Origin of the sequence: Oceanobacter sp. 3_MG-2023 (assembly GCF_030688925.1) — a bacterium.
Classification (GTDB): domain Bacteria; phylum Pseudomonadota; class Gammaproteobacteria; order Pseudomonadales; family Oceanobacteraceae; genus Oceanobacter.
On the sequence record NZ_JAUYVX010000019.1, the window covers coordinates 1 to 46,421 of the forward strand.

Below are 46,421 nucleotides of genomic sequence, written 5' to 3' on the forward strand. Positions count from 1 at the left end.
CCCCCCCCCCCCCCCCCCCCCCCCCCCCCCCCCCCCTCTCCCTTAGTATGTGCACAAGCCCCACCATCACCCTGAGCGAGTCGCAGCCCCAGAGCCAGAGCCAGAGCCAGAGCCAGAGCCAGAGCCAGAGCCAGAGATTATTACGACAGCTGCTCCTGCTGCCGCTCCTGCGGCTGTCTCCGCAGCACGAGCAGCGTTACCGCCAGCTCCGGTCTCCGTTGCCGATCTGTTGGTCGAAGTTGATGACGATCTGATCGATGATGAAATCATCGAAATCTTCCTGGAAGAAGCGGAAGAAGTCACCGAGACACTGAAAGAATACTGGCCTCGCTACAAACAGGATATTGCCGACGCCGAGTCATTGACGACGGTCAGGCGAGCGTTCCATACCCTGAAGGGCAGTGGTCGTATGGTTCAGGCTCTGATTATCGGAGAGCTGGCCTGGTCGATTGAAAATATGTTCAATCGGGTGATCGACAAGACCATTTCAACCAGCGACAACCTGATTGATGTGGTTGAACACACCATGAGTGTCTTGCCGGCGTTGATTGACGATTTCCGTCAACGTGGTGGTCCGAGTGTCGATACCCAGCCATTGATGGATTACGCCCACGCGCTGGCTGCAGGACTGACGGTACCTGATCTGGCAGAAGTGCTGGGAAGTGGGCCAGCAGCTGCCACGGCAGAGGCTTCTGTCACTGAACAAGCAGATACGGAACAAACGGCTACTGCAGTTACTGCAGCAGACAGCGATGTTGATGACAGTCATGAAACTGATGACGACAGTGCTTTACTGGAAGTATTCGTCCAGGAAGCGAACGGTCATCTGGAAACCGTCAATGACTTTGTTGAAACATCTCGCCGGAGTTATTTTGATAACCCGCTAGGTGATCAGGTACAGCGAGCCCTGCATACCCTCAAAGGTAGCGCACATATGGCAGGCATCAGCAGTATTGCTTGTCTGGCTGCCCCACTCGAACGCTTGCTCAAGGAATTACGGGCCTATCAGGTCAGTAACAGCGAACAGCTGGTTGAACTGATAGACGATGGCGCGGTATTTATTGCCTCGGCACTGCAGAATAAAACAGACCTGTATCGAAACCTGACGGATGCGGAACAAGCGTATCTGCAGCGAATAGAACAGGTTGAGCAGTCGTTGCTGGCAACCTTGTTGCAGAATGACAACACGGTCATCAAGACACCCAACCCCCAGGCTATTTCACAATTCCTGGCGAATGGTATGGACTCGTTGCTGGAAGCCGATTTACTGCTGCGGCAGTGGCAGAAAAGTGGTGACTTCAGTGTTCTGGATGCCCTGTGCCGCGATCTGGTTGAAGTCGCCGATGGCGCTGAACAGGCGGAACAACCGCGTATCCATGAACTGGCTACCAGCTTGCACGGCTTTTACTTGCAGGCCAGTCAGTCTGGGGAAAAAACCCAGGCTGCAGAACAAAATAACTGGGCTGAACTGGCAATGGAAGGCCAGGAGCAATTACTGAACATGATGGACTGCCTGGCCGCAGGGCAAGCGCTTGAGCGGCCAGCCATTCTGGATCGTATTCTGGGTATTACCCATCTGCTGAAAGCCTGGGCAGAGGATGCCGATGCCAAGGCAAAGGTTGACGAAAGCCCTTTTGGAGAAGCGCCGGGAGACATTCCCGCTGACGATGATATGGCCGTTGCACCGGTAACGGATACCATCCAGGCGACCACCGACCTTGCTGCCGGCGCAGATGATGTTGATCAGTTAAGTGACCACTCCGTTGGATCTGCATGGCATCAGCCCACCCCGGAAACCGATACGGGTGAACCTGTTGCGACGCTGGCCGACGCTATTAACACTCCGTTCTCCAGTGCCGGGAACGCTGCCCCGACGACACTGGATATTGAACCGGTAGTAACGGGTTCTGATGATCACCGTGATTTTGAAGACGAGCCGTCTTTTGAGTTGGCCGGTGATCAATCCAGTATTGAAACGGCTCAGGTATCTGCGCCAGAGGCCACTCAAACTGTCTCTGAGGCAGAGTTGCCGCTCCTGTCGGACGAACCTTTTATTCCTCGTCAGCTGGACGATTCTGATGGGGCCGACGCTGATTTTAGCGACCTGGGACATACCATCGAGCTGGATTTCTCTGCCAGTGATGATCGTGAGCTCCCAGATACACCGGCCACGATCGAGTACAGCCCGCTCTCTGACGTCGAAGATACAACAACTCCAGATTCGCATGATCAGACAACGGCATGGCAGACGTCTGACTCCGTGCATCAGAATACTGAAGTGTCGCCGGAAACTGGTTTGGAAGGTACAGACGTTCCGCTGGTGCATGAGTCTGACACAGCAGAACCATTACTACCGGTCATTGACGATCGCTTGCTTGATTTGCCTGGTACGCTGGAAGTAGAAGAATCCGCTGTTGATTTTCAGGACGCTATTCCGGTTATCGATGACAGCATGGTTGAGCTGTCAGAAACGCTGGAAGTAGAAGAGTCCACTGTCGATTTCCAGGATGCTATCCCGGTTATCGATGACAGCATGGTTGAGCTGTCAGAAACGCTGGAAGTAGAAGAGTCCGCTGTCGATTTCCAGGATGCTATCCCGGTTATCGATGACAGCATGGTTGAGCTGTCAGAAACGCTGGAAGTGGAAGAGTCCGCTATCGATTATCAGGATGCTATCCCGGTTATCGATGACAGTATGACTGGCTTGCCGGATACGCTGGAAGTAGAAGAATCCGCTATCGATTTCCAGGACGTTATCCCGGTTATCGATGACAGCATGATCGAGTTGTCAGATACGCTGGAAGTTACAGAGTCTGATACAGATTTACAGAACGGTTTGCTGTCGTTGTCCGACACACTTGAGATCGAAGAATCTCAAGACTGGGTTCCTGTCGTTGATGACAGCATGATTGAACTGTTGGATTCCCTCGAAGTGGCGGAAACCGACCCACAGGACGATCTGGTTCCGCTCATCTCTGATGATACCGTCGAACAGATTGATACGCCTGAAGCGACCGATGACCAGGAAACGCTGGCATTGACCGTTGAGGCTATTGAAGTACCCACCATTGCGTCCAGCGAAGCGGTTATCAGTACGCCATCGGCGGAGGCTTTTGCGTCACAGACTCCAGATGCTGAAGACTCTCAGGCGACTGATTCACCGCTGACCATTGACGCGGTTGAAAGTCAGCAAACCGTGCAATCGACACCAGAACCGATCGTCGATGAAGCGCCGCCAGTAATGGAGGTGGATGATGGTACGGATGAAATTCTTGAAATCTTCCTCGAAGAAGCAGAAGAAATTATTGAATCTGTCGACCAGATTCTGAGTGAATGGCGGGCCAACCCTGAGAACCTGGTCAATGTTGCTCACTTGCAACGTGATCTGCATACTCTGAAAGGGGGCGCCCGTATGGCCGAACAGGCCGACGTGGCGGCACTGTGTCATGACCTCGAAACTCTGTACGAACGTATCAACAATGGCCGGTTGGGAGTAGAACCCGGACTGTTTACCTTGCTGCAAGCAGCCCATGATGACCTGGGCGGTCAGCTGGACAGCATCCGTTACGGCCAGACTCCCCGCTCGGCAGATAGTATCCTGAGCTCGTTAAAAGCCTATATGCAGGGCGAAGTGGTACAGAATCCGGATGCAGATAGCGCGGATGAGCCTGATATGGCCAGTGATACGAATGTCGCTGCCAAACCGGATCAGAACGTTGAGCATAAGGTAACGCCCGTCGCGGCAGACCAGGTGCTGTCGGAATCACTGGATGAAACCGACCGGGAAATTCTGGAAATCTTTCTGGATGAAGCGGCGGAACTGTACGAAGCACTGGATCAGGCGCTGCAGGAATGGGAAAAAACGCCCACTAATATGGAGCCTGCCAACGAGGCCCAGCGTGTCTTGCATACCTTTAAAGGCGGTGCACGTCTTGCCGGTCTGGTGACTCTGGGCGATCAGGCTCACGCATTTGAAAGTCGTATCTTGCAAGTGCAGCAAGGTTACTTGCAGGCCGACCCTGAATTTTTCAAATCGGCTTATCAGGAACAGGACGCACTGGCTCGTCAGATTGAACAGATCGGTACCATGCTGGCGTCGGGTGAGATGCTCTTGCTCGGTGATGACAGTCTTGAAACTGTGCCGCGAAATACGCCGTCAAATCAGGCGGATTCGACCGACACCGGACTGGATGAGACAACAGAAGCCAGACAGCCTTCTGACTCTTCTGTTAAGGGGCAGGAAACACCTCCAGCCGCTACCGTATCAGAGCCGGCAGTAGTCGCGCCTGTAACACCAGAGGCAGCAACAGAGTCAGCAGCACCGCAGGATACATCGGTAGCCAGTAATGTGGTGCCATTGCGTACGACCCAAGGCACGCCAGTAGCGGCAGCCTCGGTACCAGCCTCCGTCGCGGAAGCTGCCCAACAGGTGGCTGCACGTAAAGCGCCACAAGAGCTGGTCAAGGTATCGGCCGATTTGCTGGATGACCTGGTTAACCTGGCGGGTGAAACCTCGATTGGTCGTGGACGACTGGAACAGCAGGTCACGGATTTCTCCTACACGCTGGAAGAAATGGAAGGCACGCTGGATCGCTTGCGCGACCAGTTACGCCGTCTGGATATCGAGACTGAAGCCCAGGTACTGTTCCGTCAGGAACGCCATGGCCCGGAATATGAAGATTTTGATCCTCTGGAGATGGACCGCTACTCCACCATTCAGCAATTATCCCGTGGTCTGGTTGAATCGGCGTCGGATTTGCTGGATCTCAAGGACACGCTGTCAAACAAAACCCGTGATGCAGAAACCCTGTTGCTGCAACAAAGCCGGGTAAACACCGAATTGCAAGAAGGCTTGATGAAAACGCGGATGGTGCCTTTCCAGCGCCTGGTACCGCGTTTGCGCCGGATTGTGCGGCAGGTCAGTCTGGAGCTCGATAAACAAGTCGAGTTCCAGGTTCTGAACGCTGAAGGTGAGCTTGACCGATCCTTGCTGGAGCGGATGATTTCGCCGTTGGAGCACATGGTACGTAATGCCGTTGACCATGGTATTGAATCCATTGCCGAACGCCGTGCCGCGGGCAAGCCGGATGTTGGTTCGATTGACCTGGAAGTCAGCCGGGAAGGCAGCGACGTTGTTCTGACCTTGCGGGATGACGGTAAAGGTATCAACCGGGATGCGGTGCGTGCCAAGGCCATTGAACGAGGGCTGCTAACAGAAGATGCCCGTATTACTGATCATGACCTGCTGCAATTTATCCTGCAGGCCGGATTCTCCACCGCCGCCAACGTTACCCAGATCTCCGGTCGTGGGGTTGGCCTGGATGTGGTGAGCACCGAAATCAAGCAGATGGGCGGTACGGTTGAAATTCTCTCGGAACAGGGTGCCGGCACTCGTTTTGTGGTGCGCCTGCCATTTACCGTATCGGTTAACCGGGCATTGATGGTGCAGATTGGCGATGATTTGTACGCCATTCCCCTGAATAATATTCAAGGTATTGTCCGGGCCTCCTCGAATGAGCTGCAAGGCTACTATCAGATGCCACCCAACGAGCGCCAGTATCAGTATTCCGGGCAGGACTATCGCCTGGAGTATCTGGGGGTTATGCTCGAAAATGGTTCTCAGCCCAAAGTAACGAATCAGACCCTGCCATTGCCGATTCTGCTGATCAAGGGGACAGTACCTTATGCCCTGCAAGTGGATTCACTGCTGGGCAGTCGTGAAATCGTGGTTAAGGCCCTTGGGCCTCAGTTTGCCTCAGTGATGGGTGTCTCCGGGGGTACTATCCTGGGGGATGGTAGCGTGGTGATCATTCTCGATCTGCCTGCCATGATCCGTAGTCAGACCTCTCTGGAATACCAGCAAGCACGATTGCTGGATGCCCAAATGGCTGAACAGCGCCACGAACAGGTGGCCAAAGTGTCTCGGGTTCTGGTGGTGGATGACTCGGTAACTGTACGTAAGGTAACTACTCGCTTGCTGGAACGTCATGGCCTGGAAGTGTATACCGCCAGTGACGGTGTGGACGCCATGGCAACCCTGCAGGATCACAAACCAGACCTGATGCTGCTGGATATCGAAATGCCGCGCATGGATGGTTTTGAGGTTGCTTCGCTGGTACGCCACGATCAACGTCTGAAAGATATTCCTATTGTGATGATTACTTCTCGTACTGGTGACAAGCACCGGGATCGGGCGATGGCCATTGGTGTAAATGAATATCTGGGCAAGCCGTTCCAGGAAGAGTCGCTGATGTCAACCATCAATCGACTGCTGGGGCGTGAGGGTCGCTAGGTGATCTTGCCTCGGGTTGGCATTATTGCTGATGACCGCCTGCAACAACACATGTTGCAGGCTGCCATGGCGCATTTTGGCTTTGAAGTAGTCATCAGTGCCGATCCATCGCGGATGGAATTGATTCAGGGACGAGAGCTGGCGCTGGATGCCTGGCTGGTCGATATCAACCGTGACAACGATGACGAATTGTCCGACTGGCTGGATGAGCTGATGCACGGCCCGGTGCCGGTTCTGGTGGGTATTGAGAAAGCCCCGGCTCGTGGTTGCGACAGCTTGCCACGCTGGCAAAAACGGCTGTATCAAAAACTAAAAGGTATTGTCCCGGTTTCTTGCCAACCACTGGTGGATGAAAGTGTCGCCAGCCTGGAGCGCATCGCGACACCGGTAGAGCGGCAGCCGAGCCGTATCCTGTTGCCAAAAATCTTTAGCACATCGGTATTAACCGGCCAGACTGCCAAGGAAGTATGGGTTTTGGGTGCCTCTCTGGGTGGCCCGGAAGCGGTCAAACAATTTCTTGATGCCTTGCCTGCCGGTCTGCCGGTTGCCTTCGTCTATGCCCAACACATCGACAGTCGTTTTGAAGCAACGCTGACAACCACCATTGGCCGTCATTCAGCCTTGTCATTACGCCTGTTTGGCGATCGGCAACAGCTGAAAAATGGTGATGTCCTGGTCGCTCCTGTTACGGATGAATTTGGTTTTGATGGCCAGGGTCAGTTAGTATCGACCCGGCATGACTGGTCTGGCCCGTACGGCCCATCCATTGATCAAGTGATAGTGAACGTACACCGGTATTTTCAGACCCGAATGGGCGTTATCCTGTTCAGCGGCATGGGCAACGATGGTTCTGAAGCGTTGGTATCCTTACCTGAAAGAGAACTGCCGGTCTGGATACAAACCCCGGCCACCTGTGCCAATGCTTCTATGCCTGAAAGTGCGCTTGGTACCGGCCGGGTTTCATTTCACGGCACCCCGTTCCAGCTGGCTAATCAGCTGGTGAATAGACTCAAGAATCACTGGATGAATACCCATGAGCCAGACACCTGCCAATATTGAACAGCCCGGTCAGGTCGATTGCCTGATGATTCCACTGAACGACCGGCAGCTATTGCTCCCGAACGTTACCGTGGCTGAAATCATTCCTTTCTCTCAACTGATGACAACCAACTCCAGAGTCGACTGGATCATTGGCAGCATTCAGTGGCGAGGTATTGGCATACCGGTGATTTGTTACGAACTGCTTAACGGCACGCCGGCCCCACGGCCAAGTCCGGATGCCCGTTTTGCCATTATTAACGGCGTGGGCCAATATTCCGAAATGCCTTTCTTTGGCATCCTGGTGCAGGGTATTCCCAAACTGACCCGAGTCCTGGAACAGGATATCCAGCAAGTGGATGCTGTGATGGGAATGGGCTCATTGGACCAGATGGCAGTAAGCGTTGAAGGCGAATCTGCATTTATTCCGGATCTTGAACAGATCGAGACGCAGCTTCTGGGTTTGCTGTGATTCTGCTCCGCTGTTTGCCACCACAGACAAGATAACCATGACTCGAATTCTGGCTGCCAGAATGTCTGCATTCGGTTTTTTCCAGTACACCCTTGTGTTATTGGAGAGATCCAGTGTATGGAATCAAACATCGGTGAATCGTTTTTAGAGCTACGATAGATCTGGATTTTCAGGGATTACTGTTTCAGATATAATTGCTATGGAACTTTCTCACTCGAACCATTCTTCTGATCTGAATGTGTTCCCCCCGAAAAGAGCTGGAATACATACAAATATGCTTAAACTTTCCATGAACCTGCTTATCAAAAATGAAGTTGATATTATCGAGGATAATATCAGATTTCATTCAAATCAGGGGGTTGATTGCTTTGTTGTGATGGATAATGGCTCAACGGATGGAACCAGAGAGGTTGTTGCCGAATTATCAAAAAAACATGAAATATTGGTGATAGATAGACCAGAACTGGATTATCAGCAGAGTAATTGGAAAACAGAAATGGCTGCAAAATCCCGGCGTATACTGGGTGCAGACTGGAGTATTGCCAATGACGCTGATGAATTTTGGCTGTCTGATAGTGGGGATTTGAAGAGTAATCTGGGTAAATGGGGATCAATTGTAAAGTGTAGTCGATCCAATATGATACCGGACGATACGTTTTTCTCAGGAGATTCTGACTATCTGGACTTTCCATATCGAGTGAAATCACCAATATTAAACAAAGGCCAGGATATTATTAATAATGATAGTTTTTCTGTTTTTTTGGGTAATATTAATGGAAAAGTGATGGTTAACAATCATGGATTGTTAAGGGTTAAGGGCGGAAACCACAGAGCCTGGCACTTATGGGGCTTTATAAATCAGACCATTGATCCATCGATTACCGTCTATCACTATCCTATACGGAACAGGGAGTGCTTTGTTAAAAGTATAGAAAACAGAGCACGTCTGCTCAATAGCGGTGTGACAAAGATGGGGGATCATTATCGTCGCTGGGTCAGGATGCTTGATCATGGTTTGCTTGATGAAGAGCTGGAGCGACTCGCATTAAAAAAAGAAACGGCTACAGTGCTTGAGAACTTTGGAATAATAGAAAAAGAACCAGAAGTTGGAAGGAAAATCCGGGAAGTTATGAACTCCAGAAATTAAAAGTGCTTATAAAAATGAAGATGGGGTTTTATGGCTTGAAAAGTACAAAATAAATTATTTTGGTGGCTGATGAATCAAATTATTTGTGTGAAATGGGGAGATAAATATCCGTCAAGTTATGTTAATCGACTGTATGATATGATCGAAAAAAACATGGTAGCTGATTTTGTATTATATTGCCTTACTGATGATGCGCGGGATATTTACCCAAAGATCAAACCCTTGCCCTTGGTTAATACGGAAATTTCTGGTTGGTGGCACAAGTTAAGTCTTTTTCAGAAGGATTTTCATCAGCTGGAAGGAGAATTATTATATATGGATTTGGATGTTGTCATCGTTGGTGGTTTGGATGACTTTTTTTCTTATAAACCCGGCAGCTTTTTGATCGCCGAAGACTTGCAAACACGAGGATATAATAGTTCTGTATTTCGTTTTAATATTGGTTCTCAGCCTCAGGTATGGGATGAATTTTTAGAAAACTCAGCCCAGGTAATGAATGATTATTATGGTGATCAAAACTGGATTACCGAAAAAGTAGGTGATGCTGGGTTATGGCCTGAACAGTGGGTGGTTTCATTCAAGAAACAATGCCGGGCACGCATCAAAAACAGCTATGGAATTATCGGTAAGTGGTTAAGGAAAATCGGAGTGATGACAGTAACCGGAGAGGCAATCATACCGGAAGGTGCGAGAGTGATCCAATTTCATGGCAAGCCAGATCCTGACGATGTGATGGATGGACCTTACGATATATACCGTAAGGCACCATGGATAAAAGAATATAGAGGTTAAAAACGTTGGTAGTGACAAAATAATAATAAATTGATTCTGTGCGGAATTTATTTTAATTGAATAGATAAGTCATATATTGGTCTTGATTTTTGAAAGCTAATGAAGAAAACCTGCTTGTGAGATGGCTAGCCTTATATTAATTGGAAGAAATGTCATATCTGGTAAGATTGATATGAAGGTTGTGCCAAACCGTATGGTTTTTTTGATAGACTGCTTCAATATCAATCAATCAATGATGAAAATGACTCAAATTATTGTTGCGGTACCAACCTATAATCGTGCTGAATTATTGAATAGAGTACTGAAATCCGTTACAAATCAATCCTTTCAGGATTGGCAAATTCTGTTCGTTGATGATGCCAGCTCAGATCATACTCCTGCCACCATTGCTGAGTTTCAATCCTGTTACCCAGGTAAGATCCATTATCGATGTATGGAAAAAAACAGTGGTGTTAACGCTGTGCGCAACCGGATAGTGGAAGAAGTCCTGACGATAAATAAAGAGGCCTTCGTTGTCTGGATCGATGATGATGATTATCTTGCCGAAGAATGTCTTGAAAAAATAGCGACCGCAATCAAGAAAAATCCAGGATACAACTGGTATTCATTGGACTGTCAATTTGAGAATGGAAAACCTATTTCGAAAATCAGCCGCTATGGTGAAATGAATTACCTGAATGATTATATGTTCGGGAAACGTATGCGTGGTGATATGACTCATGTTGTCAAAGCTGATGCGATTGGAAATTCCCGCTTTACGACTCAGTTCCGGAATGCTGAAGTATGGTATTTCTGGTGTCAACTGGCTGAAAAAATGCCTCTTTTTGCTGTTAATGAAGTGGGTTCTATTAAGGAGTTTCTACCGGATGGCATTACTCAAAGTGGTTTTAATCGCGATAAGGCAATACAGGTTCTACAGTTAAAAATTGATACGCTGAAAAATATGGTCGATGAGACAAAACTGGTACATCAATATGTCTCACTGGCAAAACTGCTGCTAGCCAAAGGGAAGAAGACACAAGCCAGGAAATATTTGCTGCAGGCCTGGCGATTGAAGCCAGGATACGTCCGGCAGTATCGTTATTGGCTCAAGATCCTGTTTTCATCTTGAGCTTCAGGGGACATCCATTTAATCCTGCACGGCTCTGCGCGAGTGTTGCCGTTGTTCAGTGCAAGGCGACGAATGCAGCGAAATGACGAGTCCTTTTCAAATTTCCCCCTTTAAGCTTGTTTCATTTTAACGTCAATTTTCTTGAATAAATGAACAAGTGCCTGCTGCTGCTGATTATCCTGCTGCAGTGAACAAACGACCAGTTCAGGCCTTAGCCATTTGGCAATCAATAATGTTGATGATACATCTCCCCATATTTCACACTGGTTTGGCAGGTGTGGCAGCATGGCTTCAAAGCTGATTCCGGCCGGAAGCAAGGTAACGCCTTCCGCTTGTAGATGCAGTACATCCGGGCCGCTGTTGCGTGGATGATACTTTGCCGCGACCTGTTTTCCATCCCGTATCATCTGCTGCAGAATTGCCATGATCCGCTGTTTATAGGCGGGGTCTTTTTCAAAGAGCGATTCGTGGGGCAGGGTGAATAAAACATCCAATGGCTGCAGCTGTCGCGGGTCAAATCCATGTTGTTCCATCAATTGAGAAGACAAGGCCAACAGAGGTGGTGCGGTAAAGCCACTGGCGCTTAATTGTACAATGTGTTTGTTTTTCAACAGTGGGTGGATATGTTCTGGAAAGGCGGCATGAACATATTGGATCCAGCCGGAACCGCCCACCGTTGGCGGATTTTTCCACCAGAAGCCATAGCTGAGTTTTTTGGCCAGGTTATCCAGCACTTTGTCACCAAAGCCGGAGGATGCTTTCCTGCCCATGTAGGTGAATGTTCCCTCATCCATATAGTGACCAACCGGTTTGCAGCCAAGGCTATCGGCTATATGCATGCTGTACTGGAATTCGATACGCCGGTCGTTACCAACAAACAGATTGGCTGGTCGTAATCTGTTGATAAGCGCTTCGAGTTTGGTAAACAGCAATTTGCGTTTTTTGAGCTTATTTCCCAGGCCTTTGAAGCGGCCATAAAAGAGCTGGACGCTGGTAAAAGGTGACTGTGGCCAGTCTTGCACCAGTGTATACAAAGGAAATTCCCGCTCTTCTGGTTGATCAATAAAGACGAGATGCGCCTGCTCGTCAGTGCGCTCTGCGGCGATCACTGCCGCAGCGTATAAATGCAAGATTGTAGAAGCAAAATAGACAGTATTAGTCATTGTTCTGAGCCAGCAGGCAAACGTGGGATGGCAGTTTACCTGCTGGTCTGGTTTCTACCAAACCGGGAGTTTGCCTGTTTGTGCTGTTGTTAATCATCTGGTTTCTGAACTCGATGGTATGGGGACGTGAGAGCCAGTTATTGCCGATATCGAATGATGCTACATAAGTAAAAACCACTTATTGAGAAAGTTCGACAATACGTTGATTCATGGCGGCAATATGATCAGGTTCGGCCTGTTTCCAGGAGCCTTTGACCAAATACTCGTTGTAAAGATAGCCCAGGTAGCGCCTACCCTCTGTTGAGGGTTGCCAGAGGTCCGGGTTCGACAGAATATGATTCAGCTCTGCTTGGCTTGTTGCTGACTGGCAAAGTTCAGGTAAGTTGTAGAAAGCCTGACCTGCAACGGCAACCGGTTTCTCAAGCAACATGGCTTCAAGACCAACACTGCTGTTGATCGTGATGACCAGCTCCGCTTGTTCAATCAGCTTCTGGGTGTTGTGACTGTTGGCGAAGTGGATACGTGAATGCCGAGTATGCAAGTCAGCATAATGCTTGGGACAGGAGGGATGTTCCTTGATCACAATCTGAACGTCATCAGGCAAATGCTCAACTCCCAGCTCCAAAGCGCGATAAAAGTCGCGCATATTGGCAAGCCAGGGAGAAAAGCACAAAATTTGCCGGTCGGCATCCACTTGAAAGGGTACAAAAATATAACGTTTGGGCAGAGGAGTATCTGCGCTGGGTGCATCTTGTGATGGCTTATGCCGATTGCTGTGACGAGGCACCAGGCTTGCTGGTAGCGGGCGGTCAGTGCTTGTTACCAAAGGCAGAGCGTCCAGCTGCCGGGGCAAGCTGTTGATAAAGTTGACCCCTTTCGGATCAATGGTGGTGGTTGCGGGCAAGGGACCATTTTCCATGAGCAGGGTTTTTATCCCCTGGGCTCTGGCGGCCAGAATAAATAGCCGTTGGTGCCACATCAGCCCTCCCCAGGTAACCACGACATCCGGTTGCCGCCGCCGCAGTCCATTATAATAGGCCCGGTAAAGAAAACGGCTGAATAGGCCCAGCCATAACTGGTTGATCCACCGGGTATGTGCTGGCAAATGGTAGTCGTTGGTGTCCTGACATTTTTCTTTAAGTTTCAGGAGAACGACGTCATCCAATTCCGAGTGGTTGCGAAATAGCGGCCAAGGATTACGTAACCACCAGTGCCTATGGCGTACAAGAGTCGCCTGATATTGCTGACTCTGGTTTGCCTGCTTACTCAGTTTGCGAAAGTAGTTTTGATGATGATGGCGAACAGAGAAAAAAAGCACATTCATACAGGACTCAAGGCGACTTTGGGCATCTAAACCCAGTGGCGAGCTATGCTACTTGAGGCTTCTGAGGATTGCAATTTGGCGGTTGTTCTAGGTATTTGTAGGATTAAATTCATGTAGCACTAATCAAAGATAATGCATCGGTAAACTGCTGCTTTTCTCTTAGCTGCTCTACCTTCCTTGTCAGACTACGCCAGGATTTATCGACAGCATGGCTGATCAGGCTTGGAATACGTATGGTCAGTGGGTTGTGGTTGGGGCTACTGACGCCATCAATCAGAATAAAGTCAACTTGCTCACCTCGGCGACGGCAAGCAATATTGTTCGGGCTGACATCACGGGTACAGATACCATTGTCTTGGAGGTAATGCCGCAACAGCTCCAGTTTCCGATCGATTTCATCAGGAGTCATAAGATCTTGCTGAATAACCTGGGTCAGCGTCAGGGATACCTGGCCTTGATCGTCATGAATCATGGGAAACAGCGCACCAGTGCCGAGGGACGTTTCGACATCACCCATATAGGTGGCAATGTAGCGCAGATCGGCCCCTTTCTTTAACAAGTACAGAAAGTAGCTTTTTTCTCGGCGGGTCTGCTTTTCGTTATGAAGCGGCAACTTGATGCAAAAGTCCGGATCATACGGGTGGCGATAGCAAATGCGATCGCGACCAACACCAATAATGTACGCAGGAGAGAGCTGTATTTTCATGGTTGCTATAAATTGTCATATTTGTAGGGTATGGACATTATCAACATAGCGAGTGTTGGAAAATCCATTTTGAATGAATAGATTGTTGCTTGAATGGACTTAATTTTCATATTTATTCACTAACAGTCTCAAATTTGATCCTTTCTGTGTCAGGCTTTCACTTCTTGACACATGGCTGTCACTTTCAGTCTCTCCATGGGTAAGCTTCAGAGGGGGGTGAGAGTTATCGTCGTAGATCAAGTAACTTGTTTCCCAAGGGGGTAACACCATACTGAGATTGACATGGCTGCCGACTGAGTTGTCGAAGTATTGCGTGAGATGATCTTCCATTCTTGCTGCCCAACTTTTACCGTCATTTCTCAAGGCTGAGGAGCTTCTACAATGTGTTCTGCTGAAGACTGCCGTGCCGTGCCGTGAATGCAGGGCAGGTAGTAAATATATAAAATCAGTATTTTTTGGTGTTCGTTTTTGGTCTTGATTGCATTTTTTATTATGAATCAGGTATCGTTATAATCAAGCGGGGGCTTTGAATTTGGCTTTCTATACTAAATACCTAAGGAATAGAGAGGATAAATTGTTGTTGGTTAACAGATTGAGAGAAAATTTTGTAGTATATGATGAAATTACCAAGCTTAAAAAGCAGTATGCTTTTTTTATGGCTTTTCTGAATTATATATTTGTTGCCTATATCGGATGGGCGGATGTTTTTTCATTGAATCTCAATGATTATGGACGCATGGGTAATGTCAGTTCTGCTTTATCATCAGGCATTGTTCTTCAAGTGTTGTTGTTTCTTGGAGTGCATTTCTGTATATTTTTCCTGATATATTATCTGATATCTCGAATATCCTGGTCTTTCATGGTTAAAGGTAGAGAATACTGGTTTTTTATAGTGATTCCTGCAATGTTTTGGTTGGTTGATTATTCTATTATAGGATATGCCATTAGAGAATATCCTTTTTTGTCGGTAAGTATGATGTCTGGTGGGATGGAATTAAATGGTTTTTATGAGAAGATATCATTTTACACTTCTTTATTTTTAATGATGATTTTTCTTGTTGGAAGTTTTATTCTTGTTAAAATACATCAAGAATATCGGGTATTTTTTATTGTTTTTTTCGGGTCCTTGTATCTTTCAACACCTTTCTGGAGTAATGAATCGGCAGCTAATAATACTGATATTTTAAATCCTCCTGAGAAAACCAATGTTATTTTTATTGGTATGGATTCTATATCAAAAAATCAGATTGAACATTATCGTTCAGATATGCCACATGTTTCTGAGTTTCTGGATGATAGTGTTGATTTTACCAGTGCGTATACTCCAATGGGAAGAACTTTTCCAGCGTGGAATGCAATATTGACAGGGAAGTATCCAGCAACGACTGGCATGAGATTTAATCTCGGTATTTTTGGAGATGATAAGTTCAATAAACATGTATATCCAGATTTGTTGTCAGTAATATTGAAAAAAGAAGGATACACTACTGTCTATGCACAGGATGAACGACGGTTTAATAATATTAATGAAGAATATGGTTTCGATAAGGTAGTTGGGCCTCTGGAAGGTGCTGTTGATTTTATCATACCCAGGTTTTCTGATAATCCATTTGCTACTTATTTTATGGACTCGGTGGCAGGTCGATATCTTTTCCCTAATATTTATAATAATCGAGTATCTCCGATAACCTATGTTCCAAAAAAGTTTTCAGAATCCGTTGTCAAAGAAGTCTTTAAGGTAAGATCAGGAAGTGATTCCCCACTGTTTTTGGCTGTTCATTTTTGTTTGGCACATTATCCTTATGCATGGAACAAATTGCCATTTGAGCTTTATGGCAAAGGAGAGGTTGAAATGCATCGCGCGGCTGCATATGAGCTGGACAAGCAATTCGATATCCTTATGTCAGGGTTGAAAAGGGCTGGAGTACTGGAGAATGCTATTGTCGTCTTGCTTTCAGACCATGGAGAGGGTATTGGTAGCCCCCAAACTTATGTCGACGGTGTAGACCCGGATCATCCTTCCCGGAATTTTTCCCGGATTCTTCGAGGCCATGGGAATACACTTTTGGTTGATGATCAAATTCATATCGTATTGAATGCAAAAAAATTCGGAGATGATTTAAGCACTCCAATGACAGTCAATGCTCCAGTATCATTGATTGATTTAAAACCAACTGTATTGGATTTTCTTGATATGTTTGATGCTGAATCATCAGATGGTATTTCTCTGAAAGGGATGATGTACGGAGAAATTAATGATGAGCCACGGATGATTAAAATGGAAACTGGAGTTTCGGTTGTGCCACCAAAACCAGGTGCCAGTGAAGAGGATTTGAAGAGATCTGTCGAGGATAATATTAAATATTATCGTATGGGTGAATCCGGTCGCCTTGAGATGAAAGATGAGTTTGCATATGACCGGGTAGTAATTAAACAATTTGGTGCGATCTCGGAAGAGTTTATGGCTTTGGCCGACTGTTCACTTCCATCTCCTAATGTGATTTATATAGATCGCAGCAACGATCAATATATTTCATCGTCAGATGTTCCCGATGATGTAAGAGTAAATATGATGGTAGAGCTAGAAGATTATATTAATAGACAGGATGACTGCTTGTTGAATGACGGCTCGAAATAGGAACATATTACTACAAAATAAATGCATGGAGAAAAGACAGGCTGTTTATTGAGCCTGTCCTTAAGGTATCTAAGAGAGATTCTCCCACACCTTCAAGCTCGGTTCGGCCTGGTTCAGTGTATAGAAATGCAGGCCGGGTGCACCACCAGCTAACAGGCGTTCGCACATCTGGGTGACGACCTCGGTACCAAATTGCCGAATGCTGTCGCTGTCATCGCCGTAGGCTTCCAGTTGTTTACGGATCCAGCGGGGCAGTTCAGCGCCACAACTGTCGGAAAAACGTGCCAGTTTGGTGTAGTTGGTGATCGGCATAATGCCCGGAATAATTGGAATATCGACACCCATGGCGCGTACCCGGTCAACAAACCAGAAGTAGCTGTCGGCATTGAAGAAGTATTGGGTGATGGCGTTATCGGCTCCAGCCTCGACCTTGCGGACGAAGTTTTTCAGGTCGTCTTCAAATGAGCGGGACTGGGGGTGTTTTTCCGGGTAAGCGGCCACATCCAGAGTGAACCAGTTGCCGGTTTCCTTGCGGATAAATTCGACCAGTTCATTGGCGTAGCGTAATTCGCTGCTGGCCAGTCCGGCACCGGATGGCAGGTCGCCTCGCAGGGTGACGATGCGGCGAATGCCCATATCCTTGTAGATCTGTAACAGGTCGCGGAGTGATGCGACGGAATCCCCAACGCAAGATAAATGCGGAGTGGCGGCGGCGCCGGTTTGCTGGATAGCTTCAACGATTGCCAGGGTGCGGTCACGGGTTGAACCACCGGCACCGTAGGTAACGGAGAAAAATTCCGGGTTGGCCTGGGCCAGTTGTTCTTGAACGGCCAGCAGTTTACGGGTGCCTTCCGCAGTTTTGGTCGGGAAGAATTCGAAACTCAGGGTGGTCATGTTATTCGCCTGACGTCAGACGCTCCATAATGTGAGTGGTTATCTCAGACGGCGGGTTGTGGCAGAGAGCGGGGCCGATCACGATTAGGATCAGGCCTCCGCTGTCCAGCGTCTGGTCTTAGTACTTGTAAGACTCTGGCTTGTAAGGGCCATCGGCTTTGACATTGATATAGGATGCCTGGGTGTCGGTCAGTCGGGTAATCACCCCACCAAAACCTTCAACCATGTCTTTGGCGACTTCTTCGTCGAGTTTTTTCGGCAGCACTTTCACGTAGACGCTTTCGGCTTTTTCAGCTTCCATCAGGTCGGCGAACTTGCGTTCAAACAGATAGATCTGAGCCAGTACCTGGTTGGCGAAGGAGCCATCCATGATGCGGGATGGGTGTCCGGTTGCGTTGCCGAGGTTCACCAGACGGCCTTCTGATAACAGAATCAAGTGGTCATCACTGGCTTTGTCGCGGTAGACCTTGTGTACCTGGGGTTTGATTTCGTCCCATTCCCAGTTGTCGCGCATATAGGCGGTGTCGATCTCGTTGTCGAAGTGACCAATGTTGCAAACGACGGCGCTGCGCTTCAGTTTTTGCAGCATGTTTTTGTCACACACGTTGACGTTACCAGTGGTGGTAACGATCAGGTCGGTTTTGCCCAGCAGGTCGCCGTCAACACAGTCCAGTTCACCGGTGTTGTTGCCGTCAATGTATGGCGAGACGACTTCAAAGCCGTCCATGCAGGCTTGCATGGCACAGATCGGGTCAACTTCAGACACCTTGACGATCATGCCTTCCTGACGCAGGGATGCCGCAGAGCCTTTGCCCACATCGCCGTAACCAATCACCAGCGCTTTTTTGCCGCTGAGCAAGTGGTCGGTGCCGCGTTTGATGGCATCGTTGAGGGAATGACGACAGCCGTATTTGTTATCGTTCTTGGATTTGGTGACCGAATCGTTGACGTTGATGGCCGGGACTTTCAGTTCGCCCTTGTCCAGCATCTCCAGCAAACGGTGAACACCGGTGGTGGTTTCTTCCGAGATGCCATGAATTGCGTCCAGCAGTTGCGGGAAGTCGCTGTGTACCATTGCGGTCAGGTCGCCGCCATCGTCCAGAATCATATTGGCATCCCATGGCTGGCCGCTGTCTTTGCCAGCCAGAATGGTTTGCTTGATGCACCAGAGGAATTCTTCTTCAGTTTCCCCTTTCCAGGCGAATACCGGGATGTCGGCGGCAGCAATAGCGGCAGCGGCGTGATCCTGGGTTGAGAAAATATTGCAGGAAGACCAGCGTACTTCGGCACCCAGATCGATCAGGGTTTCGATCAGCACGGCGGTCTGAATGGTCATGTGAATACAGCCCATGATCTTCGCACCGGCCAATGGCTGGGCTTCTTTGTATTTGCGACGTAACGCCATCAGCGCAGGCATTTCGCCTTCGGCGATCTGGATTTCTTTGCGGCCCCAGTCAGCCAGGGTGATATCGGCAACTTGGTAATCAGTAAAGCTCATGAGTGGTCCTCTGGTGGTGGACGACAAAGATCAGCGTCGATGCATCGATGCGGCTGACCTTTGTTGAATGATCAGATTGTGTTCCGCAGGCAGCGCAGAAGCGTCTGCCACGGAAAGAAAAATTACAGACCGGCGGCGGCTTTTAGCGTGGCGGCCTTGTCGGTTTTTTCCCAGGTGAAGTTGGGTTCTTCGCGACCGAAGTGACCATAAGCCGCGGTGGCGCGGTAGATCGGGCGGCGCAGGTCGAGCATGTCGATAATGCCTTGTGGGCGCAGGTCAAAGTGTTCGCGCACCAGTTCTGCGATGCGTTCTTCAGCGATGGTGTTGGTGCCGAAGGTATTGATGGCGATGGACGTCGGTTCGGCGACACCAATAGCGTAAGACACCTGGATCTCACACTTGTCGGCCAGTCCGGCTGCGACGATGTTTTTGGCAACGTAGCGACCGGCATAAGCAGCTGAGCGGTCAACCTTGGACGGGTCTTTGCCGGAGAAGGCACCGCCGCCGTGACGGGCAGCACCGCCGTAGGTATCGACGATAATCTTGCGGCCGGTCAGACCGCAGTCACCGACCGGGCCACCAATAACAAAGTTACCGGTCGGGTTGATGTGGTACAGGGTGTCGGTGTGTAGCCACTCGGCAGGCAGTACCGGTTTGAGAATCTCGTCCATTACCGCTTCACGCAGTACATCCAGGCTGATGCCTTCGTCGTGTTGGGTGGACAACACCACGGCATCGACGGCGACAGGCAGGCCGTTTTCGTAACGTAGGGTGACCTGTGATTTGGCATCCGGACGCAGCCAGCTCAGAGTGCCGTTTTTGCGCAGTTCGGCCTGTTTTTCCACCAGACGGTGGGCGTAATAAATGGCAGCAGGCATCAGTACCGGAGTTTCTTTGGTGGCATAACCAAACATCAATCCCTGATCGCCAGCCCCGAGGTCTTTGTTGTCACCTTCGTCAACGCCCATGGCGATGTCGGCGGACTGTTTGCCAATGGCGTTGATGACAGCACAGGAAGCACCATCAAAACCGACATCGGAGCTGTTGTAGCCGATGTCGAGAATGACGCCACGGATCAGGTCTTCGAGATCAACGTAAGTGCTGGTGCGGACTTCACCGGCGACAATCGCCATGCCGGTCTTGACCATGGTTTCAACGGCAACGCGGGCATAGGGATCATCTTTCAGGATGGCGTCCAGGACGGCATCGGAAATCTGGTCGGCCATTTTGTCCGGATGGCCTTCAGAGACCGACTCGGAGGTGAAAATTGAATATTCGCTCATGCTCTGAATCCTCAAAAATAACGGCAGGGCAGGCATCTGCTGTTATCGGGTTATTGGGTGTCACCTGGGGTATCAGGCGCGATAAAACAGCCGGAACTGGATCTGGAACCCGTTCCGCAAGCCGAGGTATTGACTCTGGCCTTCGTTCAAGCCGGACTCAACCGCCCAGGCGGTCAGGTCATCCGGTTCAAAGCCGAGCCAGAGATCCCCGCAGGATTCCCGTGCCCAGGCTTGTTGGTGCCGACAGAGGTCGGTTACCAAAAAACAGCCATCGTCGGTCAACAAGCGGGCGACGTCGGCAAAAATGGTTTTGGGTGCCGGTACGTGATGCAGCACCATATTGGCGACCACCAGGTCGAACTGATGACGGTGGCTCTCGGTAATGGCACTGCTGTCTCCCAGCTGGCAGGAGACATTGTCTAGCGGCTGCTGGTCGATGCGCTGTTGTGCTTTTTGCAGCATCGGTGCCGAAATATCCAGTGCCAATACCTGGTCAAAACGACGCGCCAGCGCGGGTAAAAATGCCCCTTCACCGGGGCCGATTTCCAGTGCTCGTCGGGTCGGTGTATCCATGGTCGTGATCAGTCGCTCCAGCGGTTCTCCGTACTGGTCGTAGGAGGCGATCAGATCTTGCTGCTGCTTGAACGCGGCGGCATTACGGGCAAAAAATTCGGCGCAGGCTGCTGCCCGGTTGGCCAGCACCTGCTGCAAGCGCTGTTCGACCCCGTTGTCTTGTGGATCGTTCAGTGCATCCAGCGTTGCCAGCGTCGTCGCCAGCCACTGGGTCCAGCGGTCGTGACTGGCCAGTAACGGGCGGCGATAAAAAATACTGTTGCCTTCCCGTTGATTGCTGACCAGGCGGGCCTGGGCCAGGATCTTCAGGTGATGGCTCATGCTGGACTGTTTGATATCCAGCAGCTCGCACAATTCCAGTACGCCAAAAGAACCACGCCCCAGCAGCTGCACAATGGCCAGTCGCAGCGGGTCGCCCAGGGCTTTGCAAGCATGGGCGATCTGTTCTGCATTGAGTTCGTTTCTGGCCGGAGCGGCAACAGGTGATACGTCGGTCTGTGTCATGGCAGGCATAGTAGCAGCTTGAAAAACTATATCAATATTTTTCAATATAGAAATCAAGGCCATGGCCTGTCTGTGATGGCAGGAATGGGCGCTTTGTGACTATGGTATTGATCCGGCACGATGACAGTCGCCCGAGAGCGGCTACCATGGCTGTTTGAGGCTCCGCCAACGTGCTTTAATCAAAGGATCGACCAAATCACTGAGCAGAGATTTCCCGGCTGCAAGACCAGCCGCAAACAACAAATACAATTTACTAACGAACCGTTTTCCGGAGGCATGATGCATCCCGTCGTTGAGCAGGTCACCAAGCGCATTATCAAACGTAGTCAACCCACTCGTCGTGCTTACCTGGCGCAAATGAAAGCGGCCGAAGAGCAAGGCGTTCATCGCGGTACCTTGTCGTGTGGCAATCTGGCCCATGGCTTTGCCGCCTGTAATACAGACGACAAGGCCGTACTGAAAATGGTCAACCAGGTCAATGTGGCCATGGTGTCGGCCTACAATGACATGCTGTCGGCGCACCAGCCGTTTGAGCGCTACCCGGATCAGATCCGTGACGCCATTCGGGAACTTGGCTCTGTGGCCCAGTTTGCAGGTGGGGTGCCGGCCATGTGTGACGGCGTGACCCAGGGGCAGCCGGGGATGGAGCTGTCGTTGTTCAGCCGGGATCTGATCGCCATGGCAACAGCGGTATCGCTGTCGCACAATATGTTTGATGCCGCGTTGTATCTGGGGGTATGCGACAAGATTGTTCCGGGCCTGCTAATGGGGGCGTTGCGGTTCGGGCATTTGCCCACCGTGTTTGTCCCTGCCGGGCCAATGCCTTCCGGCTTGCCGAACAAGGAAAAAGCCCGTATTCGCCAGGAATACGCCCAGGGCAAGATCGGTCGTGATGCCTTGCTGCAATGTGAATCCGATTCCTATCACAGCGCCGGTACCTGTACTTTTTACGGCACTGCCAACTCCAACCAGATGATGGTTGAGATCATGGGGCTGCACTTGCCCGGTTCTTCCTTTGTGAATCCGGGCACCGAATTACGTGAGCAGCTGACCCGTTATGCGGCGCAGCAAGCGGTACGCCTGACGGCTCCCAATGGTCGCTACACACCGCTGTATGAAATCGTCGATGAAAAATCGCTGGTGAACGGCATTGTGGCCTTGCTGGCCACTGGCGGTTCCACCAATCACACTATGCATATCATTGCCATTGCGGCAGCAGCTGGGGTGATTATTGACTGGCAGGACTTTTCCGATTTGTCCGATGTGGTGCCTCTGATTGCCCGGGTTTACCCCAATGGCGAAGCTGATATCAATCATTTTCATGCCGCAGGGGGTGTCGGTTATATCGTGCGGGAGTTACTCGGAGCCGGTTATTTGCACGACGATGTGATGACCATTATGGGCCATGGTTTGTCCCGTTATACCCAGGAGCCGTTTTTACAGGATGGCGAACTGGTCTGGCGCGAAGGCACAACCAGCTCGCTGGATGATCAGGTCTTGCGTCCGGCCGCGACGCCGTTCTCGGCCAATGGTGGCCTGAAGCTGATGCGTGGCAACCTTGGCCGTGGCGTGATCAAGGTCTCGGCGGTAGCAGAAGCACATCGAGTGGTCGAAGCTCCCGCCATTGTTTTTAACGACCAGGACGATCTGGCCGAGGCTTTCAAGCGCGGAGAACTGGAGAAAGATTTTATTGCGGTGGTGCGTTATCAGGGCCCCAACGCCATCGGCATGCCCGAGCTGCATAAACTGACGCCGTTTTTGGGCACGCTGCAAGACAAGGGCTTCAAGGTGGCGCTGGTGACCGACGGCCGTATGTCCGGAGCCTCCGGCAAAGTCCCGGCGGCGATCCATGTCTGGCCAGAAGCCCAACTGGGCGGGCCGTTGGCGCATGTGCAGGACGGCGACCGGATTCGTCTCGATGCCACGACCGGTGAGTTGTTATTGCTGGCAGAGGATGACCTCTGGTTGCAGCGCCCGGCCAGCGAACCGGCGGTGGTCAAGCAGCATGGGCTGGGTATGGGGCGTGAACTGTTTGGCCCGATGCGCAGCCAGGTGAACGAAGCCGAGCGGGGTGCCACGGTATTCTGCTTTAGTTCCGACACCGACCAGGTGCCGGAGCATCTGCAAGGTAACGGTTCGGAGGCTGGTCGTAATTCCGAGGTCGAGGCATGAAGCCGTTCGCCGATTATCCGGTGCCAGCGGCGGGTTTCGACGAGCCTGTGCTGGCCGGTGGGCATGTCTTGGTCGGGGATATCGGCGGCACCAACGCCCGTTTTGCCTTGGTGAAGCCCGGTAGCGTCACCCTCAGCCATATCCTGACGCTGGAAACTGCCGACTTTCCTGGCATCGAAGCCGCTATCCAGTGCTACAGCAGGCAGATGGGCGTCAGCGGTATTCATCGGGCCTGTCTGGCGTTGGCTTGCCCGGTGACTGACGACGATATTGTTATGACCAACAATCACTGGGTATTCCATCGTCAGCAACTGATGAATCACCTTGGCCTGCAGCAACTCAAACTGGTCAACGATTTTACCGCGATGGCGTTGGGTATGCTGCAGGTGCCGGGGCAGGATCTGGTCGATGTGCATATTGGCCATACGGCAGTCTGTCATTCACAGGCTGAGGGACATTGGTATGAACAGGGCACGCGGCTGGTGATTGGCCCGGGCACCGGCCTCGGAGTCTCAGGGCTGGTACCAGTACAAGGCGGCTGGGTACCGCTGTCTGGCGAAGGTGGTCACGTCAGCTTTGCACCGACCAGCGCGGCAGAATACGCCATTCTGCAAGGCATGCAGCAACGCTACGGCCGGGTATCGGTCGAGCGCCTGTTGTCTGGGCAGGGATTGCTGGACATGTATCAGATACTGGCGCAAATCCACGGGCTTGACGCTGAGTGTGCTACTCCAGCCAGCATCAGTCAGCAGGCACAACAAGACGAACACTCGTTAGGGCGTCGCACCCTGACGCATTTTTTTGAAATATTGGGAGCGGTTGTGGGTGATCAGGCACTGACGCTGGGTGCCCGTGGCGGTGTGTATTTGTGTGGCGGCATCTTGCCTCGTGTCAAAGAGCTGTTTTTGGCCAGCCAGTTTCATGCTGCGATGATTAACAAGGGCCGCTTTCAACACTATCTTGAAGACGTTCCGGTCTGGCTGTGTGTGGCCGATAACCCCGGATTGTTAGGAGCCGCCGCCGCGCTGGATAACAGCGAAGTACATGGCTGACGCTTGACGCTTGATAGTGGGCAGCCGCACAACGTCCAGAACCGGACAGCGGCTGACCCAGCGCAATTTGATCTCGCTTTTTTATTCCTCTTTTTTATCCCTCGTTTTTATTTACCCATCTGACTGCCTGAGCATCCTGCTCAGGTCAGGCGTAGCTGTCCTGTCTGTTCAACTCTCCAGATAAAACTACAACATAATCTAAATAATAATGATTTGTATTTAATTGCAAGGAAAGGTACGATTTGTTTTCTATACGTACTGATAAATAACTCAATAACAAGGGAGAGGCGTAATGAATCGTCTGTATTACTCGGTATTCCTGGCATCGTTGGCCTTGGCGGGATGTGGATCAGATTCTGACTCCTCAAAGGATACTGAGCTGCCGGAAGTGTTTAATATCACCCCGGCCGATCAGTCCATGGTGGCGACTGCGGCGGTGACGCTGGAAGGTAATGTCAGCGATAACGAGTCGGTCAGTGCCGTCACCGTGCTGCTGAATGGCGATCATGTGGTTGCGACACTGGATAACGACAGCTTCAGCGTCGATCTAACGCTGACCGACGGTGACAACGAGCTGGAAATCACCGTTACCGATGCCGCCGGTAATACCACCAGCGACACCCGCACGCTGATTCTCGATACACAAGCACCAGAATTGTCCTTTGTGTTTCCATCCAATGGTCATGCGACCCAGGCGCTGACGACGACGGTGCGTATCAATGCCACGGATAACCAGGCAGTGTCTGACGTCAGTGTCACCCTGGGTGATCAAACCGTCACGGCAGCAGCGGATGCCGACGATGGCCAATATCAGGCACGCTTGCTGCTGACACCTGGCAGCAACCACTATGAAGTCACCGCGACCGACACCGCCGGTAATCAGGTAGTGGAAACCCATACGGCGTATTTTGGTAAACCGGTGGCTGGTGGTAATGCGCACTCTGGCGCTATTCGTGCCGATGGCACCTACAGCTGGGGCCGCAACAACTACGGCCAGGCCGGGCTGGGTTTTGTGTCCAACCCGAGCTCTGACCTGAATGTGGATGAGCATCCGTATGCTCCGGTAATGATCACCACCGAGCCGACCTTTCTGTCCCTCGCCTTTGGGCAGAACACCTCAGCAGCGCTGGCCGATGACGGGACCATCTGGATGTGGGGTAATGGTGGCAGTGGCCAGCTGGGGCAGGGAGAGGCCGACTCGGATACCCTCAATGAAGACGATGCATCAACGCCGTTGCAGGTAGCCGGTATCACCGATGCGGTCGCAGTGACCCGGGGTTATAACCAGACGCTGGTCTTGCATCAGGATGGCACTGTCTCGGCGTTTGGCACCAACCGGTACGGCCAGTTGGGTGACGGCACCACGGAAGATCGGGATGTACCGGTGAAAGCGAATGTCAGCAATATCATCCAGATTGCATCCGGGGCTTCCTTCTCCCTGGCGGTGGATAGCGATGGGCGGGTCTGGAGCTGGGGCCAGAACAACTATGGCCAGCTCGGACTGGGCACCGAAGATACCGATGAGCACCCAACGCCCACGCAAATCAGCATCGATGAACCCATCGAAGCCGTTGTGGCCGGTAAAGGTCATGTCTTGGCGGTGGCCCAGAGCGGCGCCGTGTATGGCTGGGGTCTGAACTACAGCAGCCAGATAGGCCTGTACGACAATGACAATGTTGATCCGGACTGGCCAAAAGAAATCACCAGCCCGAAAAAACTGCCCTGGTTTGAGGATGCCGTTGCGGTATGGGCGGGAGGCAACCAGAGCTTTGCCGAACGAGAAGACGGCCAGGTCTATCCATGGGGACAAAACATGCTCGGCACCTTGGGGCTGGAGCAGGATGGCGACGTCAGTGAGCCATCATCATCAGTTTTTGGTTTCGATAATGTAGTGGATCTGGGTAATGGTGCCTTGCACACCATTGGTCAGCGTCAGGATGGCAGCGTGTTCTCCTGGGGCTGGAGCTTCCAGGGCTCTTTGGGCGGCGGAGAAGGCACCATTGATCTTTGGACCTATCGTGTACCTACTCTGGTGATGTCATCGGTCGAGCCATGAAAAACATCTTTTTCAAACATCAGCCCGACAAAGAGGCCGCCCATTGGGCGGCCACTTTGTTGTTGTCGACGTTGACACTGGTCAGCCTGAGTGGCTGTGGAGCGGATGGAACATCGGCGGATTCTGGCACAACCACGGAAGCGCCCGTCGATACAATCCCAGACCCAAGCACAGACCCGGACACCGAAGAGCCGCGAGAATGGCAAGCGGTGGGAGGCGCGGCAACGGTGACCTTCCAGGATGACCTGGCATTTCTGCAGTTTATTCCGGGGCTGGATCTTGCGACCGCGCCGACGGTGTCCCAGGGGCGGGAACTGTTTGTCGCTGATTGGACCGCGGCACCGGGCAGCCGGACTCTGCTGGATGGCCTCGGGCCGCTGTTTATTGCCTCTGCCTGCGACGACTGTCATCTGGTGTCTGGTCGTGCTGCCAGCCTGAATGACGATGGCACCACGTCACATGGGATTCTGTTCCGCCTGGGGACACTGGATGGCCAGCCCGATACTTATTTGGGTGGCCAGCTGCAAACATCGGCCACGGTTGGTGCTCCGGAAGGTCGCGTGACCTGGCAGGATATTGGACTGGGGCAGCCACAATTTCAGCTATCGGAAGCCGAGCACACGTTAGATGATGGCGTACAGCTGGGACCGCGCTTGTCCCCCCAACTGACCGGTGTGGGTTTGCTGGAGCTGGTGCCGGAAGCACAAATCCTGCAGTGGCATGACCCGGATGATCAGGATCAGGATGGTATTTCCGGCCGTGCCCATTCGCTGGAGCGGGAAGGGGTTGCCTGTCTCGGCCGTTTTGGCTGGAAAGCGGTGCAATGCACCCTGAGAGGCCAGAGCGCGGGGGCGTTGCATCAGGATATGGGGCTGACAACGCCGCTGAATCCGGCGGAACCCTGCACCGATCAGCAATCGATCTGCAGCGAACAGCCCAGTGGGGGCGACCCCGAAGTCAGCCTGGATAGTCTCAACGCCATTAATGATTTTCTGACACTGCTGGCGGTGTACGACCGCCGTATCGACGACCAGACACAGTTTGACCGTGGTGCCGATCTGTTTGAGCAGGTCGGCTGTGACGATTGTCATCGGCCGACACTGACCACCGGGGATACGTCAGCGTTCGAGCAGCTGAACCAGCAAACCATTTATGCCTATACCGACCTGCTGCTGCACGATATGGGGGAAGCACTCAGTGATGGCATGAAGGAAGGTGACGCCGGTGACCGCGAGTGGAAAACTCCACCGCTGTGGGGACTGGGGCTGATCGAAGGGAATGGCGACTCGCGTTTTTTGCATGATGGCCGTGCCGAAACGCTGGTGGAAGCCATTAACTGGCACGGAGGTGAAGCCGAGGCTGCCCGGCAAGCCTGGGAAGCACTGCAAGAAACCGGGCAACAGGATCTGCTGGTATTTTTGCGGGGGATCTGACCAGCGACCATCCCGGCGGATGTCATCGTGACGATGGCATCCGGAGTACCGGGGCGGTGAACGGACTTGGCCGGCTTTAGCCTGCTTCCGCCACATCGGCGAGCTGGCGGTATTCGCTCATCACCTGGCTGATCCAGCGGCTGACCCGGTCGTCAGTGAGATCAAATTGCTGGTCTTCATCAATGGCCAGGCCACAGAACTGCTTGCCGTCTGACAGCGTCGCCAGCGAGGCGTCAAATTCATAGCCTGTGGTTGGCCAGTAACCGGCAAACCGGGCACCGGACAGTTGCAGATGGTTATGCAGCCAGCCCATGGCATCAACAAAATAATCGCCATAACCAAACTGATCCCCGAGACCGTAAAGCGCCACCACCGGTCGGCTCAGATCCAGTTGCGGCAAGATCTCTTCCATATCATCCCAGTCGGCCTGAATGCCGCCAAAGTCCCAGGTCGGAATACCCAGTATCAGCAGATCATAGTTACTGAAGGTTTCCGGGTCGGCCTCAGTAATGTTGTAAATCTCGGCGGTGATATTGTACTGCTGAAGCTGGTCGGCCATGCGGTGTGCGATGTCCTCGGTGTTGCCGGTGTCGGTGCCAAAAATGATGCCGGTGCGGATGTTGGTCATGACGTGTTGCTCTCAGAGAATGAAATTAATGCCCGGATAAGCGATATCGGGTTGACGTTTTAATGAATGCTAATCATTATCATTAATAAATCAACCCTGAACATCAATTCTTTGTTTCTGTGGTGGCCGGCAATGGCTGAGTGCAGAACTGACGACAACTTATCGGTCCAAACCGGATGCAGGAGCATGTAAATGGCCAGTCAACAAGCAATGGATAACTACCTGGAACTGATCTCGATGCGTCATGCCGTGCGATATGGCACAGAGCCAGACAGCCCGGGAAATATTCAGCGCTGGCTGGATCTGGAAGAAATTGTTTTTCCACGTAGCTGCAACTGCATCAAACGGCGTGTTTACCGCCGCGAATATGATTTGTTGCTGGAAGCCATTGCCGATGAACTGGTGCCGGAAAACTGGCGGCAGCTGTGTATGGACTACAGCCATCATCCACTGAATGGCCTGTCGTCGATTGCCTCCAAGCCCCATCAGCGGCGTTCAGTTAATCGCTTGCAATGGCAGTTACGCACCATTGCCGGCTACAGCCTGGAATATTCTGCAGGATGACGATTTTGTTGAGTTACAAGCCAAGGAGAACAGCATGAATTATCGTACCGTTACAGACAGCATGGGTGAGTTACAAGTACCGGAGGCGGCACTGTGGGGCGCACAAACCCAGCGCGCCATCAATAACTTCCCCATCAGCGGCCGCAGTCTGCCTCAGCCTTTTATCACCTCCTTGCTGTTGGCCAAGTCAGCGGCAGCCCGGGCCAACAGTCAGTTGGGGCTGCTGGAGAGCGACATTGCTGCCGCGATTGTAGGTGCTGTGGATCAACTGTTGGCCGATGAGGCTCTGATGACTCACTTTCCGGTGGACGTCTTCCAGACCGGCTCCGGTACCAGCACCAATATGAACGCCAACGAAGTGATTGCGACGCTGGCGAGCCGCTCGTTGGGCCAGACCGTGAGTGCCAATGATCACGTTAATTGTGGCCAGAGCAGTAACGATATTATTCCAAGCAGTATTCATATCAGTGCCGCAATCACGCTCAGTGATGTATTGATTCCGGCGCTGGATCATCTGTACCGGGAAATACGCAGCAAGGCCGCCAGTGTGGACGGCTACGTCAAAACCGGCCGTACCCATCTGATGGACGCCATGCCGGTACGTCTGAGCCAGAGCCTGGGGGCCTGGGCGGAGCAGATTCGCAGCTGCCGCAAGAACCTGGACCATCAATTGACCCAGCTGCTGCGTCTGGCGCAGGGAGGAACCGCGGTAGGTACCGGAGTGAATGCGCATCCGGAATTTGCCGAGTTGTTTAACCATGAACTGAGCAAGTTAACCGGTTTACCGTTCCAGCCTGGCCCGGACCTGTTTATGTTGATCAGCTCGCAGGACGTGGCAGTACAAACCTCTGCGTCGATCAAAACCCTGGCTGTCGCCCTGATGAAAATCGCCAATGACTTGCGTTGGATGAACTCTGGCCCACTGGCAGGGTTGGGAGAAATTGAACTGGAAGCACTGCAGCCTGGTTCATCGATTATGCCGGGCAAGGTCAATCCGGTGATCCCCGAAGCCACGGCCATGGTGGCGGCCCAGATTATTGGCAACGATACTGCCATTACCATCGGTGGCCAATCTGGCAATTTTGAGTTGAATGTCATGCTGCCATTGATTGCGTTTAATCTGCTGGGCAGTATTGAGCTGGCCGCCAATGCATCACACTTGCTGGCCGACAAGGCCATTGCCACCTTTACCGTGAACGAAGCCAATCTGCAGCAGGCGCTGGCGCGTAATCCGATTCTGGTGACTGCGCTGAATCCGATTGTGGGTTATATGAAAGCGGCAGAGATTGCCAAGCAGGCGTATAAAGAAAAACGGCCGGTACTGGACGTGGCGGACGAGCAAACCAATTTGGGGCGGGCTGAGCTGGAGCGATTACTGGATCCGGCGAAGCTGACCCAGGGCGGCATCTGACGACAAACAGCGGGTGCCACACTGACGGGGCAAAACGATGAACCGGGCATCCCGTAAACGTAATGTGACTGGGCAGGATATGCCGGACGGCTGGGTTTTCTGGATTGAATCCGGACAACGAACGCTGCTGGCTGGCAATCCGCAGCAAGCCTGCGACGATTTCCATAAGGCGTTGAGTCTGGGTTATGCGGAACTGGATGCCGCCGCCCGGTTGTCAGAGCCGGCCTTGCTAGCGGTCGTGGCCCCCTTGCTGAATCTGGTGGACGCTTATCTGGAAGCTGGACGAGCCGAAATGGCGCTGGTCAAACTGAGCCGCTGCACGGAGCTGGTGGCCAGGCTGTGGTCGCAAGCCACTACCGTAGATCAGCGTTTACAGGTGCAGTCCGCCAGGGACCTGTTGCTACTGGAATGGCCGCAACTGGAGCGGCGAATGTGCCGCCTGCGGCCGCATTTTGCCGCGTTCTTTAGCGCTCAAGTGTGGCATTGAGAGGGAGCTGTTGAGAAGGGAACTCAGGTGGTCATAGGGTCGCCGTCACAACCCATGGATTCCGGACCATGGGCCATAAATAAAAAGCATGGCCCTGTCCGGCAAGACGGTGGGGTTCGGTGTGGGGTTATGTAGTGAGGTATTGTCCCTGAACCTGATTCAGGGACACCGGCTTACTTACTTCAGGTCTTCGTAAGGCAAACCCACGTACTGCTCCGCAATGACCTTGCGACCATTGTCTGAACCCAGATAATAATTCAGCTCCGATTCCATAAAGCGTTTGTACATCAAGGGTTCCATATTGTTGCCCCCGGACAGGTCGTCACCAAAATCGTGCATCATGCTGGTCATCCACCAGCTGAAGCGTTCACCGTTCCAGACCCGGCGCAAGGCAATATCGGAGTACTGTGTGATACAGCTCTTGTCGCCTTCCTTGTAAACCCGAACCATGATCTTGCACAGCGTGGCCACATCGGAGGCGGCCAGGTTTAGCCCTTTGGCACCGGTAGGTGGCACGATATGGGCGGCGTCTCCGACCAGAAACAGATTGCCGTATTGCATCGGTTCACACACAAACGAGCGTAATGGCGCGATGCTTTTTTCAATGCTCGGGCCGGTTTCCATATTGGCGGCGATATCTGCGGGCAGGCGTTTTTTTATCTCGGTCCAGAAGCGTTCGTCGCTCCAGTCATCGATATTGTCGGTTAACGGTACTTGCAGGTAATAGCGTGAACGGGTGGCGGAGCGCTGACTGGCCAGGGCAAAACCGCGATCACTCATGGCATAGATCAGTTCGTGGTTACAGGGGGGGACATCGGCCATAAAACCGAGCCAGCCAAACGGGTAAACACGTTCGTGCTCGGTACGGACTTCGGCTGGAATCGTCTGGCGGGATACGCCGTGAAAACCGTCGCAACCGGCAATGTAATCACAGTCGAGGCGGTATTCTTCACCCTTATGTACAAATGTGACATAGGGGGCATCGCTTTTTACATCGTGAGGTGTGGCGTCGCTGGCGTTGTAGTAGGTCGGTAAGTCCAGGGCCTGACGTGCTTCAATCAAGTCCCGGGTAATTTCGACCTGGCCGTAACACATCACCGTGTCGCCTCCGGTCAGCCCTTTCAGGTCAATGCGGGTGCGCTCGCCGTTCATCGACAGTTCAAAACCTTCGTGGATATGACCTTCGGCATCCATACGTTCCGCGACCCCGGCTTCCCGTACCAGGTCAACAAAACCTTGTTCCAGAATACCCGCCCGAATGCGGCCAAGGATGTAGTCGCCATCAACGCGGTCAATAATCACGTTATCAATGCCGTGTTTGTGTAACAGCTGGCCCAGCAGCAAACCGGATGGGCCGGAGCCAATGATGGCTACCTGAGTCGTTATAGTTTTCATGTTTGCCTCAACTGAATAGTGTCTGGTATCGGCTGCATGATGGACAAGACTGATCAGATCCTGAATGGAGGATAGTGATTATCACTGGTACTTTTTTGACATCATTTGGGGAGGAGTCCGGTGTGTCAGGATGGTTTTGACTGCGTTGGGTTCGATCGTCACCCATTCAGATTGCTGGGGAATAGGGTTGAGATTACTGGGGTTTTCAGGGGCTGGTGTGGGTGGCCTGGGGTTGATGGCTATTGGGCTGGTTGTGGCTGGTTCTGTTGCGGGCTGGTTGTCGGCCATAACAAAAAGTAACCCGTTGTGACCCATAATCGATGAAAAAAATCTCTGGTATCTCAAAAAGTTATGGCAGCAAGCGGTAATTCGATGGCTTTTTACACGCAGCGTATGGTGTTTTCAATATATGTACAGCCTTTCTGATAAGGCTGTACGACACTGGAGGGGTTGATTGACTGACGCTTGTTTGACAGCAGAGCAACCGTTGGAGAACGAAAACAATAAATAATAAAGGCGTAAACATGAAGAAGCATACATTAGCTTTGGCTATTGCATCATCCGTACTGGCATCCGCTGCCAGTGCAGGACAAGTCGCTGAAATGAATGGCGTCACCTACAGCGTTGGCGGTTACATCAAGGCAGAAGGCGTGTTTAACCGTCCGGATGCCGATGCCGCTAACGATGTCAGTAATTCTTTTGATGCGACTGCTCGTCAGTCTCGTCTGAATTTCAAAACCGAGCGTGTTGTGGATGGCCATAAAATCACGACCTTTATTGAGGGTGACTTTTACGGCGGTTATTTCAACTCTTCAACTTATGACTGGCGTTTGCGTCACGCTTATATGCAAATCGATAAGGTTACTCTGGGACAAACCTGGAGTGGTGCTTTCTTTGCAACTGCTCCAATGGATGCTGCCCAGGTTAACTTCTGGGGTCCTGGTCTTGGTACGATTGGTGGTAACGGCGGTACCATTCGCCCGAACCTGGTGATGCACTACACCTCTGGCCCGGTTCGTATCAGCTTGCAAGACCCTGTGAATACCGGTGCGGCTTTCCCGGACATGGTGGCGGCTTATACCCAACGTTTTGAAGGTGGCTCCGGCTACACTGTCGCGGCGGTTGGCCGTGATGTCGCTCAGGGTGATGGCTCCAACAACGACGATGAAAACTCCGTATTTGGTGGTGGTTTCTCTTTCGCCGGTAAACTGGGTATGGGTGATGTCACTCTGTACGGCAGTGCTTACACTGGTAAAGGCCTGGGCGTTTACACCGGTTTTGGTGTTGCAGGAGCTTATGGTGGGAAAAACTCCGATGCGGAAGATGGCAAGCTGGTACAACAAACCGGTTATACCGCCGCAGTGGCTTACCAGGTTAACGAAAAAACCAAAGCCACCATTCGTATGGCCCACATTGGTGTCGATGATGACGCTGACAGCGAGCTGAATGCCATGAATGCCAACGTGATCTACAACTACACCAAGGGTCTGGATCTGGGGGTTGAATTCCGTAAGCAGGACGTGGGTACATTAAACAACACCAGCACTTTCCCTAACATCCGTCCGAAGGGTAAGCAGCTGGAAGTGATGGCCATTTACAAGTTCTGATCCCGGAGCCGGGCAGCAGCGGTTGTGGTGTGCTGTCCGGCCGGGCCTGACGCGCTGTTTGAAAAACAGCTCCGTCAATGTGTTTGTTATCGTTGTTCTGCAAACAAGAGTGGCCACGCTCTTGTTACAACAGGAAACCGGGCTTGCCCGGTTTTTTTGTGTCTGTCTGTGGGTAGGGTGAGGATAAAAGGCGTGTGGTTTTTGACGAACCAGGTGCTCCATTCAGAGCTCCATTCAGTCAGTAGCTCCATCCAGTAGCCCAGAGTGAGCTCCGGATTAAATACCGGATTAAATAGATGCCCCCGCTGGAGCAGTGGCATCTTGCTGGCGGCGTTTGCGCAGTGTCTCAGAGGGTGATTCGCCATACTGTTCGCGGAAGTAAGCGGCAAAACGACTGAGGTTGGTAAAGCCGTAGCGGGTCGCGATATGAGTGATGTTGTGCTCTGGGCAGTGCTGGATATCGGCGTAGGCGGCTTCAAGTTTACGGTGGCGGATAAATACCGAGGGTGTGATCCCCAACTCCCGATTAAACAGGTTGTAGAGAGTTTTGACGCTGACCTTGCAGGCAGAAGCAATATCACGGAGATCAAAATCTTCGGTGATATGGGTCATCACCAGCTGCCGTACCTGTTCAATTTGCGGGTGTTTGCTGATGGTTGGCTGTCCGGGTTGTTGTTGCTGGATCGTGACACTGTCCAGCAGGGTATCGTATAACAGCTGTTCATAGCAGCGCCGGGTGGCCGCAGTGATCGGGCGTGAGGCCGAAGCTCGCATCGCCTGCAGAATATGATAAAGCGCTTCTGGCAGGGCGTCATCGGTATCAGAAAGCTGCAAGGTGAGGTCAGCCGTATTGCTATTGTGATCCTGGGAATACCCCATCGCGGCCAGGGCTTGCAGCAACTCCGGGGCCGGAATGGATAACGTCATCACCCGGCAGCCTGGTGGATAACCCAGCACTAGCGCCGTGCCCGGATTCAGCAAGCATCCAGTATGGGTTGGCGACTCTGGTTGCCTGGTGTTGTGCGGATTTTCAGGGTGACTTTCGATCACCAGCAACAACAGATAACTGTCGGCACTGGTGCGGCAGAGCAGTTCGGTCTGCTCAACAAAGAGCAGCTCGGAAATCATCAGTTTGCCAAACAATTTGCACTCGTGTTGCTGCAGCGCCGGTACGGCAGCGGTGTGAGTATCCGCGCCCGGGCGTAACAAGAGAGCTGCCCCTGAACGGTTGTCCAGTCGCCACCGTGGCAGCGATGGATTGTCCGGTTCTGACGGGTAGGGAACCAGTGTCAGGGTAGCGGGCAGGGACATCGATGTATCAGGCATAAATCCCCTAGTACTATGTGGTTGAATCCCTGAATACCGTCAGCATGCTGCTGGTACTTAAATGACATACTGATTGTCCGGTGCATCCATCGATCGGCACAGCAGCGCGAGTCGCGCCTGTTTTTCTGTCGGCCAGTATGCCTGCAACATCTTGGCTTGTGCTACTCATCCGGTATTCCAATTTTCTCCGAGTGCTATTTGTTTTTGCTATAGCCTGAAGCTGTTGCGAGTGCTGCCAACAGCTTCTGATCACGCTGTTCGGCCAACATGACCGAGCCACGGCTGGCTGCTCAGAGTCAGCCGGATTTTATCCATAATAAGCTAAAAAGAGGCTGTTTATGGGGGTTTGTCGGGTTTTTTGCTGGCTGTTGATGGGATATTAAAAGGCTATTTATGAGATGTTGACAGGCTGGTTTGTACCATCAAAAGCGTTGTCTAATAACGTTAAAAACAGAAGAAATTGCCATCGATAGATAACCTCTATGCAAAAAATGAATGGCTCTTATGCTTATTTAATTATCTGCATGGCGGCTCGGGATGCTAGCTTGATGCCGTTGATCAAGTTGCTGTTTAGTAACTGCCAGTTGCCATGATCCAGTGAGTGTACTGGTGCCAATAAGGATGAATTACATCCAGACAAAAATGTCGGTCAAACCCTCAGACAGTTCCTGGGGTGCATGATTTTGCTGGTGGCAAGATATGCCCGATAAAAATAACAAGGTGACAAACAATGAAATTGAAAAAGCTGCTCCTGACGTTGAGCCTTACCGTTGCTGGTATGGCAACCTTGAACACCCAGGCTGCTGAACCTGAATTTACCTTCAAGTTACATCACTTCCTGACGCCGTTGTCCGCGGCTCACCAAAAAATGATGGTGCCCTGGGCCAACAAGGTGATGGCAGAGTCCGATGGCCGTATCAAAATCGATATTTATCCGGCAATGCAGTTGGGTGGCAAACCGCCGCAGCTGTTTGACCAGGCCCGTAAAGGCGTAGCCGATATTGTCTGGACAGTCGGTGGTTATACTCCGGGCCGTTTCTCGAAAGCTGGTGTGTTTGAATTGCCCTTTATGCCCGCCAGTGCCGAAGCAACCAGTATGGCGATGCAGGAGTATGCCGAAACAGAAATGCAGGATGAGCTGAGCGATGTGCATTTGCTGGCCATTCATACCCATGCTCCGGGTGCACTGCATTCCCGTGACGTGCTGATCAAGACCACTGCGGATATGGAAGGCCTGAAAATGCGGGCACCCAACAAAGCGATGGCTGAAGCCTTCAGTCTGGTCGGCGGTTCCCCGGTATTTATGCCGGTGCCAGCCCTGCCGAGTGCCTTGTCCAAAGGGGTTGTGGATGTAGCGGTGATGCCGTTTGAGGTGGTTAACCCGCTAAAAATACAGCAGTTGGCACCCAACCATACCGAGATCAAGGGTGAACACGGTCTGTATACCCAGTTCTTCCTCTTTACCATGAACAAGAAAGCCTACGCGAAATTACCCGCGGATTTAAAACAGGTGATCGATAACAACTCCGGTATCAACGAAGCCCGCCGTTTGGGTCATGCCATGGACCTGGCCGAGCTGCCGGGATATGCCGCTTCTGAAGCAGAAAACAACCCCTTCTATACCCTGACAGAGGAAGAAACGGCTCGCTGGAAGCAAACCATGCAACCGGTGACTGACGACTGGATAGAAGATATGAATGACGACGGCGAAAATGGTACAGCACTGTACAAAAAAGCCGTTAGCCTGATCAAAAAATACCAGCAGGTCGTTAGTGGCTCATGACTGATATATCCCTGACCCAGCCAGTCTGGCTGGAACAGGTACGTCTCGGTATGGCATGGCTGTCCCGTCAGTTCGCACTGTTGGGCGGTTTTTTAATGCTGATGTTGGCCACCATGACGGTGATCAGCATCACCGGTCGTACGCTGTTTGGTGCTGCTATCGAAGGTGATTACGAGCTGGTGGAAGCTGGCCTGGGTATAACCGTCTTTCTGTTTTTACCGGAAGGCCACCGTTGTAACGGCCATGTGGTGGTGGATATTTTCACCAATAACCTGGCCCCGCGATCCGTCGCCTTGCTGGAAACGGTGGGGGAAGTGTTTTTCCTGATCGTATCACTGGTGCTGATCTGGCAGCTGACGCTGGGCGGTATCGATGCCTATGAGTATATGGAGCAGAGTATGCTTCTGGAACTGCCGCTCTGGATTGTGTTTGTACCGGGCGTATTGTCTTCCGCCCTGATTGCCCTGACGAGCCTTGATCGTATCGTCACTTTTGTACGTGGAGCCGGGAAATGAGCAATGTAGAACTGGCCTTTGCCATGATGGCATTGCTGATGGTGTTGATGGCGCTGCGTATTCCGATCGCGCTGTCGATGATGGCCTGTGGCGCTCTGGGTTATGGCCTGCTGGCCGGGCCGGAGTCGGTGCTGAACTATATGGGCACGGTACCGGTGTCCAAGTTTTCCACCTTCGACCTGTCGGTGGTACCGTTATTCTTGCTGATGGGCGAACTGGCCACCCGTGCCGGTATTACCCGTGAACTGTTTCGTACCTGCAACGTCTGGGTCGGACAGTTAAGAGGCGGTTTGGCGATGGCGTCGATTTCCGGCTGTGCCGCGTTCGGAGCGATTTGTGGTTCCTCACTGGCCACTGCCTCCACCATGGGCAAGGTCGCCTTGCCAGAAATGAAAGCCAATAATTATCAGCCGGGTCTGGCTGCCGGAGCGCTGGCGGCAGGGGGAACCCTGGGGATTCTGATTCCGCCATCAATGGTGCTGATTATCTTCTCGGTACTGACCGAACAAAATATCGCCAAAATGTTTCTGGCGGCCTTTGTTCCGGGTTTTATGGCGGCGTTCGGCTATATGCTGGCGATTGCGATTTATGTACGACTGAAACCGGACTCCGGCCCGGCCGGGCCAAAAACCACGTGGGCGCAGAAATTTCGTTCCACCGGTGATGTCTGGCATATTTCGGTGATATTTCTGATTGTTCTGGGCGGTATTTATGCCGGTATTTTTACCCCTACCGAAGCCGCCTCTGTCGGGGTGATCCTGACGGCCATTCTGGCTTTTACCCATGGCAAGATGCGGTTGGCGGATTTTCGCGACAGCATTCTTAAAACGGCGGTATCGACGGCGATGATTTTTTTCATCCTGTTGGGTGCCGACCTGTTCAGCGTTTTTATTGCGCTGACGCAGTTACCCTCATTGGGTGCCGATATGATTCTGGCTGCCGACCTGTCGCCGTATCTGGTACTGACAATCATGTTGCTGACCTATCTGATTCTGGGCTGTTTTATGGACAGCCTGGCGATGATCTTGCTGACCATTCCGATCTACTACCCGATTATTGCGGTGATGGATTTTGGTATGCCGGCGGAAGATCTGGGCATCTGGTTTGGTATTATTGCGCTGGTGGTGGTTGAAGTCGGTTTGATTACGCCGCCGGTAGGCATGAACGTATTTATCATCAAGTCCTTCGACAAGGATTTGCTGATGACGGATGCATTCAAGGGCGTGATTCCGTTCCTGCTCTCGGATATCTTGCGGGTAATTCTGATGATCATCTTCCCGGGCATCACCTTGTGGGCGGTGCATTTGCTGGGCTGATACCGGATTCTGCTTGTTGGTTATTCCGCTGGTTAAAAGACAGTGTGTGTTTTTCACCACTGTCTTTTTTTATGCCGGTTGTTTGTTGTTGGCCAGTGACCAGGCGTGTGGCCGCCATGAGTAGCGGAGTACCGGCTTTTTATTGTGGCAACCCATCCTGATGCCGCCGTGCCCACAACGAGCGGGCCAGCCAGGGTAGACTCAGCCCGACAATGGTAATGGTAATGCCGAGGGTCTGGATCAGACTCAGCTGTACCCCCATGGCCAGCGCAATCAAGGCAGCCGACACCGGCACCAAATTAAAATACAGCGAAGCATTGGCAGCACCAATGGCCTTGACGCCCTGAATCCAGAACAGATACGCCAGCACAGAACCAAAGAGGCTGATGTGCAACAACTGCAGCCACTCGATCGGGTTGAGCAGCTGAATTTCTTGCCAGGGGTGAATCTCCTTGAACAGCAGGCCATACACACTGACCGCCAGCCAGCCCGCCGTCATGGTAACCAGGGTAAACGACATGGGAGGCAGCCAGTGGCTGACGCGTTGTGAGGCAATGGTAAAGGCCGCCCAGCACAACATGCCGATGCTGATCAGCAAGTCACCACGATTAAGGCCGTGTTGCAGCAGCGACATAACATCGCCGTTGGTAATCACCAGGGTTACGCCGATCAGGCCAATGGTCAGGCTGATCCACTGTTGAACCGAGAGCCAGCGGCGGGCCAGTGCTCCCGCTGCAATCGACGTCACCAATGGACTGAGCGCCATAATCAGGGCACCGTTGGTGGCCTCGGTGTAGGGCAAACCTTCGTAAAGAGCGAGGTTGAAACTGCCCACCCCGAGCACGCCAAGTGCCGCCAGAACCAGATATTGCGATCCACTCAGTGCTGGCCAGGGCTTGCGCTGCACCAGCAGATAAAGACAGACACAGACCAGCGCGATCAGAAACCGCCACATCAGCAATGACAACCCGGAAACCGACTGCAACAGGACTTTGGAAATAGGAAACACACTGCCCCAGCAAATCACGCAAATCAGCAGCATGAGAACAGGCGTGGCTCGGGCTGGCAGGTTCATGGAAGCTCCAGGTTAGATAAACGCCCAGCTTATGGGTTCCTGTGCCAGTCGCAAGCACTAACTTGGTAATGTTCGCCGCGACAACGGTGCCGGATAGCAAAGAATCATTATTTTTTTACAGCGCCAGGGAACCAAATGCCGGTAAGTACCTCTTAACACAAGCAGTTTCATTGTTTATCTGCTCTCCCTCTGTTAGATCTAGTTTTGACGGCCCTTGTGGCCGTTTTTTTTGGGATTTTTTCTGGCGCTGGTCGATGGCGTTGAGGTGTTCTGCAGGGCAGGGTGTCGAGCCTGGTTGCTGGACATTCACCACTGAGTGCGTATAAATCGAAGCTCAATGCAGATAGTCGGGAGCCGTGCTTGAATCTTGTTTGGGCGTTGTTTTTTCTGGTCGGTTTTGCCACGGCTCTGGTGCGTTGGGCCGGCGGTGACAGCGAGGTGTTTCAGCAACTGGTGAATGCCAGTTTCGATATGGCGACCCTTTCGGTTGATATTGCTATCGGGCTGATCGGTCTGCTGGCGTTATGGTCGGGACTGTTTGCCATTGCCGAAAAAACCGGTGTTATTCACTGGCTCGGCCGAGGGTTGGCACCGCTGTTTCGGCGGCTGATGCCGGAAGTGCCTGCGGGACATGAAGCACAAGGGGCTATCACCATGAACCTGGCTGCCAATATGCTGGGGTTGGATAACGCCGCCACGCCGCTGGGCATCAAGGCGATGCAGGCTCTGCAAACACTGAATCCTCTCAAAGATACCGCCAGTAATGCCCAGATCCTGTTTCTGGTGCTGAATACCTCCTCTGTCACTTTATTGCCCGTCACCATTTTTATGTACCGTACCCAGTTGGGCGCGGCGAATCCTGCTGATGTATTTGTACCCATTTTATTGGCCACCACCGCGTCCACATTGACGGGTTTGCTGGCGGTGATGTGGTGGCAAAAAATCCGTCTGGATGCCGTACTGCTGGCGTATCTGGGAGGGCTGGTGGCGCTGGTCGCGACCATGGTTTTCTGGCTTGGGTCATTACCGGTGGAGCAACTGGCGGATACCTCACAGCAGCTGGCCAACGGTATCATTATGTTGTTGATCGTCAGTCTGATTGCTGCCGGGTTATGGCGGCGACAGCCAGTGTATGAGCAGTTTGTTTGCGGCGCCAAAAGCGGTTTTGAAACCGCGGTGCAGTTGATTCCTTATCTGCTGGCGATGCTGGTGGCGATTGGTGTTTTTCGTGCCAGTGGTGCCCTTGACCTGTTGCTGGATGGCGTGCGCTGGTTGCTGACGGTATTGGGGGTCAGCACGCTGTTTGTTGATGCCTTGCCGGTGGCGCTGATGAAGCCGTTCAGCGGCAGCGGTGCCCGCGCCATGATGCTGGATGTGATGAATAGCCAAGGCGTCGACTCAGTGGCCGGGCATATTGCGGCGGTAATGCAAGGCAGCACCGAAACCACCTTTTATGTGCTGGCGGTCTATTTTGGTGTGGTGGGTATTACCCGAATCCGTTATGCCCTCTGGGCCGGGTTGCTCTGTGATGGCGTTGGCATGATCACTGCCGTGGTGGTGGGCTTATGGTTTTTTGATGTGTGAAGCCTGAGGTTTGGGTCTCTTGCGGCAAGCCGGTTATCATACCCGGCTGATTCATCGATTTACTGTGAGTATCCGCATGCCCGAAGACATTCGTCCTGTTACCCGTACACCATTACATCGTCGCCAGATTGACGTGCAGGGCTACCTGCGCAGTGATGGCTTGTGGGAAGTGGAAGCCACCATGATGGATACCAAGCACTACGCATTTCATCTGCGTGACAAGGGTGAGCTGCCGGTTGGTTCCCCCTTGCATGACATGACCATGACCCTGGCGGTCGATGATCGCCTGGTGATTCGGGAAGTGCGTGCTGATATGCGTTCCACACCGTATCGGGATTGCTCTGGCGCTGGGCCTCGCTACGACTTGCTGGTCGGTATCAAAATCCGTTCTGGCTGGATCAATGACGTCAAGGAAGCACTCGGCCGTTCGTATGCCTGTACTCATCTGACCGAATTATTGCCGGTGTTGGCAACGGCTGCTTTCCAGACCATTCAAGGTTATCGCCTGCAACATGAGCCTGGTTACGCCAGCAGTCCGGTTAACCGCAAACATATGACGAACACCTGTTATGGCTATCGCGAGGGTGGCCGTGCCGATACGATTTTATGGCAAACAGAAACAGAATGACTGGCCGTATGGTATGCGCTGACGTGGCGCTGGCCTGAGGCGGTGAGTTAGGGATGGGTTAGACGGTGAGTCAGGCGCTGGTTCGGAGGTTATTCATACAAGGCCAGCATTTGACGGGTTGTATCCTTGAATTCATCAACCCAGTGTGACGGCGAGGTGACGCGGATATTACGATTCAAACCGTATACCCACCATTTGCTTTCCTGATCGTCGGTGATGGTAGCCACCAGTCGGTACCAGTCACTGCCATCGTCAAGCGGCGTGATTTCCTGTGTTTGACTGAGTGGTGTTTCACCCAGCAGATAAGCCACTTCGGGGGAAATATCGGCTTCAAGGATGATCTCTCCAGCGGGAGTCCAGCCAAATCGCGAGATGTAATCATCGATATTGAATTGCAGGTTTTCGTCGATATTGTCGTCAGATAACGCCGCATTCGCCATGCGATGCAGTGCAAAAATAACCGGGTTGGTGTGCTGGTTAGCGGTGGCAATCAGATAGTGGATATTGCCTTTACTGACCATTCCCAGAGGGGAAAACAGCAAGGTTTTCGGGTGATCAGCGCTGCGTTTGGCGTACTGGGCAGTAAATTTTTTGCCCAGCAGTAATGCCTGGGTCAGGGTGGCCCATACCTGGGTATCGACGGTGGGTTTGTGCAGCTGTTTCATTCCGGGTAATACCCGTACCCGGTCGGGCCAGGTACTCAGGTGGCTGCCGTGGCGCTGCAGCGTGGCTTCCGCTTCCATAAACTGGGGTTCGATACCCTGGTACACTTCGGCAGGTAACACCTGTTCCAAATAGGGCTTTGCCTGGATATAGCTCAGGGCAATCACGGCATTACTGGTGGGTGCCAGCTCTTTGCGGCCTTTCATAAAAGACCAGGCCTGGCTGCGGCCCTGTTCGGTGCAATAATAAGCGTAATGCTGGGACAGCTCGACCAGATCCCGTTCAACCGTGCGTTTGTGACAAGGGAAGGAAAGATTGAGTTTTTCCCAGATCGCTCGAGTAGTGATCGGCGTCAGGGGCTCTTCCGGAATCATGCGCAGCATCTCCATGCGGCGTGCAAATGTCGAATAATCGTTAGACATATTTCATATCCTTATGAGCATTGGGTTTGTTATTCCACCGGGCGGTAGTATAACGCGAAATAATGTGAATTGTGTCACATAAGCTGCCTAAGTAAAGCAGGTTGGGGAGTCGTCGGTGGGGTGTTTTCCTGATCCACGTGCAAGGCGAGTGCATGGCAGTGGGGGCACTCATCGGGGAGATCGCTCAGTGCTTTGAACTGGGACTGCCAGGTACACTGTGAGCAGCTGACGTGATAGATAAAAGTGAAGGGCTGTTCCATAGTCTTTTCCAATTTAATCCAGATCTGGCGCATTGTTGGCAGTGAGCGCGGCAAATGGCGTCGCGCAGAACACGGAATAATTGGAGAAAATGGACAGCGGTGGTTGCTTGCTCTGTTGCAGGGCTGGATTAACAGAGCGAACCTGGGGGAGACGGCTGCTGAAGCCCGCCGTTATGGGTAGCCGTCGCGATTGAGGGCTACCCGGTGAATAATGGGTGAATGAGGGTATCAGTCCTTGAAGCGTGTCTGGCTGGCATCCAGGGTAGACAGGTGCAGATTCCAGTGTTGCAAACCACTCTCGCTATAAACATGCTCGCCTTTCTGGGATTGGGTATGAGGCAATTTATCTATTGCTGTACCGTTCAGCAGCAATTTGACCAGTCGTGCCGCATGACGGCCTTCGTTATACGCTGAGACGGTAAAGCCGCCCGCTGCTTTACCTTTACCAATAAACACATCCCACAAGGCAAAAATCGGAAGGCTCGAGCTGCTGTGAGCCATTTGCATCAGGTCGGTTGGGTCTGCTCGTACGCCCTGGCCGTCCCGAATGGTGTGATACGTGCCGACAATAACAGCGGCGTAGCCATTGGATTTGCCATTGGTGATGGCATTCAGCCAGGTGTCACGATCGTTGGTCAGCAGGATATCCACTTCTGAGCCGTGGATGGTTTCCTTGCGCTGGTCGCCAAAACGTTCCTGGATCGTACTGCGCATGGTGGGAGAATCATCCGCCAGAATCAGGAAGCGATCCGGGTTGGAGACCATCTTGCGTATATGGCGAATGCTTTGGTCAAAAAATGGTCGCTCCTGCACACCGGTCACCCCTTTTTTAAGCAATACCGGGTGCTGTTCTGGCCCACCATTGATACCGAGAAAGACAATCGGGATACCCAGCGCTTGCAGGGATTCACCCATCAACTCCAGCGCATTGTCGTCACCAATAAGCGCGACTGCCGGCTTTTGTGCCTTGACTCGCTCAAGTATCTGTTGCGCCCGGATTGGCCAGTTATCCCTGGTCAGACGTTTGGTATCGAGGGAATAGGTCTGGATCTGGTGGATTTTACCCAGGCTGTCATCAATGGCTTTGAGGTATTGGGCATCCCATTCGTACTCTGGATGGTAGCTTTCAATAACAGCAATCTGGGCAGCGAAACTGCTCAGAGGCATTATCAGGGCTGTTATACCAGCCAGGAACAATGTGTAGAGTCGGCATCGGGCGACTCGGGTCGTAACATACAAAAACGGCTGGAAGGCAGATAAACAGGGCATGAGAGCGTCCGATTATAGTAATTGGAAAATGATTGTCATATCGATGATGGATTATTCGCTGAGCAGTTTTTTAGCCAGCTGTGCTTATTTTTTTATTAGGTATAGCAAAAAATTACAGATCCGTCTAATGCTCTGAGAGTGAAATTAACAGTCCGTCAATTCAAGCGATTAGCCATATATTGATGACTGAAATATCAATTAAAAACAAACAACACGCCCATGCTCGCCTGTATATAAAACAAGCAGGGCCGTCGGTGTGCTGTGTTGTCTTGCGACGGTATACGACATGATTTTGTCTGAAAGCGTCTCTGGCCGGCCATTAAGCCTCATAATAACAGCCTGCCGGTGGTGCAGGAGTTATCGGTTTTTAAATGTAATCGATTGATTTTAATGGCTATTTTATTACGCCGTGCGGTTGTTGTCACCGTGCCATCAGCCGCTGGCTAAGCGGGATGAAAATTGCAGGCAAGTGGTTACCACAAGAAGCGCATGATCTCCGCTGGTACGGGTGTCTGGTTACTGCTCGTCGGTATGAGCGTTTTCCCAGACTGGTCGCTGACGGTGTGAGCGGTCTGGGCTGGACGGATTACTGGCGGCAAGGGTTGGGCGAGGAGTGCGTAGCCTGGCTGCAATCCAGTTGCCACGCCATTGCAGGTCGTTGCAAGCCGTTGATCGTAGAGGTCTATAGCGGAGGTTTATCGTGGGGTGTTGCGGCTGGTGTTGTGATCTGAAGCCAGCCGTCAGCGTATAATTGATTAAACTCAGGCAGGACATAATGGATATACATGATATAAGCCCGATCGGAATAATACACTCTCCTTATACTCATATTGCTGGTATGCCCGTTCAGCCCAAGGGTGCTGACGGAGTAGCCGGGCATATTGTTCTGGATAAACAATATCAGGAAGGTCTGCAAGACCTCGATGGATTCAGTCATATTTATATCTTTTACTGTTTTCATCAGGCTACCCGGACTGCATTACGTGTAACTCCTTTTATGGATACCCAGGAGCGTGGTGTGTTTTCCACCCGTTCGCCATTACGGCCCAATCATATTGGTATGTCGATTGTGAAGCTGACCGGTATTACAGACAATATCTTGCAAGTGGAAGGGGTGGATGTACTGGACGGCACGCCATTGCTGGATATCAAACCCTATATTGACCAATTTGATGCGATCACCAGCAGCACATCCGGCTGGTTGCAAGCCAGCGAAGCCGACGTTAAAAACCGCCGTTCGGATGAACGCTTCCGCTAAACCTGTAGGGGACATCCATTTAATCCTGCACGGCTCTGCGCGAGTGTTGCCGTTGTTCAGGGCAAGGCGACGAATGCAGCGA

35 protein-coding genes are annotated in these 46,421 nt (G+C 52.0%); 22 read left to right on the top strand and 13 right to left on the bottom strand.

Annotation, left to right across the window (positions count from 1 at the left end):
• The first annotated feature begins 49 nt into the window (after positions 1 to 49).
• From Q8W32_RS15440 to Q8W32_RS15465, 6 genes are all read left to right on the top strand, one after another.
• The gene (locus Q8W32_RS15440; RefSeq protein WP_305415561.1) at positions 50 to 6,292 is read left to right on the top strand and encodes an Hpt domain-containing protein; all 6,243 of its coding nucleotides are present in this window, start codon (positions 50 to 52) and stop codon (positions 6,290 to 6,292) included.
• Positions 6,293 to 7,351: a chemotaxis protein CheB gene (locus Q8W32_RS15445; protein WP_305415562.1), complete on the top strand. Its 1,059-nt coding sequence runs from the start codon at positions 6,293 to 6,295 to the stop codon at positions 7,349 to 7,351.
• Positions 7,326 to 7,802 (top strand): chemotaxis protein CheW, encoded by a 477-nt coding sequence (locus tag Q8W32_RS15450; protein ID WP_303434431.1) that lies wholly within the window; start codon positions 7,326 to 7,328, stop codon positions 7,800 to 7,802. The genes Q8W32_RS15445 and Q8W32_RS15450 overlap by 26 nt, the downstream gene beginning before the upstream one ends.
• Before the next feature lie 274 nt (positions 7,803 to 8,076).
• Positions 8,077 to 8,949: a glycosyltransferase family 2 protein gene (locus Q8W32_RS15455; protein WP_305415563.1), complete on the top strand. Its 873-nt coding sequence runs from the start codon at positions 8,077 to 8,079 to the stop codon at positions 8,947 to 8,949.
• 69 nt (positions 8,950 to 9,018) lie between these two features.
• Positions 9,019 to 9,741: a hypothetical protein gene (locus tag Q8W32_RS15460; RefSeq protein ID WP_305415564.1), complete on the top strand. Its 723-nt coding sequence runs from the start codon at positions 9,019 to 9,021 to the stop codon at positions 9,739 to 9,741.
• Between the two features lie 172 nt (positions 9,742 to 9,913).
• A complete protein-coding gene (locus Q8W32_RS15465) occupies positions 9,914 to 10,852 on the top strand; it encodes a glycosyltransferase family 2 protein (protein ID WP_305415565.1) in 939 nt (312 codons plus the stop codon).
• 110 nt (positions 10,853 to 10,962) lie between these two features.
• Here the strand turns inward: Q8W32_RS15465 and Q8W32_RS15470 are convergent, their stop codons facing one another.
• The 3 genes from Q8W32_RS15470 to Q8W32_RS15480 all read right to left on the bottom strand — a co-directional run bounded on the left by Q8W32_RS15470 (position 10,963) and on the right by Q8W32_RS15480 (position 14,045).
• Positions 10,963 to 12,015 carry a polysialyltransferase family glycosyltransferase gene (locus Q8W32_RS15470; RefSeq protein ID WP_305415566.1) on the bottom strand — a complete coding sequence of 351 codons (1,053 nt, stop codon included), beginning with the start codon at positions 12,013 to 12,015 and terminating at the stop codon, positions 10,963 to 10,965.
• A gap of 178 nt (positions 12,016 to 12,193) precedes the next feature.
• Entirely contained in the window at positions 12,194 to 13,339 is a 1,146-nt protein-coding gene (locus Q8W32_RS15475) for a hypothetical protein (RefSeq protein ID WP_305415567.1), read from the bottom strand.
• A 109-nt stretch (positions 13,340 to 13,448) separates the two neighbouring features.
• A complete protein-coding gene (locus tag Q8W32_RS15480) occupies positions 13,449 to 14,045 on the bottom strand; it encodes a YrbL family protein (protein WP_303434437.1) in 597 nt (198 codons plus the stop codon).
• A 577-nt stretch (positions 14,046 to 14,622) separates the two neighbouring features.
• Here Q8W32_RS15480 and Q8W32_RS15485 point away from each other — a divergent pair.
• Positions 14,623 to 16,683 (top strand): sulfatase-like hydrolase/transferase, encoded by a 2,061-nt coding sequence (locus tag Q8W32_RS15485; RefSeq protein ID WP_305415568.1) that lies wholly within the window; start codon positions 14,623 to 14,625, stop codon positions 16,681 to 16,683.
• 69 nt (positions 16,684 to 16,752) lie between these two features.
• Here Q8W32_RS15485 and metF read toward each other — a convergent pair whose 3' ends face one another.
• From metF to Q8W32_RS15505, 4 genes are all read right to left on the bottom strand, one after another.
• Positions 16,753 to 17,577 carry a methylenetetrahydrofolate reductase [NAD(P)H] gene (metF, locus tag Q8W32_RS15490; protein ID WP_305415569.1) on the bottom strand — a complete coding sequence of 275 codons (825 nt, stop codon included), beginning with the start codon at positions 17,575 to 17,577 and terminating at the stop codon, positions 16,753 to 16,755.
• Between the two features lie 118 nt (positions 17,578 to 17,695).
• Positions 17,696 to 19,075 carry an adenosylhomocysteinase gene (ahcY, locus tag Q8W32_RS15495; RefSeq protein WP_305415570.1) on the bottom strand — a complete coding sequence of 460 codons (1,380 nt, stop codon included), beginning with the start codon at positions 19,073 to 19,075 and terminating at the stop codon, positions 17,696 to 17,698.
• A 122-nt stretch (positions 19,076 to 19,197) separates the two neighbouring features.
• The gene (gene metK, locus Q8W32_RS15500; RefSeq protein ID WP_305415571.1) at positions 19,198 to 20,358 is read right to left on the bottom strand and encodes a methionine adenosyltransferase; all 1,161 of its coding nucleotides are present in this window, start codon (positions 20,356 to 20,358) and stop codon (positions 19,198 to 19,200) included.
• Between the two features lie 72 nt (positions 20,359 to 20,430).
• Positions 20,431 to 21,444 (bottom strand): metalloregulator ArsR/SmtB family transcription factor, encoded by a 1,014-nt coding sequence (locus Q8W32_RS15505; protein WP_303434442.1) that lies wholly within the window; start codon positions 21,442 to 21,444, stop codon positions 20,431 to 20,433.
• A gap of 270 nt (positions 21,445 to 21,714) precedes the next feature.
• Between Q8W32_RS15505 and edd the strand changes: the two genes are divergently transcribed.
• From edd to Q8W32_RS15525, 4 genes are all read left to right on the top strand, one after another.
• A complete protein-coding gene (gene edd / locus Q8W32_RS15510) occupies positions 21,715 to 23,607 on the top strand; it encodes a phosphogluconate dehydratase (protein WP_303434469.1) in 1,893 nt (630 codons plus the stop codon).
• Positions 23,604 to 24,659: a glucokinase gene (glk, locus tag Q8W32_RS15515; RefSeq protein WP_305415572.1), complete on the top strand. Its 1,056-nt coding sequence runs from the start codon at positions 23,604 to 23,606 to the stop codon at positions 24,657 to 24,659. Before edd ends, glk begins: the two co-directional genes overlap by 4 nt.
• A 292-nt stretch (positions 24,660 to 24,951) precedes the next feature.
• On the top strand, positions 24,952 to 26,715 hold the full coding sequence (locus Q8W32_RS15520) for an Ig-like domain-containing protein (RefSeq protein WP_305415573.1): 1,764 nt from the start codon (positions 24,952 to 24,954) through the stop codon (positions 26,713 to 26,715).
• The gene (locus Q8W32_RS15525; RefSeq protein WP_305415574.1) at positions 26,712 to 28,148 is read left to right on the top strand and encodes a di-heme oxidoredictase family protein; all 1,437 of its coding nucleotides are present in this window, start codon (positions 26,712 to 26,714) and stop codon (positions 28,146 to 28,148) included. The genes Q8W32_RS15520 and Q8W32_RS15525 overlap by 4 nt, the downstream gene beginning before the upstream one ends.
• Before the next feature lie 76 nt (positions 28,149 to 28,224).
• On the opposite strand, the gene Q8W32_RS15530 is transcribed toward Q8W32_RS15525, so the two are convergent.
• Entirely contained in the window at positions 28,225 to 28,776 is a 552-nt protein-coding gene (locus Q8W32_RS15530; RefSeq protein ID WP_305415575.1) for a flavodoxin, read from the bottom strand.
• A 192-nt stretch (positions 28,777 to 28,968) separates the two neighbouring features.
• Between Q8W32_RS15530 and Q8W32_RS15535 the strand changes: the two genes are divergently transcribed.
• From Q8W32_RS15535 to Q8W32_RS15545, 3 genes are read left to right on the top strand one after another with little or no spacing between them, the layout of a single operon-like run.
• Positions 28,969 to 29,340: a hypothetical protein gene (locus Q8W32_RS15535; RefSeq protein WP_303434447.1), complete on the top strand. Its 372-nt coding sequence runs from the start codon at positions 28,969 to 28,971 to the stop codon at positions 29,338 to 29,340.
• Between the two features lie 34 nt (positions 29,341 to 29,374).
• Entirely contained in the window at positions 29,375 to 30,751 is a 1,377-nt protein-coding gene (locus Q8W32_RS15540) for a lyase family protein (RefSeq protein ID WP_303434448.1), read from the top strand.
• Positions 30,752 to 30,788: 37 nt separating this feature from the next.
• A complete protein-coding gene (locus Q8W32_RS15545) occupies positions 30,789 to 31,238 on the top strand; it encodes a hypothetical protein (RefSeq protein ID WP_305415576.1) in 450 nt (149 codons plus the stop codon).
• Between the two features lie 177 nt (positions 31,239 to 31,415).
• On the opposite strand, the gene pobA is transcribed toward Q8W32_RS15545, so the two are convergent.
• Positions 31,416 to 32,624, bottom strand: coding sequence for a 4-hydroxybenzoate 3-monooxygenase (gene pobA / locus Q8W32_RS15550; RefSeq protein WP_305415586.1), 1,209 nt, complete (start codon positions 32,622 to 32,624; stop codon positions 31,416 to 31,418).
• 533 nt (positions 32,625 to 33,157) lie between these two features.
• On the opposite strand from pobA, the gene Q8W32_RS15555 reads away from it, so the two are divergent.
• Positions 33,158 to 34,240: a hypothetical protein gene (locus Q8W32_RS15555; protein WP_305415577.1), complete on the top strand. Its 1,083-nt coding sequence runs from the start codon at positions 33,158 to 33,160 to the stop codon at positions 34,238 to 34,240.
• A gap of 288 nt (positions 34,241 to 34,528) precedes the next feature.
• On the opposite strand, the gene Q8W32_RS15560 is transcribed toward Q8W32_RS15555, so the two are convergent.
• Positions 34,529 to 35,566 (bottom strand): helix-turn-helix domain-containing protein, encoded by a 1,038-nt coding sequence (locus Q8W32_RS15560; protein ID WP_305415578.1) that lies wholly within the window; start codon positions 35,564 to 35,566, stop codon positions 34,529 to 34,531.
• A gap of 730 nt (positions 35,567 to 36,296) precedes the next feature.
• Between Q8W32_RS15560 and Q8W32_RS15565 the strand changes: the two genes are divergently transcribed.
• From Q8W32_RS15565 to Q8W32_RS15575, 3 genes are read left to right on the top strand one after another with little or no spacing between them, the layout of a single operon-like run.
• A complete protein-coding gene (locus tag Q8W32_RS15565; protein WP_303434452.1) occupies positions 36,297 to 37,349 on the top strand; it encodes a TRAP transporter substrate-binding protein in 1,053 nt (350 codons plus the stop codon).
• Positions 37,346 to 37,864: a TRAP transporter small permease gene (locus Q8W32_RS15570; RefSeq protein ID WP_305415579.1), complete on the top strand. Its 519-nt coding sequence runs from the start codon at positions 37,346 to 37,348 to the stop codon at positions 37,862 to 37,864. Before Q8W32_RS15565 ends, Q8W32_RS15570 begins: the two co-directional genes overlap by 4 nt.
• Positions 37,861 to 39,180, top strand: a complete 1,320-nt coding sequence (locus tag Q8W32_RS15575; protein ID WP_305415580.1) for a TRAP transporter large permease — start codon at positions 37,861 to 37,863, stop codon at positions 39,178 to 39,180. Before Q8W32_RS15570 ends, Q8W32_RS15575 begins: the two co-directional genes overlap by 4 nt.
• A 139-nt stretch (positions 39,181 to 39,319) precedes the next feature.
• Here Q8W32_RS15575 and Q8W32_RS15580 read toward each other — a convergent pair whose 3' ends face one another.
• Complete coding sequence (locus Q8W32_RS15580) at positions 39,320 to 40,255, bottom strand: DMT family transporter (RefSeq protein ID WP_305415581.1); 936 nt, start codon at positions 40,253 to 40,255, stop codon at positions 39,320 to 39,322.
• A gap of 360 nt (positions 40,256 to 40,615) precedes the next feature.
• On the opposite strand from Q8W32_RS15580, the gene Q8W32_RS15585 reads away from it, so the two are divergent.
• Both Q8W32_RS15585 and Q8W32_RS15590 read left to right on the top strand, forming a co-directional pair.
• Positions 40,616 to 41,839 carry a nucleoside recognition domain-containing protein gene (locus tag Q8W32_RS15585; RefSeq protein WP_303434456.1) on the top strand — a complete coding sequence of 408 codons (1,224 nt, stop codon included), beginning with the start codon at positions 40,616 to 40,618 and terminating at the stop codon, positions 41,837 to 41,839.
• A gap of 64 nt (positions 41,840 to 41,903) precedes the next feature.
• Entirely contained in the window at positions 41,904 to 42,467 is a 564-nt protein-coding gene (locus tag Q8W32_RS15590) for a DUF2889 domain-containing protein (RefSeq protein ID WP_305415582.1), read from the top strand.
• Between the two features lie 89 nt (positions 42,468 to 42,556).
• Here the strand turns inward: Q8W32_RS15590 and Q8W32_RS15595 are convergent, their stop codons facing one another.
• On the bottom strand, positions 42,557 to 43,552 hold the full coding sequence (locus tag Q8W32_RS15595) for a YafY family protein (RefSeq protein WP_303434458.1): 996 nt from the start codon (positions 43,550 to 43,552) through the stop codon (positions 42,557 to 42,559).
• Positions 43,553 to 44,040: 488 nt separating this feature from the next.
• The gene (locus tag Q8W32_RS15600) at positions 44,041 to 44,979 is read right to left on the bottom strand and encodes an ABC transporter substrate-binding protein (protein ID WP_305415583.1); all 939 of its coding nucleotides are present in this window, start codon (positions 44,977 to 44,979) and stop codon (positions 44,041 to 44,043) included.
• Between the two features lie 554 nt (positions 44,980 to 45,533).
• Between Q8W32_RS15600 and Q8W32_RS15605 the strand changes: the two genes are divergently transcribed.
• The gene (locus tag Q8W32_RS15605; RefSeq protein ID WP_305415584.1) at positions 45,534 to 45,812 is read left to right on the top strand and encodes a hypothetical protein; all 279 of its coding nucleotides are present in this window, start codon (positions 45,534 to 45,536) and stop codon (positions 45,810 to 45,812) included.
• A 44-nt stretch (positions 45,813 to 45,856) separates the two neighbouring features.
• The gene (gene tsaA / locus Q8W32_RS15610) at positions 45,857 to 46,339 is read left to right on the top strand and encodes a tRNA (N6-threonylcarbamoyladenosine(37)-N6)-methyltransferase TrmO (RefSeq protein WP_305415585.1); all 483 of its coding nucleotides are present in this window, start codon (positions 45,857 to 45,859) and stop codon (positions 46,337 to 46,339) included.
• The last annotated feature ends 82 nt before the right edge of the window (positions 46,340 to 46,421 follow it).

Bases quoted from the DNA above. Each gene is read 5' to 3' on its own strand.
- Q8W32_RS15480 (WP_303434437.1), bottom strand. From the start codon at position 14,045: ATGAAAATACAGCTCTCTCCTGCGTACATTATTGGTGTTGGTCGCGAT.
- Q8W32_RS15545 (WP_305415576.1), top strand. From the start codon at position 30,789: ATGAACCGGGCATCCCGTAAACGTAATGTGACTGGGCAGGATATGCCG.
- ahcY (WP_305415570.1), bottom strand. From the start codon at position 19,075: ATGAGCTTTACTGATTACCAAGTTGCCGATATCACCCTGGCTGACTGG.
- Q8W32_RS15540 (WP_303434448.1), top strand. From the start codon at position 29,375: ATGAATTATCGTACCGTTACAGACAGCATGGGTGAGTTACAAGTACCG.
- glk (WP_305415572.1), top strand. From the start codon at position 23,604: ATGAAGCCGTTCGCCGATTATCCGGTGCCAGCGGCGGGTTTCGACGAG.
- Q8W32_RS15460 (WP_305415564.1), top strand. From the start codon at position 9,019: ATGAATCAAATTATTTGTGTGAAATGGGGAGATAAATATCCGTCAAGT.
- tsaA (WP_305415585.1), top strand. From the start codon at position 45,857: ATGGATATACATGATATAAGCCCGATCGGAATAATACACTCTCCTTAT.
- Q8W32_RS15530 (WP_305415575.1), bottom strand. From the start codon at position 28,776: ATGACCAACATCCGCACCGGCATCATTTTTGGCACCGACACCGGCAAC.
- Q8W32_RS15570 (WP_305415579.1), top strand. From the start codon at position 37,346: ATGACTGATATATCCCTGACCCAGCCAGTCTGGCTGGAACAGGTACGT.
- edd (WP_303434469.1), top strand. From the start codon at position 21,715: ATGCATCCCGTCGTTGAGCAGGTCACCAAGCGCATTATCAAACGTAGT.
- Q8W32_RS15600 (WP_305415583.1), bottom strand. From the start codon at position 44,979: ATGCCTCTGAGCAGTTTCGCTGCCCAGATTGCTGTTATTGAAAGCTAC.
- Q8W32_RS15580 (WP_305415581.1), bottom strand. From the start codon at position 40,255: ATGAACCTGCCAGCCCGAGCCACGCCTGTTCTCATGCTGCTGATTTGC.
- Q8W32_RS15605 (WP_305415584.1), top strand. From the start codon at position 45,534: ATGAAAATTGCAGGCAAGTGGTTACCACAAGAAGCGCATGATCTCCGC.
- Q8W32_RS15475 (WP_305415567.1), bottom strand. From the start codon at position 13,339: ATGAATGTGCTTTTTTTCTCTGTTCGCCATCATCATCAAAACTACTTT.
- Q8W32_RS15535 (WP_303434447.1), top strand. From the start codon at position 28,969: ATGGCCAGTCAACAAGCAATGGATAACTACCTGGAACTGATCTCGATG.
- Q8W32_RS15560 (WP_305415578.1), bottom strand. From the start codon at position 35,566: ATGCCTGATACATCGATGTCCCTGCCCGCTACCCTGACACTGGTTCCC.
- Q8W32_RS15520 (WP_305415573.1), top strand. From the start codon at position 24,952: ATGAATCGTCTGTATTACTCGGTATTCCTGGCATCGTTGGCCTTGGCG.
- metK (WP_305415571.1), bottom strand. From the start codon at position 20,358: ATGAGCGAATATTCAATTTTCACCTCCGAGTCGGTCTCTGAAGGCCAT.
- Q8W32_RS15465 (WP_305415565.1), top strand. From the start codon at position 9,914: ATGAAGGTTGTGCCAAACCGTATGGTTTTTTTGATAGACTGCTTCAAT.
- Q8W32_RS15450 (WP_303434431.1), top strand. From the start codon at position 7,326: ATGAGCCAGACACCTGCCAATATTGAACAGCCCGGTCAGGTCGATTGC.
- Q8W32_RS15505 (WP_303434442.1), bottom strand. From the start codon at position 21,444: ATGCCTGCCATGACACAGACCGACGTATCACCTGTTGCCGCTCCGGCC.
- Q8W32_RS15555 (WP_305415577.1), top strand. From the start codon at position 33,158: ATGAAGAAGCATACATTAGCTTTGGCTATTGCATCATCCGTACTGGCA.
- metF (WP_305415569.1), bottom strand. From the start codon at position 17,577: ATGACCACCCTGAGTTTCGAATTCTTCCCGACCAAAACTGCGGAAGGC.
- Q8W32_RS15455 (WP_305415563.1), top strand. From the start codon at position 8,077: ATGCTTAAACTTTCCATGAACCTGCTTATCAAAAATGAAGTTGATATT.
- Q8W32_RS15575 (WP_305415580.1), top strand. From the start codon at position 37,861: ATGAGCAATGTAGAACTGGCCTTTGCCATGATGGCATTGCTGATGGTG.
- Q8W32_RS15565 (WP_303434452.1), top strand. From the start codon at position 36,297: ATGAAATTGAAAAAGCTGCTCCTGACGTTGAGCCTTACCGTTGCTGGT.
- Q8W32_RS15470 (WP_305415566.1), bottom strand. From the start codon at position 12,015: ATGACTAATACTGTCTATTTTGCTTCTACAATCTTGCATTTATACGCT.
- Q8W32_RS15525 (WP_305415574.1), top strand. From the start codon at position 26,712: ATGAAAAACATCTTTTTCAAACATCAGCCCGACAAAGAGGCCGCCCAT.
- Q8W32_RS15595 (WP_303434458.1), bottom strand. From the start codon at position 43,552: ATGTCTAACGATTATTCGACATTTGCACGCCGCATGGAGATGCTGCGC.